Source organism: Diaphorobacter ruginosibacter (genome assembly GCF_014395975.1).
In the GTDB taxonomy this organism is placed as follows: Bacteria; Pseudomonadota; Gammaproteobacteria; order Burkholderiales; family Burkholderiaceae_C; genus Diaphorobacter_A; species Diaphorobacter_A ruginosibacter.
Genome location: NZ_CP060714.1, coordinates 170347 through 224795, shown reverse-complemented (window position 1 = coordinate 224795; position 54449 = coordinate 170347). Strand labels below are relative to the sequence as shown.

Annotated in this window: 62 protein-coding genes and 1 tRNA gene (2 of these 63 only partly in view); 18 read left to right on the top strand and 45 right to left on the bottom strand. The window is 63.3% G+C overall.

The genetic code is table 11. From position 1 onward, the window contains the following. The 3 genes from H9K76_RS01125 to H9K76_RS01115 all read right to left on the bottom strand — a co-directional run. Window positions 1-556 carry the 5' portion of a Bug family tripartite tricarboxylate transporter substrate binding protein gene (locus H9K76_RS01125; RefSeq protein WP_425489716.1) on the bottom strand. The gene continues 398 nt to the left of window position 1, outside the view, so 556 of the gene's 954 nt are visible here — the first part of the coding sequence; the start codon lies at window positions 554-556; its stop codon lies beyond the left edge, outside the window. Between the two features lie 83 nt (window positions 557-639). Further along, window positions 640-2232, bottom strand: coding sequence for a rhodanese-like domain-containing protein (locus H9K76_RS01120; protein ID WP_187597784.1), 1593 nt, complete (start codon window positions 2230-2232; stop codon window positions 640-642). Between the two features lie 97 nt (window positions 2233-2329). Beyond that, window positions 2330-2917, bottom strand: coding sequence for a cysteine dioxygenase family protein (locus H9K76_RS01115; protein ID WP_187597783.1), 588 nt, complete (start codon window positions 2915-2917; stop codon window positions 2330-2332). A 100-nt stretch (window positions 2918-3017) separates the two neighbouring features. On the opposite strand from H9K76_RS01115, the gene H9K76_RS01110 reads away from it, so the two are divergent. After that, the gene (locus tag H9K76_RS01110) at window positions 3018-3920 is read left to right on the top strand and encodes a LysR substrate-binding domain-containing protein (RefSeq protein ID WP_187597782.1); all 903 of its coding nucleotides are present in this window, start codon (window positions 3018-3020) and stop codon (window positions 3918-3920) included. Between the two features lie 57 nt (window positions 3921-3977). On the opposite strand, the gene H9K76_RS01105 is transcribed toward H9K76_RS01110, so the two are convergent. The 4 genes from H9K76_RS01105 to H9K76_RS01090 all read right to left on the bottom strand — a co-directional run bounded on the left by H9K76_RS01105 (window position 3978) and on the right by H9K76_RS01090 (window position 7714). Further along, window positions 3978-5084, bottom strand: coding sequence for a PLP-dependent cysteine synthase family protein (locus H9K76_RS01105; protein ID WP_187597781.1), 1107 nt, complete (start codon window positions 5082-5084; stop codon window positions 3978-3980). Between the two features lie 3 nt (window positions 5085-5087). Beyond that, window positions 5088-5516 (bottom strand): Rid family detoxifying hydrolase, encoded by a 429-nt coding sequence (locus H9K76_RS01100; RefSeq protein WP_187597780.1) that lies wholly within the window; start codon window positions 5514-5516, stop codon window positions 5088-5090. 120 nt (window positions 5517-5636) lie between these two features. Next, a complete protein-coding gene (locus tag H9K76_RS01095; RefSeq protein ID WP_246475235.1) occupies window positions 5637-6704 on the bottom strand; it encodes an NAD/NADP-dependent octopine/nopaline dehydrogenase family protein in 1068 nt (355 codons plus the stop codon). An 8-nt stretch (window positions 6705-6712) separates the two neighbouring features. After that, the gene (locus H9K76_RS01090; protein WP_187597778.1) at window positions 6713-7714 is read right to left on the bottom strand and encodes a Bug family tripartite tricarboxylate transporter substrate binding protein; all 1002 of its coding nucleotides are present in this window, start codon (window positions 7712-7714) and stop codon (window positions 6713-6715) included. A 224-nt stretch (window positions 7715-7938) separates the two neighbouring features. Between H9K76_RS01090 and H9K76_RS01085 the strand changes: the two genes are divergently transcribed. Beyond that, window positions 7939-8841 (top strand): LysR family transcriptional regulator, encoded by a 903-nt coding sequence (locus tag H9K76_RS01085; protein ID WP_187597777.1) that lies wholly within the window; start codon window positions 7939-7941, stop codon window positions 8839-8841. Window positions 8842-8970: 129 nt separating this feature from the next. Here the strand turns inward: H9K76_RS01085 and H9K76_RS01080 are convergent, their stop codons facing one another. From H9K76_RS01080 to H9K76_RS01070, 3 genes are read right to left on the bottom strand one after another with little or no spacing between them, the layout of a single operon-like run. Next, the gene (locus tag H9K76_RS01080; protein ID WP_187597776.1) at window positions 8971-10215 is read right to left on the bottom strand and encodes an acyl-CoA dehydrogenase family protein; all 1245 of its coding nucleotides are present in this window, start codon (window positions 10213-10215) and stop codon (window positions 8971-8973) included. Window positions 10216-10237: 22 nt separating this feature from the next. Next, complete coding sequence (locus H9K76_RS01075) at window positions 10238-11230, bottom strand: tripartite tricarboxylate transporter substrate binding protein (RefSeq protein ID WP_187597775.1); 993 nt, start codon at window positions 11228-11230, stop codon at window positions 10238-10240. Window positions 11231-11261: 31 nt separating this feature from the next. Continuing rightward, window positions 11262-12077, bottom strand: coding sequence for an IclR family transcriptional regulator (locus H9K76_RS01070; RefSeq protein WP_246475234.1), 816 nt, complete (start codon window positions 12075-12077; stop codon window positions 11262-11264). A 144-nt stretch (window positions 12078-12221) separates the two neighbouring features. Between H9K76_RS01070 and H9K76_RS01065 the strand changes: the two genes are divergently transcribed. Continuing rightward, on the top strand, window positions 12222-13433 hold the full coding sequence (locus tag H9K76_RS01065) for a CaiB/BaiF CoA transferase family protein (protein WP_187597773.1): 1212 nt from the start codon (window positions 12222-12224) through the stop codon (window positions 13431-13433). A 135-nt stretch (window positions 13434-13568) separates the two neighbouring features. On the opposite strand, the gene H9K76_RS01060 is transcribed toward H9K76_RS01065, so the two are convergent. Together H9K76_RS01060 and H9K76_RS01055 are read right to left on the bottom strand one after the other, a co-directional pair. Then, a tRNA-Arg gene (locus H9K76_RS01060) sits at window positions 13569-13644 on the bottom strand. 141 nt (window positions 13645-13785) lie between these two features. Next, window positions 13786-14433 carry a TetR family transcriptional regulator gene (locus H9K76_RS01055; protein ID WP_187597772.1) on the bottom strand — a complete coding sequence of 216 codons (648 nt, stop codon included), beginning with the start codon at window positions 14431-14433 and terminating at the stop codon, window positions 13786-13788. A 217-nt stretch (window positions 14434-14650) separates the two neighbouring features. Here H9K76_RS01055 and H9K76_RS01050 point away from each other — a divergent pair, with 217 nt between their 5' ends. From H9K76_RS01050 to H9K76_RS01035, 4 genes are all read left to right on the top strand, one after another. After that, window positions 14651-15943, top strand: a complete 1293-nt coding sequence (locus H9K76_RS01050) for an efflux RND transporter periplasmic adaptor subunit (RefSeq protein ID WP_187597771.1) — start codon at window positions 14651-14653, stop codon at window positions 15941-15943. A gap of 15 nt (window positions 15944-15958) precedes the next feature. Continuing rightward, a complete protein-coding gene (locus tag H9K76_RS01045; RefSeq protein WP_187597770.1) occupies window positions 15959-19141 on the top strand; it encodes an efflux RND transporter permease subunit in 3183 nt (1060 codons plus the stop codon). Next, window positions 19134-20576, top strand: coding sequence for an efflux transporter outer membrane subunit (locus tag H9K76_RS01040; protein WP_187597769.1), 1443 nt, complete (start codon window positions 19134-19136; stop codon window positions 20574-20576). Before H9K76_RS01045 ends, H9K76_RS01040 begins: the two co-directional genes overlap by 8 nt. A gap of 208 nt (window positions 20577-20784) precedes the next feature. Next, window positions 20785-21654, top strand: a complete 870-nt coding sequence (locus H9K76_RS01035) for a c-type cytochrome (RefSeq protein WP_187597768.1) — start codon at window positions 20785-20787, stop codon at window positions 21652-21654. Window positions 21655-21735: 81 nt separating this feature from the next. On the opposite strand, the gene H9K76_RS01030 is transcribed toward H9K76_RS01035, so the two are convergent. Genes H9K76_RS01030 through H9K76_RS01020 form a run of 3 tightly spaced genes read right to left on the bottom strand, consistent with a single transcriptional unit; the run spans window position 21736 to window position 23760 of the window. Further along, window positions 21736-22305, bottom strand: coding sequence for a DUF2946 family protein (locus H9K76_RS01030; RefSeq protein ID WP_187597767.1), 570 nt, complete (start codon window positions 22303-22305; stop codon window positions 21736-21738). Beyond that, complete coding sequence (locus tag H9K76_RS01025; RefSeq protein ID WP_187600391.1) at window positions 22306-23289, bottom strand: YheT family hydrolase; 984 nt, start codon at window positions 23287-23289, stop codon at window positions 22306-22308. An 18-nt stretch (window positions 23290-23307) separates the two neighbouring features. Next, a complete protein-coding gene (locus H9K76_RS01020) occupies window positions 23308-23760 on the bottom strand; it encodes a YybH family protein (protein WP_187597766.1) in 453 nt (150 codons plus the stop codon). Window positions 23761-23931: 171 nt separating this feature from the next. On the opposite strand from H9K76_RS01020, the gene H9K76_RS01015 reads away from it, so the two are divergent. Genes H9K76_RS01015 through H9K76_RS01005 form a run of 3 tightly spaced genes read left to right on the top strand, consistent with a single transcriptional unit; the run spans window position 23932 to window position 26131 of the window. Then, a complete protein-coding gene (locus H9K76_RS01015) occupies window positions 23932-24543 on the top strand; it encodes a LemA family protein (protein ID WP_187600390.1) in 612 nt (203 codons plus the stop codon). A 51-nt stretch (window positions 24544-24594) separates the two neighbouring features. Then, on the top strand, window positions 24595-25533 hold the full coding sequence (locus tag H9K76_RS01010) for a TPM domain-containing protein (protein WP_187597765.1): 939 nt from the start codon (window positions 24595-24597) through the stop codon (window positions 25531-25533). 40 nt (window positions 25534-25573) lie between these two features. After that, the gene (locus H9K76_RS01005) at window positions 25574-26131 is read left to right on the top strand and encodes a TPM domain-containing protein (protein ID WP_187597764.1); all 558 of its coding nucleotides are present in this window, start codon (window positions 25574-25576) and stop codon (window positions 26129-26131) included. 104 nt (window positions 26132-26235) lie between these two features. Here the strand turns inward: H9K76_RS01005 and H9K76_RS01000 are convergent, their stop codons facing one another. From H9K76_RS01000 to H9K76_RS00960, 9 genes are all read right to left on the bottom strand, one after another. Beyond that, the gene (locus H9K76_RS01000) at window positions 26236-26652 is read right to left on the bottom strand and encodes a F0F1 ATP synthase subunit epsilon (RefSeq protein WP_187597763.1); all 417 of its coding nucleotides are present in this window, start codon (window positions 26650-26652) and stop codon (window positions 26236-26238) included. 96 nt (window positions 26653-26748) lie between these two features. Continuing rightward, window positions 26749-28158, bottom strand: a complete 1410-nt coding sequence (gene atpD, locus H9K76_RS00995) for a F0F1 ATP synthase subunit beta (RefSeq protein ID WP_187597762.1) — start codon at window positions 28156-28158, stop codon at window positions 26749-26751. An 18-nt stretch (window positions 28159-28176) separates the two neighbouring features. Next, a complete protein-coding gene (gene atpG / locus H9K76_RS00990; RefSeq protein WP_187597761.1) occupies window positions 28177-29043 on the bottom strand; it encodes a F0F1 ATP synthase subunit gamma in 867 nt (288 codons plus the stop codon). A gap of 18 nt (window positions 29044-29061) precedes the next feature. Next, window positions 29062-30621 (bottom strand): F0F1 ATP synthase subunit alpha, encoded by a 1560-nt coding sequence (gene atpA, locus H9K76_RS00985; protein ID WP_187597760.1) that lies wholly within the window; start codon window positions 30619-30621, stop codon window positions 29062-29064. Window positions 30622-30662: 41 nt separating this feature from the next. Then, on the bottom strand, window positions 30663-31205 hold the full coding sequence (locus H9K76_RS00980) for a F0F1 ATP synthase subunit delta (RefSeq protein ID WP_187597759.1): 543 nt from the start codon (window positions 31203-31205) through the stop codon (window positions 30663-30665). A 10-nt stretch (window positions 31206-31215) separates the two neighbouring features. Further along, window positions 31216-31686 carry a F0F1 ATP synthase subunit B gene (locus H9K76_RS00975; protein WP_187597758.1) on the bottom strand — a complete coding sequence of 157 codons (471 nt, stop codon included), beginning with the start codon at window positions 31684-31686 and terminating at the stop codon, window positions 31216-31218. A 35-nt stretch (window positions 31687-31721) separates the two neighbouring features. After that, on the bottom strand, window positions 31722-31970 hold the full coding sequence (atpE, locus tag H9K76_RS00970; protein ID WP_011803767.1) for a F0F1 ATP synthase subunit C: 249 nt from the start codon (window positions 31968-31970) through the stop codon (window positions 31722-31724). 54 nt (window positions 31971-32024) lie between these two features. Next, a complete protein-coding gene (gene atpB / locus H9K76_RS00965) occupies window positions 32025-32888 on the bottom strand; it encodes a F0F1 ATP synthase subunit A (RefSeq protein ID WP_187597757.1) in 864 nt (287 codons plus the stop codon). A 23-nt stretch (window positions 32889-32911) separates the two neighbouring features. Next, window positions 32912-33379 carry an ATP synthase subunit I gene (locus H9K76_RS00960; RefSeq protein WP_187597756.1) on the bottom strand — a complete coding sequence of 156 codons (468 nt, stop codon included), beginning with the start codon at window positions 33377-33379 and terminating at the stop codon, window positions 32912-32914. A gap of 277 nt (window positions 33380-33656) precedes the next feature. Between H9K76_RS00960 and H9K76_RS00955 the strand changes: the two genes are divergently transcribed. The 3 genes from H9K76_RS00955 to lipA are packed head-to-tail and all read left to right on the top strand — an operon-like array spanning window position 33657 to window position 35652. Beyond that, a complete protein-coding gene (locus H9K76_RS00955; protein ID WP_187597755.1) occupies window positions 33657-33953 on the top strand; it encodes an HP0495 family protein in 297 nt (98 codons plus the stop codon). A gap of 14 nt (window positions 33954-33967) precedes the next feature. After that, complete coding sequence (gene lipB, locus H9K76_RS00950; RefSeq protein ID WP_187597754.1) at window positions 33968-34654, top strand: lipoyl(octanoyl) transferase LipB; 687 nt, start codon at window positions 33968-33970, stop codon at window positions 34652-34654. Between the two features lie 17 nt (window positions 34655-34671). After that, window positions 34672-35652, top strand: a complete 981-nt coding sequence (lipA, locus tag H9K76_RS00945) for a lipoyl synthase (protein WP_187597753.1) — start codon at window positions 34672-34674, stop codon at window positions 35650-35652. 106 nt (window positions 35653-35758) lie between these two features. On the opposite strand, the gene norR is transcribed toward lipA, so the two are convergent. Next, window positions 35759-37399, bottom strand: a complete 1641-nt coding sequence (norR, locus tag H9K76_RS00940; protein WP_223196268.1) for a nitric oxide reductase transcriptional regulator NorR — start codon at window positions 37397-37399, stop codon at window positions 35759-35761. A gap of 157 nt (window positions 37400-37556) precedes the next feature. On the opposite strand from norR, the gene hmpA reads away from it, so the two are divergent. Beyond that, entirely contained in the window at window positions 37557-38735 is a 1179-nt protein-coding gene (gene hmpA / locus H9K76_RS00935; protein ID WP_187597751.1) for an NO-inducible flavohemoprotein, read from the top strand. A 42-nt stretch (window positions 38736-38777) separates the two neighbouring features. Here hmpA and ptsP read toward each other — a convergent pair whose 3' ends face one another. The 4 genes from ptsP to H9K76_RS00915 form a co-directional block, all read right to left on the bottom strand. Then, on the bottom strand, window positions 38778-40538 hold the full coding sequence (ptsP, locus tag H9K76_RS00930) for a phosphoenolpyruvate--protein phosphotransferase (protein ID WP_187597750.1): 1761 nt from the start codon (window positions 40536-40538) through the stop codon (window positions 38778-38780). 97 nt (window positions 40539-40635) lie between these two features. Next, window positions 40636-40905, bottom strand: coding sequence for an HPr family phosphocarrier protein (locus tag H9K76_RS00925; protein ID WP_187597749.1), 270 nt, complete (start codon window positions 40903-40905; stop codon window positions 40636-40638). After that, window positions 40874-41326, bottom strand: a complete 453-nt coding sequence (locus H9K76_RS00920) for a PTS sugar transporter subunit IIA (protein ID WP_187597748.1) — start codon at window positions 41324-41326, stop codon at window positions 40874-40876. Before H9K76_RS00920 ends, H9K76_RS00925 begins: the two co-directional genes overlap by 32 nt. 135 nt (window positions 41327-41461) lie before the next feature. Beyond that, complete coding sequence (locus H9K76_RS00915) at window positions 41462-42034, bottom strand: hypothetical protein (protein ID WP_187597747.1); 573 nt, start codon at window positions 42032-42034, stop codon at window positions 41462-41464. Window positions 42035-42153: 119 nt separating this feature from the next. Between H9K76_RS00915 and H9K76_RS00910 the strand changes: the two genes are divergently transcribed. After that, window positions 42154-42657: a TlpA disulfide reductase family protein gene (locus H9K76_RS00910; RefSeq protein WP_187597746.1), complete on the top strand. Its 504-nt coding sequence runs from the start codon at window positions 42154-42156 to the stop codon at window positions 42655-42657. Window positions 42658-42771: 114 nt separating this feature from the next. On the opposite strand, the gene H9K76_RS00905 is transcribed toward H9K76_RS00910, so the two are convergent. Beyond that, window positions 42772-43233 (bottom strand): c-type cytochrome, encoded by a 462-nt coding sequence (locus tag H9K76_RS00905; RefSeq protein ID WP_187597745.1) that lies wholly within the window; start codon window positions 43231-43233, stop codon window positions 42772-42774. A 192-nt stretch (window positions 43234-43425) separates the two neighbouring features. On the opposite strand from H9K76_RS00905, the gene H9K76_RS00900 reads away from it, so the two are divergent. Both H9K76_RS00900 and H9K76_RS00895 read left to right on the top strand, forming a co-directional pair. Continuing rightward, entirely contained in the window at window positions 43426-44082 is a 657-nt protein-coding gene (locus tag H9K76_RS00900) for a cytochrome b/b6 domain-containing protein (protein WP_187597744.1), read from the top strand. A gap of 178 nt (window positions 44083-44260) precedes the next feature. After that, a complete protein-coding gene (locus H9K76_RS00895; protein WP_187600389.1) occupies window positions 44261-44704 on the top strand; it encodes a GNAT family N-acetyltransferase in 444 nt (147 codons plus the stop codon). On the opposite strand, the gene H9K76_RS00890 is transcribed toward H9K76_RS00895, so the two are convergent. Beyond that, window positions 44680-45606, bottom strand: coding sequence for a DMT family transporter (locus H9K76_RS00890; RefSeq protein WP_187597743.1), 927 nt, complete (start codon window positions 45604-45606; stop codon window positions 44680-44682). The genes H9K76_RS00895 and H9K76_RS00890 overlap by 25 nt on opposite strands. 104 nt (window positions 45607-45710) lie before the next feature. On the opposite strand from H9K76_RS00890, the gene gcvA reads away from it, so the two are divergent. Next, complete coding sequence (gene gcvA / locus H9K76_RS00885; protein ID WP_187597742.1) at window positions 45711-46607, top strand: transcriptional regulator GcvA; 897 nt, start codon at window positions 45711-45713, stop codon at window positions 46605-46607. Between the two features lie 75 nt (window positions 46608-46682). Here the strand turns inward: gcvA and H9K76_RS00880 are convergent, their stop codons facing one another. The 14 genes from H9K76_RS00880 to fusA all read right to left on the bottom strand — a co-directional run. Continuing rightward, the gene (locus H9K76_RS00880) at window positions 46683-47189 is read right to left on the bottom strand and encodes a peroxiredoxin (protein ID WP_187597741.1); all 507 of its coding nucleotides are present in this window, start codon (window positions 47187-47189) and stop codon (window positions 46683-46685) included. 168 nt (window positions 47190-47357) lie between these two features. Next, on the bottom strand, window positions 47358-47627 hold the full coding sequence (gene rpsQ, locus H9K76_RS00875) for a 30S ribosomal protein S17 (RefSeq protein ID WP_187597740.1): 270 nt from the start codon (window positions 47625-47627) through the stop codon (window positions 47358-47360). 12 nt (window positions 47628-47639) lie between these two features. Further along, window positions 47640-47837: a 50S ribosomal protein L29 gene (gene rpmC, locus H9K76_RS00870; protein ID WP_187597739.1), complete on the bottom strand. Its 198-nt coding sequence runs from the start codon at window positions 47835-47837 to the stop codon at window positions 47640-47642. A 16-nt stretch (window positions 47838-47853) separates the two neighbouring features. Continuing rightward, complete coding sequence (gene rplP / locus H9K76_RS00865; RefSeq protein ID WP_187597738.1) at window positions 47854-48270, bottom strand: 50S ribosomal protein L16; 417 nt, start codon at window positions 48268-48270, stop codon at window positions 47854-47856. A gap of 2 nt (window positions 48271-48272) precedes the next feature. Then, the gene (rpsC, locus tag H9K76_RS00860; protein ID WP_187597737.1) at window positions 48273-49157 is read right to left on the bottom strand and encodes a 30S ribosomal protein S3; all 885 of its coding nucleotides are present in this window, start codon (window positions 49155-49157) and stop codon (window positions 48273-48275) included. A 16-nt stretch (window positions 49158-49173) separates the two neighbouring features. Beyond that, entirely contained in the window at window positions 49174-49506 is a 333-nt protein-coding gene (gene rplV, locus H9K76_RS00855; protein WP_123295387.1) for a 50S ribosomal protein L22, read from the bottom strand. A gap of 9 nt (window positions 49507-49515) precedes the next feature. Continuing rightward, window positions 49516-49794 (bottom strand): 30S ribosomal protein S19, encoded by a 279-nt coding sequence (gene rpsS, locus H9K76_RS00850; protein WP_047349368.1) that lies wholly within the window; start codon window positions 49792-49794, stop codon window positions 49516-49518. Window positions 49795-49804: 10 nt separating this feature from the next. After that, entirely contained in the window at window positions 49805-50629 is an 825-nt protein-coding gene (rplB, locus tag H9K76_RS00845; RefSeq protein WP_187597736.1) for a 50S ribosomal protein L2, read from the bottom strand. Window positions 50630-50632: 3 nt separating this feature from the next. Next, window positions 50633-50968, bottom strand: a complete 336-nt coding sequence (rplW, locus tag H9K76_RS00840; RefSeq protein ID WP_187597735.1) for a 50S ribosomal protein L23 — start codon at window positions 50966-50968, stop codon at window positions 50633-50635. Beyond that, a complete protein-coding gene (gene rplD, locus H9K76_RS00835) occupies window positions 50965-51585 on the bottom strand; it encodes a 50S ribosomal protein L4 (protein WP_187597734.1) in 621 nt (206 codons plus the stop codon). The genes rplW and rplD overlap by 4 nt, the downstream gene beginning before the upstream one ends. After that, on the bottom strand, window positions 51585-52259 hold the full coding sequence (gene rplC / locus H9K76_RS00830; RefSeq protein ID WP_187597733.1) for a 50S ribosomal protein L3: 675 nt from the start codon (window positions 52257-52259) through the stop codon (window positions 51585-51587). The genes rplD and rplC overlap by 1 nt, the downstream gene beginning before the upstream one ends. Before the next feature lie 306 nt (window positions 52260-52565). After that, window positions 52566-52877 carry a 30S ribosomal protein S10 gene (gene rpsJ / locus H9K76_RS00825; protein WP_005796953.1) on the bottom strand — a complete coding sequence of 104 codons (312 nt, stop codon included), beginning with the start codon at window positions 52875-52877 and terminating at the stop codon, window positions 52566-52568. A 27-nt stretch (window positions 52878-52904) separates the two neighbouring features. Next, window positions 52905-54095, bottom strand: coding sequence for an elongation factor Tu (gene tuf / locus H9K76_RS00820; protein ID WP_187597420.1), 1191 nt, complete (start codon window positions 54093-54095; stop codon window positions 52905-52907). A gap of 177 nt (window positions 54096-54272) precedes the next feature. Next, window positions 54273-54449 carry the 3' end of an elongation factor G gene (fusA, locus tag H9K76_RS00815; RefSeq protein ID WP_187597732.1) on the bottom strand. Its footprint extends 1932 nt past the window's final position, so only the last 177 of its 2109 coding nucleotides appear in the window; its start codon lies off the right edge, out of view; it ends in the stop codon at window positions 54273-54275.

Genomic DNA, 54449 nt, shown 5'->3' with positions numbered 1-54449 from the left:
TGATGGCCGGGCCCGCGCCCTTGTAGGGCACGTGCGTCATCGGAACGCCCTTTTCCTTGGACAGCACGACGCCCACCAGATGCGACAGCGTACCGTTGCCCGGCGTGGCGAAGATGACCTTGTCGGGCGTGGCCTTCGACTGCGCGGCCAGATCGGCGAAGCTCTTGAACGGCGAAGATGCCGCCACCACGATCGCCAGGGGCGCTGCATTCACCTGCGTGATCGGGATGAAGTTCTTCAGCGGATCGAATCCCGGTGCGCTGTACAGCGTCGGGTTCACCGCCATGAGCGAGACCTGTCCGGTGAGCAGGGTATAGCCGTCGGGCTTGGCCTCGCTCACCGCCTTGGCGCCAATGTTTCCACCGGCTCCGCCGCGGTTGTCCACGATGGCCGCCTGGCCTGTCGCCTCCGGCAGCTTGGTCGTGACCCAGCGCGTCGTTGCATCGTTGCCGCCGCCTGCGGGAAACGGCGAGATGAAGCGCAGGGGTTGCGATGGAAAGCCATTCACCTTGGCGAGTGGCTCGGCCCAGGCGGCGGTCGCTACGACGGCCGCCATCAAAGTCACGCTGATCGAACGGATGGCACGCATGTTTGTCTCCTTGTATTGATATCTGAAAGCGGCGAGGCGGTAGTGGGGTATCAGCCGGGTGAAACCTCTGCCTCGCCCGTGGCGTGCGGCAGGTGGAACTCGGCGAGCTCCCGGGCATCGAGTTGCTGCACGAGCCCGGTTTCCCATGCCAGGTACTGGCGCGCGGCCTCCTTGTTGCCGTCATGGCGGTCGTGCACGAAGAACAGGTAGTCGATGCAGCTGGCATCGGGTGGAACGTGGGCGGAGCTTTCCTGCGGCTGGCCGGATGCCACCCAGGCCTCCATGCCGCCGGCCAGCAAGGCAGCGCTTGTGCCCAACTCCCTCGACGCCCATTGCGCCACGGCGGGCTCATCGGCAACCAGCACGATGGAGCGTGTCTCGCCCTGCAGGTCCTGCACCAGCCGGGGGCGGATCGACCAGATCGCACCGGGGACATGCCCAGCGCGGTACTTCATGCTCGCGCGCAGGTCGACCACGACGGCTTCGTTGCGAAGCAGGCGTTGACGGAGTTCTTCCGCTGAAATTTCCGGCAGCGAAGGCGCACGCGGTGTCTGCGCTGGCGCGAGATCCAGGCCGCTGTCCAGGCCGCCGATCAGCACGTTCGCGTCGTGCCCCATCTGGCGCAACCAGCTCGCCACCACGGCAGCGCGCACGTTGTCGCTGTCAAAGAGCACCAGCCGCGCGTTGCGCACGCCCACGTACTGGTCGGCCGCCTGCATCAGCTGGCCACCCGGGGTGAGCTGCGCGCCGGGCAGCGTGCGGGCCTTGAACTCTTCGGGTGTCCGCACATCGCACAGGAACAGGGTACGCGACGTGTCCTGCTCCCACTGCTTCACTGTCGCCGCGTCAACAAAGGGCACCTGGAAGCGCTCGGCCAGCCGGGCGGCAGAGGGCTTGAGTGCATCGCTTCCGGAGTCCGGCGCGTAGTGACGGGTCTTGCCGTGGTCGAGCGGCAGGTCGACCAGGTACCAGCCCTGCGTGCCGTTTTCGAGCGCATAGACGGGGTTGGGAATGCCCAGGTTGATCAGCGTCTGCGCGCCCAGGATCGAACGCGTGCGCCCCGCGCAGTTGATGACGATGGGCGTGCTCGCGTCAGGCACCAGGCGATCAATGCGATAGGCCAGTTCGCCATTGGGGCAGCAGATGGCGCCCGGAATGCTCATCTTGTGGAACTCGGAGATCGGGCGACCGTCCAGCACCACCAGCGGCTCGCCGGATGCCTGCTTCGCGGCCAGTTCCTTCGCGGTGATGCGCGGCGTGCCGTAGGCATGCTCCACCAGTTCGCCAAATGTCTTGGATGGCAGGTTCACGCCGGCGAACAGGACATAGCCGGCCTTGCGCCATGCCGCGGTCCCGCCTTCGAGCACGTACACATCGGTATAGCCCAGCGCCTCGAGCGCCGCCGCTGCGCGTTGTGCCACGCCCGCGGTTCCGTCGTCGCCGCCGTCGTAGACCACCACGCGCACCTGCTTGCGCGGCACGAGGCGAAGCACATCCACTTCAAGGCGGCTGAAGGGAAGCGGCGTGGCGTAGAAAAGATGCGATTCGCCGTACTGGCCGTGCTCGCGCACGTCAAAGACGGCGATCTCCCGGCCGTCGTGCAGCCAGTTCTTCAGCGTGGATGGGGAAATGGATTCAGTCATTGCACTGCGTTCGAAAATTTCGGACAAGGCTCCGCCCGCGCGCCCTTGGGGGCGCACTGCTCGAAGCCGGCGTTTCAGGATGGAATCAGCGGGTGGATCAGCGTCGGGTCTGCACTCCGATGCCCATGGTCTGGCAGGTGCCCGCCTGCAGGTCGTAGCTGGTGCGCGACGTCAGCGTCTCCAGGGCACGGCCATACATGTGCAGGTGGCGGATCACCTGCTCTCCCCGGATCTCCACCGAGTGGATGTCGTCGGGCATGAGCGCGATGCCATGGCCCGGCTCAACCACGACCAGATCCACCTCCTTGAGCGTGCCCTTGCCGGGAACGGAACCGTCGTCGGTGCGCTCATAGACGCGGTTGTGCTCGGTGCCTTCCACGGCAGCGATGCAGGCCCAGGTGGTGTGGTTGTGCGGAACGATCTTCTTGCCGGGACGCATGACGTTCAGGTACAGCGCATAGCTCTGGTCCGGGTCCTCGGCGATCAGGTAGCGCGCCTGGTGCTCGCCCTCCTCCGGCGCGGGAAAGTCGGCCTGTGTCCAGAACTCGCGCCTCGCCGCCAGGCCCACGAGCTCGTTCAGCACCTGGTCCAGATGAGGGCGTGTCAACGCGTCGCCCACGGCAGCCTTCATGTTGTCGATCGCTGTGGTGACTGCGGCTGTGCGTTGGGGGGCATTCGTATTCAAAGCGGGCTCCAGGAAATTGTTCAATGCCCTTGAATTTATCAACGCATTTTGGACAGAACAATCCTAGCAATTGATACGAATACTTTAGTAATATTTATATATGGAAAAAACGCTTGAGCTCGAACTGCTGCGCACGTTGGTCACCATTGCCAACCAGCAGAGCTTTGCCGCGACGGCCGTGCACCTGGGCAAGACGCAGTCCGCCATCACGCAGCAGATGCAGCGGCTGGAGGAAAAGATCGGCCATCCGCTCTTCGAGAAACAGGGACGGCAGAAACAGCTGACCGATCATGGGCAGCGGCTGCTGGTCTATGCGCGGCACATGCTGGCGATCCACGACGAGGCTCTGCTGAGCCTGCAGAACCGCCAGATCCAGGGCCTGGTGCGCATCGGTGCGCCGCACGATGTCTCGGACACCATGCTGCCGCTGGTCCTGCAGGAAATCGCACAGAACTTTCCCAGCATGCAGATGGACGTGCACGTGGGGCGCAGCCCGTTTCTCATGGAATCGCTCAAGCAGGGCGAGCTCGACCTGGTGATATCCAACCGCGAAGATCCCTCGCTGGAAGGCTTCGTCCTGCGCTCAAGCCCCACCGTGTGGCTGTGCGGTGCGAACTATGTGCACGATCCCTCCAAGCCGATCCCGCTGGTGCTGGCCGACGGCCCCAGCATCTTCCGCAGGCTGGCCTGCGAGTCCCTGGACGCGATGAACATCGCCTGGACACCACGCCATACCTGCACCAGCCTCGTCGGCATCCTCGCGGCGCTGCGCGCGGGACTCGGCGTCACCTCGCGGGGCGTGGAGCAGCTCGACCCCGGCCTGCGCGTGCTGGGCAAGGGGGACGGGATGCCCGCCCTGCCCGACCTGATCTACCACCTGTATATCCGCAGCCATGTGATCAACCCGGTGACGCGGCAGGTGTTCGAGAACCTCAAATCAAGGATTCTCTTCGCGGGCAGCCTGCGCGAGCGCGCAGTCCACTTCGACGCGGCATCGTCGTAGCACCGGAGCCGCATCAGAAGATGCCAGGCGCGCGCCAGGAGGGCTCGTGTCATTCGCTCACGCTTCAGCGGTGCATGGCGTCGGCTCGATCTGCATTTCCCAGCGGCCTGTTTCACAGAGCTTCTGAATCCGCTGTGTGTGCGGCTCCAGGTCGAGCCCCTGCGATGCCACCCAGGCATCGTCGTAGTAGGTGTCGAGGTACCGGTCGCCACCATCGCATGCCAGGAACACGATGGAGCCCGCCTCCCCTGCCTTTTCCATCTCGCAGGCCAGGCGCAGCGCGCCGTAGAAGTCCGTTCCGGTAGAGCCGCCATAGCGCTTCCCGGTAAGCCGTGCCAGGTAGCGCATCGCAGCGTAGGAGTCGACGGTGCGCACGCGAAGCATGCGGTCAATGACGCCCGGGATGAACGATGGCTCCACCCGGGGCCGGCCGATGCCTTCGACGCCTGAAGACTCCGCATTCGACAGCGTGGCGTCGCCGCTGCGGTGGTAGTCCAGGAACACCGAGTTCTCGGGATCCACGACACACAATTGGGTCGCATGGCCGTGGTAGCGAATGTACCGGCCGATCGTCGCCGAGGTGCCGCCGGTGCCCGCGCCCGTGACGATCCACCGGGGAACCGGATGCAGCTCGTCCTCCAGCTGGCTGAAGATCGATTCGGCAATGTTGTTGTTGCCGCGCCAGTCCGTCGCGCGTTCCGCGTAGGTGAACTGGTCCATGTAGTGGCCCCCGGTCTGGCGCGCAAGCCGGGTCGCCTCGTCATACACCTGGTCGCCGCGATCCACGAAATGGCACTGGCCACCGTAGAACCTGATCAGGTCGACCTTGGCCGGAGAGGTCGAGCGCGGCATGACGGCGATGAACGGCAGGCCGAGCATTCGCGCAAAGTAGGCCTCCGACACGGCGGTGCTGCCGGAGGACGCCTCGATGACCGTGGTTCCTTCGCGGACCCAGCCATTGCACAGCGCATACAGGAACAGGGACCGCGCCAGACGGTGCTTCAGGCTGCCGGTGGGGTGCGTGGATTCGTCCTTGATGTACATCGACACGCATCGGAACCCGGCCAGCTCCAGCGGAATGATGTGCGTATCGGCGGAGCGGCAGAAATCGCGAGAAATGCGTTGAACGGCCGCAGCGGTCCAGGCGTTGGAATGATGGTGCATCGCTTACCCCCTGTTCGCCGGCAGGGCCACGACCGCCTCGATCTCGATCTGCGCCGATCTGGGCAGCGCGGAGACCTCCACCGTGGCGCGTGCCGGATAAGGCGTGGACAGCATCGACGCCATGACCTCGTTGACCTGCGCGAAGCCTTGGAGATCCGTCATATAGATCGTGAGCTTGACGACATCGCCCAGCGTACAGCCGGCACTTTGGGCAATCGCCTCCACGTTGCGAAGTGATGCACGGGCCTGCTCGCCGATGCCTTCCGGCATGTCCACACCGTTGGCGGACAGGGGAAGCTGGCCGGAGACATACAGCAGTCCTGCAGCAGCAATGGCCTGCGAGTAGGGTCCGATGGCCGAGGGGGCGTCGTTCGTCGCAAAGGCCTCGCGCGCTCGGTCTCGCGCTGCGAATGGTGGGTTCTCTGGGTTCATTGTCTTGCGCACCATGAGGATGGTTGGGAGGTCGCACCCCGAAACCGGTGTGCGAAGGTGTGGCATGCATGGCCCCTCAAGCCCGAAGCGTTGCCTTCGAGCGTCAGGGACAGGGCGGGTTCAGCGGCTGGCGTTGACACGCGCAAGCAGGCCGCTGACGGACTCGGCGGGGAGCCGAAGCGCGAAGATCAGGTCGTTGGCGGCCGTAAAGTCTTCACCGACGATGAGTCCGGCCATGGTCGCCGTCGCCTCGGTGGCGGGGGCCGGTATCTGCGCGACATGGCTCAATGCCAGCGTGAACACCAGTCCGTAGGGCATGTCCTCCGAAAGGAACCGTGTCTGCGTATCCGTGGGGCCCGGCGGACCGCCCCGCTTGCGGTGCAGCTCCGATGCGATGTCCGAGAGCTGCTCGGACTCGGTATTGAACGACTGGGCAAAGTGCCGCTCGATGGTGCGCACCTGCAGTCCAAACGCGTTGGCCACGGCTCTGCGCTCGACGTCGAGCTGCTTGATCACGGCTGCCACGCGCGGGGTCATGAAGTGGTACTGGGGCCAGTTCTCGCCACGTTCGATCCGTGTCCAGTTGAACAGCGCCAGGGGACCGTGGGCCACCGGATTTATGTTGGTCAACGCGGTCGCCAGGGCGTTTTCATCGACAGTGAAGCCGTCGCCGAACAGCGATTCGCAGGCCGCCAGCGCAGCGGCCTGGCCGGAGCGCGGCAGGCAGGAGACGCCCAGCGACGTGCGCCGCGTCATGATCTTCACGGCAGCGCCATCGTGCCGGCGTGCCGTGAGCACGGTGGTGCCAAAGCTTGCCACGGAGATCGGAATACCGCGCTCCAGCGCCGCCTCGTAGAGGTAAAGGGCCGACAGCGAGCTCATCGAGCTGACGATGACCAGCTGCCCTGGCTGGAGGTGCGGAATCAGCGCATCCATCACGCTCCTGTGCCAATTCACCGGTACGGCGATGAGCAGCACATCGGCTCCATGGGCCAGCTCCCCTGCGGTATCGGCAACGCCGACACGCACGCTGGCATCGAGCACACCGCTGGCAGCCAGGGGCTTCGAGCGCAGCGCGTCCGCACCGCCTCCGCGAGGCGACCACAGGGACACGGCGTGGCCGCGATGCGCCATCCATGCGGCACTGGCAAGTGCGATGCCACCGGTTCCAACAATTCCTACGTTCATACGCTGCATCACTCGCTCTTGATGTTGCCGTGCTTGACCACGCCGGCCCAGCGCTGCGAATCCTCCGCAATCAGCTGGCCGAATCCCTGGCTGCCGGAGCAGTTCACATCCGCCCCCGCATCCTGCAGGCGCTTCCTGGTCTCGGGGAGCTGGCAGACCTTCAGGGTCTCCTCCGCGAGGCGCGCGACCACCGCCTTGGGCGTCTTGGCCGAGACCATGACACCGACCCAGACCGGAATGGCCAGGCCGGAAAGGCCCGTGGCCTGCTCCACGGTGGGCGTGCCCGGCAGGTTGTGCAGCGGCTCCTTGGTAAACGTTCCGAGGACCCTGGCCTTGCCGCTGAGCACCATGGGCTCGATCGAAGCGGCACTGGTCACGATGGCATCCACGTTGCCGCTGATGAGGTCGATGACGGCAGGAGCCGCCCCGCGATAGGGCACATGCGTCAGCTTCACACCGGCCCCCTGTGCCAGCAGCTCCCCGGTGAGATGGGATACAGTGCCCGTCCCCGTCGATGCATAGGCGAGCTTGCCTGGCTCGGCCTTGGCGGTCTTGAGCAGTTCGGCCAGCGAGCGGAGGCTGCTTTGCGCGCGCACGGCGATAACCATCGGCGTGTCGGCCACCATGGCCACCGGGACCAGGTCTTGTTGCGCCAGATACGGCAGCTTCGGCATGAGATGCGGCGCAATGGAAATGGCACCGCCCGTGGCCAGAAGCAGGGTGGAACCGTCGGCGGGCGCCTTGACCACCGCGTCTGCCGCAATCACGCCGCCGGCGCCACTCTTGTTCTCGACGATCATGGGGGTCGAGAGCCGTGTTGCGAGCTGCGAGGCCAGATAGCGCCCGATGATGTCTTGCGACCCGCCCGGCGCGAACGGCACCAGCAGGCGGATCGGCTTGGACGGCTCCTGCGCGACTGCCGGGTGCAGGGGCACGAGGGCTTGGGCCACCAGAGCCATGGCTGCGCCATATCGCGCAGCGCGGCCATGCAAAACAGAAAAGCGTTTCATTGAAAACCTCACCAGTTGTCTGTGCGGCAATTATTCAAAGGCAGCGCTTTGGAATGAAGCCCTGAAAATGGATGACAGATATCCATTGCCGGGGGGTCTGGGCTGCCTCCGCCGACGGCATGAGCAGCTAAGATCGCCCCACGGTTCCTCTCACGCGCGGAGAACCCGCGCAGAGAAAACTGCCAGCGACTGCTGCCGGATGCTGACCTTGCCTCATTCGCCGTATGAACACTCGAATCCTGCAAACCTTTCTCCTGGTCGCCGAATCCGGCGGCTTGACCAGCGCCGCCAGCATCCTGGGAATCCCCCAGTCCCAGGTCAGCCGGCACATCAAGGAGCTGGAGGAGATCTGCGGAACGCCCTTGCTGTACCGCCATGGCCGGGGTGTCAGCCTGACGCTGGCGGGAGAGCGGCTGCAGGGCACCCTGCGCCCCGCGCTGAGCCAGCTCGAGGAAGCGCTGGGCACCGCGGGTGACCAGGACCGTGAGCCTTCCGGACCCGTGGACATCGCGCTGTCGCCCTCTTTCATGCATGCGGTCGGATTGAGGCTTCTCGATGCCGTCCAGCAGGAGTACCCCAACGTCCAGGTGCGGCTGATCAGCGGCAATTCACGCTACGTGTATGAATGGGTGCTGCATGCACAGGTGGACATCGGGGTGCTGAGTGACATCGGCATGTCGTCGCAACTGCTGCTCGACGAACTGGGCTCCGCCAGGGTGGTGCTCGCGGCGCATCCTGATTTTCCGCTGTCGATGGGGCCGGACTCCCTGCCGATCCTGACGGGCGTACCCCTGCGCCTTCCCAGCCCCGGACAAGGGTTGCGCCGACAGATCGACATCTGGGCCGCCAGGCAGCAACTGTCGCTCACCGCCGCCTACGAAATTGACGATATTGGAATCACCAAGGAAATCATCGCCACGCGGCGCGCCGCGGCGATTGTGTCCAGGCTGTCCATTTACCGCGAGTTGGCAACGGGCACCATGGTGGAACATCTGCTGGGCAATGATTTCCGCGTCCGCTCCGTCATGGCGACCGCGCGCAATCGCCCTGTCACGCCCGCCATGAAAGTGGTGATCAAGGCACTGAAGCGCGTCTCTGCATCGCTGTTCGAGGAGATTGCCGATTGAGCCTTGCCTGTGCGTTTGGTTGAGCGCTTTCCTTGAGCGTTTTGCGATGTCGGGCGGGCAGGCAAAGGCTCCGTCCGACAGGCACCCGGCAGATGCCGTGCTTCGTGCCGTGTACCCGCCGCTCCGGTACTAGTAGGCGACCAGGGAGCCTTCGCGCAAGGTCGGGTTGCGCTGTGCGCGGGTGCTGCGGCGAATCACGTCTCTGCCGATGACCGTCTTGTGGACCTCGCTGGAGCCTTCTCCAATCTGGTTGAGCTTGGCGTCCCTGAAGAACCGCTCCAGCGGAAAGTCCTTCATGTAGCCCCGGCCTCCAGTGAGCTGCAGGGCATCGGTCACGACTTTCATGCAGAGGTCGGTCGCTTGCTGCTTGGCCATGGAGGCATAGACGGCCACATCGGTGTCGCCCCTATCGTACTTCTGGGCCGTCACGGACAACAATGCCCGCGCGGCCTCCACCTGCGAAAACATGTCGGAGAGCATCCACTGTGCTCCCTGGTGCTCGCCCAACGCCTTGCCAAACAGCGTGCGGTCGTTCATGTATGCCGCGGCGATCTCAATGGCACCGATGGAGCGGCCCAACGCCATCGCGGCATGCCCAATACGAGCACGCAACAGTGCATCCTGCGCCAGTTCAAAACCATCCCCCACCTTGCCCAGCAGATTCCCGGCCGGCACACGGACATTCTCGAATCGGAGAGAAGAAATGGGCACCCCGTACCACCCCAGTTTCTCGACCTCCGGGCTGATATCAAATCCTGCGGCGCCTCGGGGCACCAGCACTGCGACAAAGCGCGAGGCGTCCGCCTCCAGTCGCCCGACGACCATGAACCAGTCCGCTGTCGTTCCCCGGGTGATGAACTTCTTGCTACCGTTGACGACGAATTCGCCGCCTTCCTGCCGAATGCTGGTTTTCAGTCCCCGTACATCCGATCCAGCTTCCGGTTCGGTTAATGCAAACGCAGCCTGGAGCTTCCCTGAACGAAGGCCCGGCAGTAGTTGCTCCTTCATTTGAGGAGTTGCCCCGGCGACGATGGCCCTGCACGACAGGTCGGCCCCCGTAATGAGCGAGGCGGACGCACTGCAGACCCGTCCAAGCTCTTCAATGATGCGAATGCGCAGCACCTGTCTGGCATCCGTTCCACCGTACTCATTTGGAAAGGCGGTGGCAATCACGCCCTCCTTGGCGAGCAGATGAAAGTTGTCCCATGCAAACTCATCCTTCTCCGCCACCTTGTGGGCATTGGGACCAATGCGGCTTTCAACCAGGTCGCGCACCTTGTGCAGCATGTCCAGTTCCGGTTGATTCAGGTCGTGCAGAAAGTGTTCGCCAAAGAGTCGGCTCGCAGTGCCTGTGCCTGTGCCTGTCTTGTTCATGTCGTGCCCCTTTCCAATACGGTTAGCTGTTGGCCTGTATGCCCGCGCGTTTGATGACCTCTGTCCAGGTGGACACCTCCTGCTTGAGAAACTCGTCGAAAGCCGCTCCTGATTGCGGTGCGCCTTCCAAAGCCAGGTCCTTGAACCTGGCCTGGATTTCCGGCTGCCTGATGGCAGCGGCGACATCCGTGGACAGCTTGCTGATGATTTGCGGAGGTACCTTGGCCGGGGCAAGCAATGCGATCCATGTGCCCACCTGGAAACCGGGAAGTCCGGCCGCCTCGGCCACGGTCGGTACGTCAGGCAGGGCCGCGGAACGGTGGTGGGTCGTTACGGCCAACGCCCTGAGCTTTCCGGTCCTGATGTGCGGCAGCGCCAGAGAGGTGGACATGGGCATCATGTCGACTCGGCCCGAGAGCAAGTCGGTCATGGCTTCGGGCTGCCCCTTGTAGGGCACATGCGTGAGCTGGATGCGCGCCATCTGGTTCAACAGCTCACCGGTCAGATGCGACGACGTGCCGAGCCCCGAGCTGGCATACGTGAGGCCGCTGTCCTTTTTCTGCGCGAGCCGGACAAGCTCCTGCATGCTTTGGGCCTTGACGCCGGGGTGCACCACGATCACGTTGGGAATGGCTCCAAACCCGGCGATCCCCTTGAAATCTTTCACGGGGTCCCATGCCAGGCTCTTTTGAAAGAGCGGCATCACCGCATGGGAGGGCGACACCATCAAGAGCGTATAGCCGTCTGCGGGTGACTTGGCCACCAGGTCCGTGCCGATGGAGCCGCCTGCGCCCGTACGGTTCTCCACCACGACGGGTTGGCCGTATTGCCGCCCCATCCTTTCCCCGACCACTCGGGCTATGGAATCCACCACACCGCCGGCCGGGTACGGCACGATGATTCGAACCGCCTTGGACGGATAGGAGCCTTGCGCCAGCGCCTGCAGGGGCCTGAGTGCACCGCCTGTCATGAGCGCCGCGGTCATGTTCACTACCGACCTTCTCGTCTTGTCCATGTCTTGTCTCCTTTGTATGGCCTGAATGGCACTAACCCGAACGCAATCCGTGTGAGGCTTCAATCTCATGGGCGCTTTGCTTGAGCAGCGGAAGAACCTCGTCGACGAGCTTCTGCCTCGCGTTCTTGTGCGCATACAACGTGCCATTCATCGAAAGAGCTGGCTCGCCAGGAGCGCCCCTGAGTGGCACTGCTATCGCATACAGCTCGCGGTCCCATGCACCGGAGGAAAGGCAGTAGCCTTGCTCCGCAAACAGCCTGCCATCCGCCTCCAGGCCTTGGCGATGCAGTGCAAACAGCTCCTTGTCCTGCACCTTCAGGTAGTTCAGCAGTGCTTGCTTCTGGGGGCGGGGCAGACCGTGGATGAGTACATGGCCCATGGAGCTGACCAGCAGCGGATAGGTCGATCCGATATCGGGCAGGTATTCGTTGCGCCCATCGGCGCGCACCGAATCCACGTAGACGATGTCGGTGCGGTCGCGTACCCCCAGGTTGACCGTACAGCCGGTCTGTCTCGCTATGTTGACCATGAGGGGCTTGGCCAGCTGACGCGTCTTCATGCTGGCAAGCAGTGGATGCCCCAATGCCAGCACGCCCGAGGCCAGCCGGTATTTCTGCGAATCGGCATCCTTGGACATGTAGCCCAGCAGTCCCAATGTGTAGGTCAGGCGTGAAACGGTCGGCTTGGGCAGGCCTGTGCGGTCTGCAATCTCACGGTTGCTCAGCACTGGGTTGGCAGCAGTGAATGCCCGCAATACTTCCAACCCACGCGCCAGCGTCATGGCGAACTGGCGGTCCGAAGCCAGGTCGTGGGGGCTGATGAGCCCTGGAAGGGTGATGGAAGACACGGTGCGTTGCTTTGCTGAATCTGCGGGCATGGTTGCTCACCTCATGGGTACCGTCAATTAAGTGTTTCGCATATCGAAACAGGCATTCTTCCAGATGCGGATGCTCCGGATACTGGCAGCTTCATTCAAATTCCGGGACCTCCAATGACTGCTGAAATGAAATCGAAGGGAGCCTTGCATGGCGTGCGCATCCTGGACATGGCCACCGTGCTTGCAGCACCAGTGGGGGCAACCCTTTGTGCCGACCACGGGGCCGAGGTCATCAAACTGGAGTTGCCGGATGGAAGCGATGCACTGCGCGGACTTCAGCCCGTCAAGAACGGGAACCCGCTATGGTGGAAAGTGGCCAATCGAGGCAAGAAAGGCATCACCCTGGATGTCCGGAAGCCGCTGGGACGCGAGCTCTTCCTGGAGCTGATTCCCCACTTTGACGTGCTGATCGAGAACTTCCGGACCGGAACGCTGGATCGATGGGGGCTCGACATGGAAACGCTGCACGCCCGCAATCCACGCTTGATCGTGGTTCGCCTGACAGGCTTCGGGCAGACAGGCCCGTACGCCCAGCGCCCCGGATATGCCCGGATCTTCGAGGCCATGAGTGGCTTCACGAATTTGACCGGTGAAAAGGGCGGCACGCCGTTGCACAGCAACTATCCCATCGGCGACTATGTGGCAGGCCTGTTCTGCGCCTTCTCGGTGGCCATGGAAATAGCCCGTTTGCGCGGTGACCCATCCATGACCGGCACGGAGGTCGACCTGTCGGCCACGGAAGCATTGTTCCGGCTGCTCGACCCCCTCGCCGTCGAGTATGAGCAGATGAACTATGTGCGCGGGCCAGAGGGCAACTGTGCCAGCTACACCGCGCCGTCCAACATGTATCGTACCCGTGATGGCGGAAGCCTCTCCCTCGTTGCATCCTCGAACCCGATCTTTGCACGCCTGTGCCAGGCCATCGGCCAGCCGCTCCTGGCGCAGGACCCGCGGTTCAGTACCAATCCGGCACGGGTCGAGCATCTCGGCACACTGGACCAGATCATCTCCAAGTGGTTCAGCGAACACGGCACCGAAGAAGTCGTGCAGGCATTGGAGGCCGCCCAGATTCCATTCAGCAAGACCAACTCCATCGAGGACATCTTGCAGGACCCCCATTTCAAGGCACGGGGCGCGGTGATGCGTCTGCCTGACCCGGACTACGGCTCCATCCCCAGTCCATGCATTGTCCCCCGGGTCGTTGGACAAGTGCTGGATGCACCCGCCACCGGGCCTGCCACAGGACAGCACAACCAGGATGTCTACTCCCGGTTGGGAGTATCGGCCGAGCGGCTGGCTCAGCTGCAGGCTCTTGGCGTTGTGTAGAAGAGGGAGAAGGCCGCGCCGCAGGTAAACGGCGATTGCCAGGGGCGGGCGCGTGCAACGCGCAATGAAGTAAACATGAGAAAAAATTCAGCAAATAATCAACCAGCCCCGATGTGCTTGATTTGCTGATTCATATGGCGCGGCTGGCGGGGATCGAACCCACGACCCTTGGCTTCGGAGGCCAATACTCTATCCACTGAGCTACAGCCGCGTGCTGTGAAAGCGATGATGACGCGGTCAGGGGCAGGATCCTGGCTTCACTGCCTCGCAGAAGCGAGCTGCGAGAGCGGGAAGAAGATCAGGCCCGGTTTGACCGGATCGCCGATTATGGCACGGTTGGGGGTTGCCAGGATCAGCAGGCCCCGTCAGGATCGAGGGGTGATAGATGGCGCTGGAAGCCCAAGCCTGATAAATAGGCATCCACTGACATACAAGCGGTATGTGTCAAAGGGAAACTCCCCTCATTCAGCACCCATCCATGTATGAGACCGACGAACAGTGAGTGCAGGCCCTGGGCCGCCATGTCCGCCGACATGGGCATGTTCACCTGCAGCTCCTGTGCCGCTGCGGCGAGGTCGTGCGCGAATTTGGCGCGGCTGATCTGTGCGGCCTCGATGTGGCGCTCGCGCACGGCAGCGAGTTCGCCCACGTATTCCATCTTGAACATGGCGGTGTCGAAGATCTTGCGGCGACGCTCGTCCAGGCTCACGCTCTCGAACACGTTGTGGATCGAGCGGCGGATACGCTCGAGCGGCGGCAGATCGCCGAACATGTCGTCGCAGATCTCGTCGAAGGGCATGCACACGCGCGCCAGCATGCTGCTGAAGACGTCCACCTTGTCCTTGAAGTGCCAGTACACGGCCCCACGCGTGGCACCGGCACGCTGCGCCACGTCTCCCAGCGAGGTGCGGGATACGCCTTTTTCGAAGAACACCTCTTCTGCCGCATCCAGCAATTTGGTGCGTGTCTCATCTGCTTCTGCTTTGGTTCGCCTTGCCATGTGTCAAGCCTCCTGTCAGCCAGAGGCGGGCTATCGTGTTGATGTGTGAAGGTAAAGTTTTTCGAAGCGCTAATTATACATTTATGCATGTATGTATAATCGCGCATCAATTTCGTGGGATATGGGCGCATTGCGCTCTTTTTCCAGGCGCCGCACGACATACGAGCGCAAGAACTGATCGATATCCTTACTAAAAATGTCTACCGGAAGGACTTTCATGCATCCCGTGTATGAAGCAAACCAGGCGGCCTCGGGCCACCCATCCCTCTTTTTCCGCCGCTCCAAATCGACGGCACTCGTCGTGGCACTGGTCGCGACGCTCGGCCTGTCCGCCTGTGGCGACAAGAAGGGCGATCAGCAGCATGCCGCCCAAGGCCAGCAGAAGCCGCCGGAAGTCGGCGTCGTGACGGTGGCACAGCAGAACGTGCCAATCGTCTCCGACCTGCCCGGCCGGCTGGAAGCCTCCCGCGTGGCGCAGGTGCGTGCGCGTGCAGCGGGCATCGTGCAGAAGCGCCTCTTCAAGGAAGGCTCGGACGTGAAGGCCGGCCAGGTGCTGTTCCAGATCGACAACACGCCCTACAAGGCCAACCTGCAGAGCGCCCAGGCCACGCTGGCCCAGGCCGAGGCCAACCTGGCGCAGGCCGCCTCCACCGTGCGCCGCTACAAGCCGCTGGTGGAAGCCAACGCGATCAGCAAGCAGGAATATGACGTGGCCGTGGCCAACGAGAAGGCAGCCCAGGCGCAGGTCGCCGCAGGCAAGGCTGCCGTGACCAACGCGAACGTGAGCCTGGGCTACGCCACCGTGACCGCGCCGATCTCCGGGCGCATCGGCCGTGCCCTGGTGACCGAGGGCGCACTGGTGGGCCAGGGCGACGCCACGCAGCTCGCGGTGATCCAGCAGATCAACCCGATGTACGTGAACATCACGCAGTCCTCCGCCGACATCCTGCGCATGCGCGAGGCGTTGGCCAACGGCAAGCTGTCCTCCGACGGCAAGTCGGGCGCGCGCGTCTCCGTGTTCACCGACGACGGCCGCAAGCTGACGTCGGACGGCCGCCTGCTGTTCACCGACCTGACCGTGGACGAGACCACCGGGCAGGTGCAGGTGCGCGCCGAAATCCCCAATGCCGACGGAATGATGCTGCCGGGCATGTACGTGCGCGTGCACCTCGAGCAGGCTCAGGTCGACAACGCGATCGTGATCCCCCAGCAGTCGGTGACCCGCAACGAGAAGGGCAACTTCGTGATGGTGGTGGCCGAGGATGGCTCCGTCAGCCCGCGCCCGGTGCAGATCAGCCAGTCGCAGGGTACGGACTGGATCGTCACCTCGGGCCTGAAGCCCGGCGAGAAGGTGATGGTCGACGGACTGGTGAAGGTGGGCATGGGCGCCAAGAAGGTGACGCCGGTGCCATGGACCGGGTCGTCACAGCCACAACAGCCCGCCAGCGCAGCCTCGGCACCCGCTTCCGCCGCGTCGGAGCCTGCTGCAGCCGCCTCTGCCGGCAAGTAATCGGAACGACCTCACATGTCGAAGTTCTTTATCCACAGACCCATCTTTGCATGGGTGATCGCCATTTTCGTGGTGCTGTTCGGTATTGTGTCGATCACACAACTGCCGGTGGCACAGTTTCCGTCCGTGGCACCGCCGACCATCACGGTGACGGCGACCTATCCGGGCGCGACCTCGGAGACCATGACCGATTCGGTCCTGCAGCTGATCGAGCGTGAAATGAACGGCGCGGAAGGCCTGATGTACATGGAGACCAAGGCGCCCGCGGGCGGCCAGGGGACCCTGACCATCACGTTCCAGCCGGGCACCAACCCCGAGCTCGCGCAGGTGGACGTCCAGAACCGTCTCGCACGCGCCCAGCCGCGCCTGCCCTCCGTGGTGCAGGCGCTCGGTGTGCGCGTCGACAAGGCGATGAGCAACTTCCTGATGATCCTGGCGTTCCAGTCCGCGGACGGCACCACATCGGGTGAGGAGGTCGCCGACTACGTCAATCGCAACGTGCTGCCTGAAATCCAGCGTCTCGACGGCGTCGGCAAGGCCCAGCTGTTCGCCTCCGGCCGCGCAATGCGCATCTGGGTCGATCCCGCGAAGCTGCAGGGCTACGGCCTGTCGATTGCCTCGGTGAATGCAGCGATCGCCGCACAGAACCAGCAGATCTCCGGCGGTGCGCTGGGCGATACGCCCTCCATTCCCGGCACGACCATGAGCGCCACCATCGTGGTGCCAGGCCAGCTCTCGACCCCCGAGGAGTTCGGCAATGTGGTGCTGCGCTCCAACGCCAACGGCTCCACCGTGCGCATCAAGGATGTGGCCCGCGTCGAATTGGGCGTGGAAAGCTACGCAACCACCTCGCGCCTGGACGGCAAGCCCGCGGTTGCACTGGCCGTGCAGCTCACGTCCACCGCCAACGCCATGGCCACCGCCAAGCTGGTGAACAACAAGATGGCCGAGCTCGAACCGTTCCTGCCCGCAGGCGTGAAGTGGTCGGCTCCCTATGACACATCGAAGTTCGTGAAGATCTCGATCGAGAAGGTGGTTCACACGCTGCTCGAGGCCATCGTGCTGGTGTTCATCGTGATGCTGATCTTCCTGCAGAACATCCGCTACACGCTGATTCCTACCATCGTGGTGCCGATCGCGCTGCTGGGCACGTTCGCGGTGATGCTGGCCATCGGCCTGACCATCAACATTCTGGCGATGTTCGCGATGGTGCTGGTGATCGGTATCGTGGTGGACGATGCCATCGTGGTCGTGGAAAACGTCGAACGGATCATGTCCGAGGAAGGCATTCCGCCCAAGGAGGCGACGATCAAGGCCATGGGCCAGATCCAGGGTGCCGTGGTCGGTATCACCGTGATCCTGGTGACCGTGTTCGTTCCGCTGGCCCTGTTCAGCGGCGCCACCGGCAACATCTACCGCCAGTTCTCGCTGGTGATGGCGATCTCGATCTTCTTCTCGGGCTTCTTCGCACTGACGCTCACACCCGCGCTCTGCGCGACGATGCTCAAGCCGATTGCCAAGGGCCACGCACACGACAAGAAAACCGGCCTGCTGGGCCCGTTCTACAACTGGTTCAACCGCAACTTCGAGACCGGCGCCAAGCACTATCAACGTGCGGTGACCGGCGTGGTCAAGCGCTCGTTCCAGTCGCTGATCGTGTTTGCCCTCGTGGTCGCGGGCGTGGTGTTCCTGTTCACGCGCATGCCGACATCCTTCCTGCCCGTGGAAGACCAGGGCTACGTGATCTCGCTGATCCAATTGCCGCCGGGTGCCTCACAGGAGCGCACGGGCAAGACAGCGGGCGAGCTGGAAAACTTCGTGCTCAAGCAACCCGAGACCGATCACATCGTGAGCATTCTGGGTTTCAGCTTCACCGGCCAGGGCCAGAACGTGGGTCTCGCATTCACCATCCTCAAAGACTGGTCCGAACGCACCGGCCCGGGGCAGGATGCGAACTCGTTCGCGGGTAAGGCCATGGGCGCGATGATGGCGATCCGCGATGGCTTCATCTACACCCTGGTGCCGCCATCGATTCCGGAACTGGGCAACAGCGACGGTTTCACGTTCCGCCTGCAGGACCGTGGCAACAAGGGCCACGCCGCACTGATTGCAGCCCGCAACGAACTGATCGCCAAGGCCAACCAGAGCCCCATCCTCGCCGGCGTGCGCTTCGACGGTGTGGACGATGCTCCCCAGTGGCAGGTCAACATCAACCGCGACGCGGTGGCCGCCCAGCGCGTGAGCATGGGCGACCTGGCCTCGACGCTGGCGACAGCGCTCGGTTCGTCGAACTCGACCGACTTCCCGAACAAGGGATACATGCAGCGTGTAACCATCCAGGCCGATGCCGGCCGACGCATGCAGCCGGAGGACGTGATGCGCCTGACCGTGCCCAATGCCGAAGGCAAGCTGGTCGAGCTCTCCACCATGGTCACGGCCAAGTGGATCACGGGTCCGATGCAGGTGACGCGCTACAACGGCTACCCGGCCATGAGCATCACCGGCAACGCCAAGCCGCCCTACACCAGCGGCCAGGCGATGACCGAGATGCAGAAGCTCGCCGCCGATCTGCCCGAAGGCTTCGGTTTCGAGTGGACCGGCCAGTCGCTGGACGAAAAGAAGGCAGGCTCCTCGGCCATGTACCTCTACGCGTTCTCGATCCTCGCCGTGTTCCTGTGCCTTGCAGCCCTGTATGAGAGCTGGTCGATCCCGCTGTCGGTGATGCTGGTGGTGCCGCTGGGCGTGCTCGGCGCGCTGCTGGGCATGCTGCTGCGCGGAATGCCCAACGACATCTACTTCCAGGTGGCGCTGATCACCGTGATCGGCCTGTCGGCGAAGAACGCGATTCTGATCGTGGAGTTCGCGAAGGATCTGCATGCGCAGGGCATGAGCGCCTATGACGCGGCGCTCGAAGCCGCCCATCTGCGTTTCCGCCCGATCCTGATGACCTCGCTCGCCTTCATCCTGGGTGTCGTGCCGCTGTACATCGCATCGGGCGCCAGCGCCGCCAGCCAGCAGGCCATCGGCACCGGCGTGTTCTGGGGAATGATCATCGGCACTCCGCTCGCCGTGTTCCTCGTGCCGGTGTTCTTCGTCGTGATCTTCAGGCTCTTTGGCAAGAAGGAAAAGCAGGATATGGCTCCCCCGGGCACGGGCCACGCGCAGATCGCGCCGCAGGGAGGCACTCACCATGAATAACTACAGACTTGTTCCCACCCTGCTGGTTGCCGCGCTGATGGCAACGGGCTGCTCGTTCATTCCGGCGCTGGACAAGCCAGTGATGCCGGTGTCCGAGCAGTACCCGATCGCCACGGCGCAGACCAGTACGCCGGCCGCTGACCTGCCCTGGCAGAACTTCTACACGGACGAGCGCCTGCAGAAGATCATCGGCTTGGCGCTCGAGAACAACCGCGACCTGCGGGTTGCGGTGCTCAACATCGAGCAGGCGCGTGCGCAGTACGACATCCAGGGCTCCAAGCTGTTCCCCGAGGTGGGCGTGAGCGCATCCGCCACGCGCGCGCCGAGCCAGTTGACAGGGCAGTACGCCAACAACTACACAGTCGGCCTGGGCCTTGCGAGCTGGGAGATCGACTTCTGGGGCCGCATCCGCAGCCTCAAGGAGCAGGCGCTCGCGCAATACCTGGCAACCGAGGAAGGCCGCAAGGCCGCGCAGATCAGCCTGATCGCCGCCGTGGCCAGCAGCTGGATCGGCCTGCAGGCCGACGAGGAACTGCTGGAGATCTCGCGCCGGACGCTGCAGACGCGCGAGGAGTCCATCAAGCTGGCCCGCATGCGTTTCGACGCGGGCGCCGCCTCCGAACTGGACTTCCGCCAGGCACAGTCGCTGACCGAGACCGCACGCGCCACGCTCGCGCAGCAGACACGCCAGCGCGACCTGGACATCAACGCGCTGAACCTGCTGGTCGGCTCGCAGGTGCCCCAGGACATGCTGGTAAGCCTCAAGGGCCGCAAGCTCGCCGACCTGCCCGCGCTGGCCGACGTGCCCGCCGGCCTGCCCTCCGATCTGCTGCTGCGCCGTCCGGACATCCGCCAGGCCGAGCAGCAGATGGTGGCGGCCAACGCCAGTATCGGTGCGGCACGCGCACTGTTCTTTCCGAACATCACGCTGACCGCATCGGCCGGCTTTGCCAACCGCGAGGTTTCGGACCTGTTCCAGTCGGGTTCCAAGTACTTCAGCATCGGTCCTTCTCTGTACCTGCCGATCTTCACGGCCGGCCGCAACCAGGCCAACCTGGAAGTGGCCGAGGTGTCCAAGAAGATGGCCGCGGCACAGTACGAGAAGTCGATCCAGACCGCGTTCCGCGAAGTCTCCGACTCGCTGGTCAGCCGCCGCTCGCTCGCCGACCAGCTGCAGGCCCAGCAGGCACAGGTCGAGGCCGTGAGTGCGCAGTTCAAGCTCTCCGACCTGCGCTATCGCAATGGCGTGGCCAGCTACCTGGATCTGCTGGATGCGCAGCGCACGCTGTTCACTGCCGAGCAGGCCGTGGTGCAGGTGCGCCTCGCCCAGCTGCAGAACCAGGTCAACCTGTACAAGGTGCTGGGCGGCGGCTGGAGCCCCGAGGACGACCGGACCGCGTCGGCAGCGCCGGACCAGGCCAAGGCAGAGCAGTAAACAGCGCTGTTCATCCTGACGCTCACGCGTATCCCAAGGGCACTTCGGTGCCCTTTTTTCTTGTGCATTTGTGTTGGTAAATTGACTCAACGCAAGCCAATTCCGCGCCAGCCGTCAACCCGGATCAATGCGCGGTGGCCTTTGAAATGACGCTCTATATAATCATTGGATAACTTTTCGCCTGATAAACACAGAGACTGAGGACCCCATGAGCGACACCCACGAAGAAGCGCACACCGGCCCGATCAAGACCCCGAAGCAATTGCTGGTGACTGTCATTGCGGCATTTGTGATCCCCGTGTTCATCATCATCGGCCTCGTCTACTTCGTCACCTCCAAGGACAAGCCTGCGCCAGGCTCGGGCAATCCCGAGAAGGCACTGGCCGAGCGCATCCAGAAGGTCGGCAGCGTGGAGATCCGTGATGCCAACCGTCCGCTGCGCGGCGGCGAGGAAGTCTTCAAGGTGCAGTGCGCCGCATGCCATGCAACCGGTGCCGCCGGAGCACCCAAGTTCGAGGATGCCGCTGCCTGGGCGCCCCGTCTCAAGCTGGGCCTGGACGCCCTGGTGCACTCCGCGCTGGCCGGCAAGGGCGCCATGGCGCCCCAGGGTGGCGGCGACTTCAACGATATCGAAATCGCCCGAGGCGTGGTCTACATGGCCAATGCAGCAGGCGCCAAGTTCCCCATGCCCGACAAGCCTGCAGAAGGTGCCGGCGCTGCTGCCTCCGCGGCCGCATCCGCAGCTGCGGCCCCCGCAGTGGCTGCAGCTCCCGCGCCTGCGGCCGCCCCTGCTCCGGAACCGGCCCCTGCAGCTCCGGCTCCGGCCCCTGCCGCCAATGCCGACGCCGGCAAGGCCCTCTACGACAAGACCTGCTTCGTCTGCCACGCAGCTGGCGTGGCCGGTGCACCGAAGTTTGGCGACAAGGCGGCCTGGGCCCCTTACGTCGCCACCGGCCTGGACACCATGGTCAAGACCGCCATCACCGGCAAGGGTGCCATGCCTCCCAAGGGCGGTGCGACCGCGTCCGACGAAGAGATCCGTGCCGCCGTGCAGTACATGGTCGATCACTCCAAGTAAGCCGGAGGCCCGGGAATCGGGGTTTCACTTCCAATTGAAGAAACCGCCTCTCGGGGCGGTTTTTTGTTGCCTGGGTCTTTTTTAGGGCGGAGGCCGGGACTGCTCCGCGCGATTCACCGCGCTGCGGTGAAAGCCATACTGCCGCGGAATGTCCGCACGCGCCATCTCCGAGGGCTCACCGATGATGCCGGCCTCGATCGCCGCTGCCGCATCCACCATGTCCTGCGTGTGCACGACGCCCATGCCGGCGGGCAGTTGCAGGTACAGGCTGCCCTCCTCGTCGAGCACCACGGCGCGCAGCGCGGCCGGCTTCTGCGGCAGGCCGGTATGGGTGTGGATGTGCAGCGTGCGGCTCTCGTGCTCGAAGCGCAGGCGCCAGATCCACGGCGTGTTCTCCAGCTCCACGAACACGCGCTGCGGGCCATTCTGGAAGAACCAGTAGCCGTCGTCATCCTCGAGGTAGTTGCGGCCGATGAACTCCAGCAGCTTCTCGTGCTCGATGCGATGCCCGCGGGACTCGGGGAATCCGCCCAGCGCCTGCACCTGGGCATCGCGCAGATACCAGTTGCCGCGCGCATCCAGGCCCAGCCAACCGCTGCATGCCGGCACGTTGGGCCACTTCGCCATGGCCTGTTTGACGATTTCATCCATTCAGCGATTGTCCTCCAGCCAGTCGGCCACGATATCGGGCAACCGGCGTACATGTCCGGGAAATCCACCCTGCGCGAAACCGACGTGTCCGCCCTGCTCCGGCTGCCACAGTGTCACGTGGGCACTCACCTCCGCTGGAAGCGGCAGGCTCTCGGCAGGAATGAACGGATCATTGCGTGCATTGATCACCAGCGCCGGCACGCGCACCTCCCCCAGCACGGGTTTGGCCGAGGCACGCCGCCAATAGTCGTCCGCATCGCGAAAACCGTGCAGCGGGGCCGTGAACACGTCGTCGAAGGTGTGAAGATCACGCGCCGCCACAAGCCGCTCGCGGTCGAACAGCCCGGGAAACTGCGCAAGTTTCGCCAGTCCCTTGGGAATCATGCTGCGCAGGAACATGCGCGCATAGACCTGCCTGTTGAAACCGCGGTCGATGGCCCTGCCGCCCGCCGCAAGATCAAGGGGTGCGCAGATCGTGGCCAGCGCCTTCACGCGCCGCGCGGCATGGCCCCCCATCACGCCAGCCCAACGGGCCAGCGCGTTGCCGCCGAGCGAAACACCGACGGCATACAGCGGCGCGCCCATGGCGCCGGGATGCTCCGCAAAGCGCGCCAGCAGCCAGTCGATCTCCTCGAAGTCGCCCGAATGGTAGGCACGCGGCGCGCGATTGATCTCACCGCTGCAGCCCCGGAAATGCGGCACGGCAAACCGCCATCCACGTTCCGCGGCAACCTCGGCCATGGCCTGCGCGTAATGGCTGGCCGAGGAACCTTCCAGGCCATGGAAGAGCACCAGCAGCGGCGCGTGGGGAACCGGTGGCGTTGCGGCCTGCAGGAAATCGACGTCGATGAAGTCACCATCCGGCGTGGCCCACCGTTCGCGCAGGAAAGCCGGCCTGGCCGCAAGCGTGCTGCGCGCGAGCAATGCGGACCAGATGGTCTGCAGATTGCCGCCGGGAAGCCAGCGCGGAGCGCTGTACTGCAGGCTCACTCGCAAGGTCCGTCAATGCAGCACATGCGCCGACACGGGCTGCGCACTGGCGTCGCCCAGCTTGCCGGCGCTGGCGTGGTGCGCCACGATGCGCCAGCCCTGCGGCGTCTTCTGGTAGACGTTGGTGGCAAAGACCAGCGCCTCGTGCGGCCCGTCCGGCAGTTGCACCTGCACATGCTCGATGACGTTGTGCACGGCGCTCGTGAGCGCCTGGATGCGCACGACCTCCGCTGCACGCACGTTGAGTCCGCCGCGCTCCAGCATCACGGTGAAAACTTCGCGGATGGCGGCCACGCCGACCACACGCGCGCTGCTTCCCGGGTGGAGGCAGAACACGTCGTCGTCATCTGCCCAGCAGGCCATGAGGCGATCCACATCGGCGTTCTGCAGGGCCTCGTAGAAAGCAGCCTCCACCTCGTCGGGGCTGCCGGCCAGAAGTGCTGCGCGCGTCGATGATCGTTTCATGATGTCCCAATCGGCAAGGTTAAATACTGTGATCGTGCCCGATGCGAGGCCTGTGCGCCTACAACCCAGGCTCCATAATTTATGCAAAATGCGTGTCACGCCTCTCGCAGGCCATGCGCTGGTCGCGGCCGCGAGACACATTTCCTGTTTTTACCCCATACGCCCATGACCATCAAACGCCTCCTTGGATTCATCGCGACAGTGGCGACAGCTCTTGCCCTGACCGGTTGCGGCTACAACCAGTTCCAGCAGCTGGACGAGGAAACCAAATCCGCCTGGAGCGAGGTGCTCAACCAGTACCAGCGCCGTGCGGACCTGGTGCCCAACATCGTGGCGTCGGTGAAGGGCGAAGCCAACTTCGAGCAGGAGACACTCACAAAGGTGATCGAGGCGCGCTCGAAGGCCACGTCGATCCAGGCCACGCCCGATCTCGTGAACAATCCCGAGGCATTCAACAAGTTCCAGCAGGCCCAGGGCGAGCTCTCCAGCGCGCTGTCGCGCCTGATGGTGGTCTCCGAGCGCTACCCCGAACTGAAGGCCAACCAGGCCTTCCGCGACCTGCGTGTGACGCTCGAAGGCACCGAAAACCGCATCACCGTGGCCCGCAACCGCTACATCCAGACCGTGCAGCAGTACAACGTGCTCGCGCGCAGCTTCCCCAGCAACCTGACGGCGATGGTCATGGGCTACAAGCCCAAGGCCAATTTCACCGTGCAGAACGAGGCCGAGATCAGCAAGCCACCGGTGGTGGATTTCTCGGCCCCGGCGGCAAGCAAGCCCTGACCGTTGTTGCGCCCTGCTCGGAACATCTCGCGGCAGCCCGCTCCGACCCCGATGCCTCTCCTGCGCACCCTGCGTGCTTTTCTGGCCCTCCTGGTACTGAGCCTGGGCATGGGCGGTGCCTGGGCGCAGCAGTTGCTGCCGATACCCGCGCTCACAGCACATGTGATCGACCAGACAGGCACGCTGGATGCCGCCACCCGGCAGTCCCTCGAGGCGCAGCTGGATGCCATCGAGGTGAAGAATGGCTCGCAGGTCGTGATCCTGATGGTGCCCACCACGGCACCCGAGGACATCGCCTCCTATGCGAACCGCGTCGGCAACACCTGGAAGATCGGCCGCAAGAGCGTCGGTGACGGGCTGATCATTCTTGTCGCCAAGGATGACCGGCGCATGCGCATCGAGGTGGCCAAGACCCTCGAAGGCGCGGTACCCGATCTGGCGGCCGCGCGCATCATCGATGGCGTGATGGCGCCCCGCTTCCGCCAGAACGACTACGCGGGCGGACTGAAAGCGGCGGTGGACCAGGTGGCGGCACGCATCGCCGGCGAGGCACTGCCCCTGCCCGAAGCGCCCCAGACGCAGAATCGCCAGGCCGGTGATGCCAACAGCAACAGCGGCTTCAATTGGGAGGACATGGCGATCTTCCTGTTCGTCGCCGTAATGGTTGCCGGCCCCATCGTTCGCGGCATCTTCGGACGGCCGCTGGGCGGGCTGGTGATGGGCGGGGGTACCGGCTTCCTGGCCTTTGCCGTCACTGCCAGCATGGGCCTGGCTGCCGGTGCGGGCATGCTCGCCCTGCTCTATACGTGGCTCTTCAGCGGCCGTGGGGGCCCCATTTCCCGAGGTGGCGGAGGTTTCCCCGGCGGCTTCGGCGGCGGGGGCGGCGGCTTCGGTGGAGGTGGTGGCTTCGGCGGCGGCGGAGGTGGCGGCGGGTTCAGCTCCGGCGGTGGCGGCGACTTTGGCGGCGGCGGCGCATCGGGCGACTGGTAAAGCAAGACCACACACAGGGCAACCAACCACTTTGCAGCGCATGACCCATCCCACACCGCACTCCCAGGACCGCTCAGGTTTCTTCGCCCGCATCGCGCGGCTGGTGCGGCATCGCTGGGCGGAAGGCGAGCTGCGCCGCGCACTCCCCAGCGAGGTGCTGCAGCGCCTCACGCAGCGCGTGGCAGCGAGCGAGGCCCGCCATACAGGGCAGATCAGCATCTGCGTCGAAGGCGGACTGCCGCTGTCCTATATCTGGCGTGGCGCCAGCGCCCGCGAGCGCGCCATCATGCAGTTCGGCAAGCTGCGCGTATGGGATACCGAGCACAACAATGGCGTGCTGATCTACCTGCTCTCCGCGGAGCACGCCATCGAGATCATCGCCGACCGCGGCATCGCACGGTCGGTGGAGCCCGCCGTCTGGCAGCAGGTGATCGCGCGCATGCGCGAGGAATTCCGGGCAGGCCGATACGAGGACGGCCTCACCGAAGCCCTCTCCCAGGTGAGCGCGGCACTGGTGGCCCAGTACCCGGCATCGGATGCACCTGGCCGACGCCACCCCAATGAACTGCCCAATGCACCCGTGGTGCTGGGAGACTAGCCAGAGAGCCTGACTCCCTCTTCTACAGGGCTTCTTTGGACAGAACATAAAAAAACCGCCTGGAACTCAGGCGGTTTTTTTGAGCATCGCCCCGAGGCGAGCAATCAACGCTTCTGGCGGAACTTGCGCAGTGCGGCGATCTGGGCTGCCATGACGGCCAGCTCGGACTGTGCACGGGCCAGGTCGACTTCGCTCTTGGCGTTCTTCAGCGCTTCCTCGGCGGCTGCGCGGGCTTCCTGTGCCTTCTGGTCGTCCAGATCCTTGCCGCGGATGGCGGTGTCGGACAGAACGGTCACGCGGTCAGGTTGCACTTCCAGAATGCCGCCGGCCACGAAGACGAATTCTTCGTCGCCGTTCGGCAGTTCGATGCGCACGGAACCGGGCTTGATGCGGGTGATCAGCGGGGTGTGCTTGGGCAGAATACCCAGCTCGCCAGCTTCACCGGGCAGCGCAACGAAGCGCGCCTCGCCGGAGAAGACGGACTCCTCGGCGCTCACCACATCGACGTGGATGGTGTTCATGTTGGGCTCCTGGAAAAGGGTGTGAAGGAATGACGGCTGATGCGGCTGGCTGGCAAGACTCCGCTGTGGCAACGGAGCCGGCCAGCCAAAGCGCTATCAGGCGGCCATCTTCTTGGCCTTTTCGAAGGCTTCGTCGATCGTGCCGACCATGTAGAACGCTTGCTCGGGCAGGTGGTCCGCTTCGCCGGCAACAATCATCTTGAAGCCGCGGATGGTTTCCGCCAGAGGCACGTACTTGCCGGGAGCGCCCGTGAACACTTCGGCCACGTGGAACGGCTGCGACAGGAAACGCTGGATCTTACGAGCGCGGGCCACGATGAGCTTGTCTTCGGGGGCCAGTTCGTCCATACCCAGAATCGCGATGATGTCGCGCAGTTCCTTGTAGCGCTGCAGCGTGCCCTGCACCTGACGTGCCACGTTGTAGTGCTCTTCACCCACGACTTGCGGGTCCAGCTGGCGGCTGGTCGAATCGAGCGGATCCACAGCGGGGTAGATACCGAGCGAAGCGATGTCACGCGACAGCACGACGGTAGAGTCCAAGTGAGCGAAGGTCGTTGCGGGCGACGGATCGGTCAAGTCGTCGGCAGGCACGTAAACGGCCTGGATCGAGGTGATCGAGCCCACCTTGGTCGAGGTGATACGCTCTTGCAGACGGCCCATTTCCTCGGCCAGCGTAGGCTGGTAGCCCACGGCGGAAGGCATACGGCCCAGCAGAGCGGACACTTCGGTACCGGCCAGCGTGTAGCGGTAGATGTTGTCCACGAAGAACAGAACGTCCTTGCCTTCGTCACGGAACGATTCGGCGATCGTCAGGCCGGTCAGGGCCACGCGCAGACGGTTTCCTGGCGGCTCGTTCATCTGGCCGTAGACCATGGCCACCTTCGACTCGCCCAGGTTCGCCTGGTTCACGACGCCGGCGTCCGACATTTCGTGATAGAAGTCGTTACCTTCACGGGTACGCTCGCCCACACCAGCAAACACCGACAGACCACCGTGGCCCTTGGCGATGTTGTTGATGAGTTCCATCATGTTCACGGTCTTGCCCACGCCGGCGCCACCGAACAGACCCACCTTGCCGCCCTTGGCGAACGGAGAGATCAGGTCGATCACCTTGATGCCGGTTTCGAGCAGTTCCTGCGATGGCGACAGTTCGTCGTATGCAGGAGCAGCGCGGTGGATCGAGGCGGTGAGGCTCTGGTCGACAGGACCACGTTCGTCGATGGGGTTGCCCAGCACGTCCATGATGCGGCCCAGAGTCCCCTTGCCCACGGGCACGGTGATCGGGTTGCCGGTGTTGGTCACCATCAGGCCGCGCTTGAGGCCGTCGGAAGAACCCAGAGCGATGGTACGCACCACGCCGTCGCCCAGCAGCTGCTGGACTTCGAGAGTCAGCGCAGAGCCTTCGAGCTTCAGGGCGTCATACACCTTGGGCATTTGGTCGCGTGGGAACTCAACGTCCACCACGGCGCCAATACATTGAACAATCTTGCCTTGTACTTGAGCCATTTGATTCGCTCCAGAAATTTAAACTGCCGCGGCACCCGCGACGATCTCCGAAAGTTCTTTCGTGATCGCGGCTTGGCGCGTCTTGTTGTAGACCAGCTTCAGTTCGCTGATGACGTTGCCTGCGTTGTCGGTGGCAGCCTTCATGGCCACCATGCGGGCAGACTGCTCCGACGCCATGTTCTCGGCAACCGCCTGGTACACCAGGGATTCCACATAGCGCACGAGCAGCTCGTCGATCACGGTCTGAGCATCGGGCTCATAGATATAGTCCCAGCCATGCTCGGACTTCTCGGCCTGCATCTTCTCGGAGGACAGGGGCAGAAGCTGCTCCACCACCGATTCCTGCTTCATGGTGTTGATGAACCTGGTGTACGAGAGGTACACAGCGTTGATCTTGCCTTCGGCATATGCGTCCAGCAGCACCTTGACGGGGCCGATGAGCTTTTCCAGATGCGGCGTGTCACCGAGGCCCGTCGCATGCGAGACCACCTTGGCGCCGACGCGGTTCAGGAAGCCCAGGCCCTTGTTGCCGATAGCCACGGCCTGCACGGACACACCAGCACCCTGCAGATCGCGCAGCTTGTTGGTGACGGCGCGAAGCACGTTGGTGTTCATGCCGCCGCACAGTCCCTTGTCAGTCGTCACCACAATGACGCCGGCCACCTTGGAATCGTTCGTCTTCATGAAAGGATGAACGTATTCCGGGTTGGCCTGGCCCAGGTGCGCAGCGATGTTGCGCACCTTTTCACTGTACGGACGAGCAGCGCGCATGCGGTCCTGAGCCTTGCGCATCTTGGCCGCGGCCACCATTTCCATGGCCTTTGTGATCTTCTTGGTGTTTTCCACCGATTTGATCTTGCCGCGTATTTCCTTACCTGCTGCCATGATGGTTCCTCGTCCGGATTAAACGAACGACTTCTTGAACGCAGCGATGGCTTGGGAGAGCTCGGCTTCGTCCTTGCCTTCCTTGTCGAAGGCACGGTTCTTGTCCAGGCGCTCCACCAGCGCAGCGTGGCTGGTCTTGAGGAACTGGTGCAGGCCGTGTTCGAAAGGCAGAACCTTCTTCACATCGATGTCGTCCAGGAAGCCCTTGTTGGCCGCGAACAGCGAGGCTGCCATCATGCTGATGGACAGGGGGCTGTACTGAGGCTGCTTGAGCAGCTCCGTCACGCGGGCACCACGATCGAGCTGCTTGCGGGTCGCTTCGTCCAGATCGGAGGCGAACTGTGCAAACGCAGCGAGTTCACGGTACTGCGCCAGGTCGGTACGGATACCGCCGGACAGGCCCTTGATCAGCTTGGTCTGAGCAGCACCACCCACGCGCGACACCGAGATACCGGCGTTGATGGCGGGACGGATACCGGCGTTGAACAGGCTGGTTTCCAGGAAGATCTGACCGTCGGTGATCGAGATCACGTTGGTCGGAACGAATGCGGACACGTCGCCGGCCTGGGTTTCGATGATCGGCAGAGCCGTCAGCGAACCTGTCTTGCCCTTGACTTCACCCTTGGTGAAGGCTTCCACGTAGTCGGCGTTCACGCGGGCTGCGCGCTCGAGCAGACGGCTGTGGAGATAGAACACGTCGCCAGGGAACGCTTCGCGTCCTGGAGGACGGCGCAGCAGCAGCGACACTTGACGGTATGCAACGGCCTGCTTGGACAGGTCGTCATACACGATCAGCGCGTCTTCGCCGCGGTCGCGGAAGTATTCGCCCATCGTGCAGCCGGAGTAGGCCGACACGTACTGCATGGCAGCGGATTCGGAAGCGGTGGCAGCCACGACGATGGTGTATTCCATCGCGCCGGCCTGCTCGAGAGCACGCACCACGTTCTTGACCGAGGAAGCCTTCTGGCCGATGGCGACGTACACGCAGACAACGCCCTGGCCCTTCTGGTTGATGATGGCGTCGATCGCCACGGCGGTCTTGCCGGTCTGGCGGTCGCCGATGATCAGTTCGCGCTGGCCACGGCCGATTGGCACCATGGCGTCAATGGCCTTGGTACCGGTCTGCAGAGGCTGGTCCACGGATTGACGAGCGATAACGCCCGGCGCAACCTTTTCGATCACGTCGGTCATCTTGGCATTGATCGGGCCCTTGCCGTCGATCGGCTGACCCAGGGCGTTCACCACGCGGCCGATGAGTTCGGGGCCCACGGGCACTTCCAGAATACGGCCCGTGCACTTGACGGTGTCGCCTTCGGAGATGTGCTCGTACTCGCCCAGAATCACGGCGCCGACGGAGTCGCGCTCGAGGTTCAGCGCCAGGCCATACGATGGCTGGCCGTCGGAGCCTGCTGGGAATTCCAGCATTTCGCCCTGCATCACGTCGGACAGGCCATGCACGCGCACGATACCGTCAGTCACGGAAACGACCGTGCCCTGGTTACGGATATCAGCACCAGCAGCCAGCCCTTCGATGCGGCTCTTGATCAGTTCTGAAATTTCAGCGGGATTGAGTTGCATGACTCTTTCCTTCAATTTGGGTTAGCCGGGTCCTCGCCGCATCACGCAGTGAGGGCTGCTTTCATTTGTTCCAGTCGTGCCTTGACGGAGGTATCGAGCACCTCGTCGCCGACAACGACACGCACGCCACCGATCAGCGACTCGTCCACCTTCGTGGAGAGCTCCAGCTTGCGGCCAAAGCGCTTTTCGAGCGTCGCACGGAGATCGGCAAGCGCGGCTGCATCGAGCGGGAAGGCCGAATAGACCGTGGCGTCCGCAGAACCCTTGCTGGCATTGACCAGCGAGCGGAACTGGGCGGCGATCTCCGGCAGCACGTCCACGCGACCGTTGTCGATCACGGTCTTGAGGAAATTCGTGGCCATGGCCGGCAGCTGCGTGCGGATGACGGAAGTGAACAAACCGAGCAGTTGCTCGGGAGTCACCTTCGGGTTGTCGGCCAGCGAGCGGACTTGGGGGTCGGCGGCAACCGCCGCCAACTCGTCCGTCCAGGAAGCCGTGGCGGCCAGATCAACGCCTGCAACATCCTTGCAGGCCTTGAACAGCGCCTCAGCGTAAGGGCGGGCAATGGTGGCGAGTTCAGCCATGGTTGCTCCCTTACAGCTCGGTCTTCAGACGGTTCAACAGGTCCGCGTGGACTCCAGCATTGACTTCCTTGCGGAGAATCTGCTCAGCCCCCTTGACGGCCAGCGCCGCCACCTGCTCACGCAGTGCCTCGCGGGCTTGAATCGACTGTTGTTGGGCTTCGGCCTGGGCTGCAGCGACAATCTTGTTGCCTTCTTCTGTAGCGCGTGCTTTCGCCTCTTCAATGATGGCCTGCGCGCGGCGCTCGGCATCGGCCAGGCGCGTGGCAGTTTCGTTGCTGGCGGCTGCCAATTCCTGCTTCACGCGCTGGTCTGCAGCGGCGAGTTCGGTCTTGGCACGGTCAGCAGCAGCGAGACCATCAGCGATTTTCTGGGCTCGCTCATCCAGTGCCTTCGCGATCGGGGGCCACACGAACTTCATCGTGAACAGCGCCAGGATCAGGAAAACAATGGCCTGAACGAACAGGGTCGCATTGATACTCACGGCAACACCTTTCTATCTAGGGCGTTGATCGGAGCTTAGGCCAGAACGAAGGGGTTGGCGAAAGCGAACAGCAGGGCGATAGCAACACCGATCAGGAACGCAGCGTCGATCAGACCGGCCAAGATGAACATCTTGGTTTGCAGTTCGTTGATCAGTTCAGGCTGGCGTGCCGACGATTCCAGGAACTTGCCACCCATCAGTGCAATACCGATCGAAGCGCCGATAGCGCCGAGACCCACGATCAGACCACAAGCCAGAGCGACGAGACCGAGAATGTTTTCCATGATGACTCCTAGGGGGAAAGAAAGAAAAGTTAAGAAAGAAAGGAAAGGAAAGGATCAGTGAGCTTCATGAGCCTGGCCGAGGTAAATCAGCGTCAGCATCATGAAAATGAAGGCCTGCAGGGTGATGATCAGAATGTGGAAGATCGCCCAGATAGAGCCTGCAATGATGTGCCCCACGGGGAGCAACACACCAGAGAGCGACATAGCGGCTGCGCCACCCATCAGGGCAATCAGCATGAACACCAACTCACCAGCGTACATGTTGCCGAACAGTCGCATGCCATGCGACACGGTCTTGGCAACGTATTCAATGATCTGCATGAGCAGATTGACCACGCCGAGGATCACGGCGAAGACAGGATTCTTGCTGGTGCCGAACGGAGCAGTCACCAGTTCGTGCGCCCAGCCGCCCATGCCCTTGATCTTGATGCTGTAGATGAAGCACAGGATCAGCACGGCCGAGGACAGGCCCAGCGTGGTGGAGAGGTCGGCCGTCGGCACGACGCGCAGGTAGGCGTGGTGATCGCCGGTGGCTCCTTGCCACAGCACAGGCAGCAGGTCGACCGGCAGCAGGTCCATCGCGTTCATCAGGAAGATCCAGACGAACACGGTGAGCGCCAGAGGAGCAATGAACTTGCGCGACTGTGCGTTGTGGATGTTGGCCTTGGCCTGGTTGTCGACCATCTCGACCATCATTTCCACTGCGGCCTGGAAGCGACCGGGCACGCCCGACGTCGCCTTGCGGGCTGCAAGCCAGAAGAGGAACAAAAACACGACACCCAGAATCACACTGACTGCAACGGAATCCAGATTCACCACCGAGAAGTCGATGATGGACTTCTGCTTGATGTTTTGGAGATGCTGCAAGTGGTGAACGATGTATTCACTTGCTGTTGGTGCATTTGCGTCTGCGGCCATCGGACAACTCTTCTCTCAATTAATCAATCAGTTCGTGTACGGGGGCGCAACAACAATGCGACCCAGTACGCCTTCATAGTGACAACCATGCCTGCCAGCAAAGCCAGCCAGCTCACTTCCGGCACGATCCGGGGTGCAGCCGCCAGCATGGCCACCGTCAACAAAATCTTGACCAGTTCCCAACCGAAGAGACCGACCATGGCGCCGCCCACGGAACCCCGTCCGCGCGCCACACCTCTGGCAAAGACCAGGGAGGGGATCACCACGGACAACGCTCCGTATGCCACCGAATACGCGACCTGCGCCTTCGAGGACACCAGCCATGCCACCAGCACGGCAACCAAACCCACCAGCACCTGAGCCACGACGATCCTCCAGATGGAGAACGTCCCGTGCCTCTTGCGCCACTCCAGCGCTTCTTGCGCGGTCAGGGGCTTGAAATCGGAATCTTCAACCTCAGTTTCAGTCTCGGGCGTCATGTTTTTCTTCATATGGCGACGTCCCTGTAACAGACCAAAACTTTACAAAGCTCTTGATTATAAATAGAAACCCGGACGGGTCGATAGGGTCCGCCTTGTTTCTTACATTCTCGGGAGGCTGCCGCATGCACTGTCGCCGCGAACCAACGACCGGTCTCACCAGTCAACACGGTGCTTGCCAAACCGCCGCAATCCTGTCTTTACAGGGCGCCCGGCGTGGCACTTGTGATTCTGCACAGAGCCCTTACATGATGGTGACACTCCATTCAACAGCAGCGAGTACACCACCATGACCACAGAGACCACCACGCAAACCCCTGATCCACGCAAGGAATCCCTGATCGAATACCCGTCGAAGTTCCCCATCAAGGTCATGGGCGACGACGTGGAGGGCTTCGTGCATGCGGTCACCCAGGTGGCGGAGCGCTTCGATCCCACGTTCGATGCAGCCACGATCGAATTGCGCAAGAGCTCGGGCGGCAAGTACCTTGGCGTGACGATCACCGTGCTGGCCACCAGCCGCGAGCAGCTGGACGACCTCTACCGCGCGCTCACATCCCACCCCATGGTCAAGGTCGTGCTGTAAGGCCTGGCGTGACCATGCAGGTTCGCCAACTCGGGCGGGTCGACTACGTCGACACCGCCCTTTCCATGCAGCGCTTCACTGAGGCACGCACTCCCGAAACCGCCGATGAGCTCTGGCTGTGCGAGCACGATGCCGTGTTCACACAGGGCATCGCGGGCGATGCCGAGCACCTGCTTGCACCGGGACCGATCCCCATCGTGCAGACCAACCGCGGCGGGCAGGTGACCTACCACGGACCAGGCCAGGTGGTGGCCTATCCGCTCATCGACCTGCGCCGCGCGGGCTACTTCGTGAAGGAGTATGTCTACCGCCTCGAGGAGGCCGCCATCCGCACGCTGGCGCATTTCGGCGTGGTCGGCCATCGCGTCGCCCATGCGCCCGGCGTGTACGTGCGCCTCGATGATCCGCACAGCCATGCCCTGCTCGCCCAACGCCCGCAAAAGGGTCTTGCCAAGGACGATGCGCAGGACTTCACGGGACTTGGGAAAATCGCCGCCCTGGGCATCAAGGTCTCGCGGCACTGCACCTACCATGGCGTGGCGCTCAATGTGAACATGGATCTGGAGCCCTATTCCCGAATCAACCCGTGCGGCTATGCCGGGCTGAGAACGGTCGATCTTTCTACAATGGGCGTCAACATCACCAGTGACGAGGCGGCGGAAGTTCTTGCCGGGCAACTGCAACGCCGCCTTGCACCCTGACACAAAGTCGAGCAGATATGAGCACTCCTGAAGTCGTGCGCGAAGCGCAATCGGCAGAAGCCTACAACCCGCTGGCCAAGCAGAAGGCCGCGGCCAAGCTCTCGCGCATCCCCATCAAGGTCGAGCAGGGCGAAGTCCTGAAGAAGCCCGAGTGGATCCGCGTGAAGGCAGGCAGCCCCACCACGCGCTTCTACGAAATCAAGGACATCCTGCGCGAGAACAAGCTGCACACGGTGTGCGAGGAAGCCTCCTGCCCCAACATCGGCGAATGCTTCGGCAAGGGCACGGCCACGTTCATGATCATGGGCGACAAGTGCACGCGCCGCTGCCCATTCTGCGACGTGGGCCACGGCCGCCCCGACCCGCTCGACGTCAACGAGCCGCTGAACCTGGCCAAGACCATCGCGCAGCTGCGCCTGAAGTACGTGGTGATCACCAGCGTGGACCGCGACGACCTGCGCGACGGCGGCTCGGGCCACTTCGTGGAGTGCATCCGGAACATCCGCGAGCTCTCGCCGCAGACGCAGATCGAGATCCTCGTCCCGGATTTCCGTGGCCGCGACGACCGCGCCCTCGAAATCCTCAAGGCCGCGCCACCCGACGTGATGAACCACAACCTCGAAACCGCACCGCGCCTGTACAAGGAAGCGCGCCCCGGTTCGGACTACCAGTTCTCGCTGAACCTGCTCAAGAAGTTCAAGGCACTGCACCCCAGCGTGCCAACCAAGAGCGGCATCATGGTGGGCCTGGGCGAGACGGACGAGGAGATCCTGCAGGTGATGCGCGACATGCGCGAGCACAACATCGACATGCTCACCATCGGCCAGTACCTCGCCCCGTCCAACAGCCATCTGCCCGTGCGTCGCTACGTGCACCCCGACACCTTCAAGATGTTCGAGGAAGAGGCCTACAAGATGGGCTTCACCCACGCCGCGGTGGGCGCGATGGTGCGTTCGAGCTACCACGCCGACCAGCAGGCGCACGCTGCGGGCGTCTGACCCGTCTCCAGCCTGCCCTTCACAGAAACCGCGCCCGATCGGCGCGGTTTTTTATGGGCAGACGACTGACACACGATGAAGAACGCCCCCTGCATAGGGCGTCATTTCATGGCTTCCGTGGGGCCTGGACCCCCAGGCGACGCGCGAGTCGCTGCAGGTTCGCGCGATCAAGTTGCAGCTCGCGCGCGGATGCCGCCCAGCTCGCGCCGTTGCGTGCAAGGCTTTGTTCGATCAGTTGGCGCTCGTACTGCTCCACGGCTGCGCGCAGGCCGAGCGCTGGCACATCGACCGCCATCGGCGATGCAGGCACGCGCCCCGGAACGTCGCTTTGGATTGCGGCTTGCGCGCCCGAAATGGCCGCAGCACCCGGCTGTTCGTCATCCCACAAGTCCTGAACGCGCAGCGTCAGCATGCGCGGGCGATGAGGGGACACACCGCTTCGCGCTGCACCGGCCGGCGCACGGCTCAATGCCTTGAGCACCGCGCGGCTGATCCGGTGCTCCAGCTCGCGTACGTTGCCCGGCCAGGCATGCTGCAGCAGCGCGGCCTGCGCATCCGCATCCAGCCGCAGGCCGCCCAGAGCAAGCCTCGAACGGTTCTCCTCCAGGAAGAAGCCCGCGATCTGCAGCACATCGCTGTCACGCTCGCGAAGCGCCGGCACATGCAGCGGATAGACGCTCAGGCGGTGGTAGAAATCGGCGCGCATGCGTCCGGCCTCGACCTCCGCCACGAGATCGCGATTCGTCGCAGCGATCACCCGCACGTCGACGTGGTGCCCACGGTCCGAGCCCAGACGCTGCAGTTCGCCGCTTTGCAGCACCCGCAGCAGCTTGGCCTGTACGGCCAGCGACAGCTCGCCGACTTCATCGAGGAACAGCGTCCCCAGATGCGCCTGCTCGAACTTGCCGCGCCGCTCGGAGAGCGCTCCGGTGAACGCGCCGCGCACGTGGCCGAAGAGCTCGCTCTCAACCAGGTTGTCCGGCAGTGCGGCGCAATTGAGGCTCACGAGCGGCCTGCCCGCACGCGCCGAGCGCGCATGCACGGCCTGCGCCACCAGCTCCTTGCCCACACCGGTGTCCCCCGTGATCAGCACGGTGAGGTCGCTTTGCGCCACCAGCGCGATGTCGGCCTTGAGTTTCTGCATGACCGGGCTTTGCCCCACCATGCTGCGCGGCGCCGACTCGGCCTCGCGGGCCGCGCTCCCGCCTCCATCCGCACGGGCCGCGGAGCGCGCCAGCCCGCTCACGCGCTCCGCGGTGGTCACGGTGGCCGCGGCGAGATTGCTGAAGGCCTGGAGCACGGCGAGCGCATGCGGACCGGACAGACGCCCCTGCGTCAGCGAATCGAGCGTGAGCAGCCCCCAGGTGGCCCCTCCCACCTGCAGCACGCAGCCCATGCAGTCGTGCACGTGCAGCGCTCCTTGAGGCGCCTGCACGAGACCATCGTAGGGATCGGGCAGCGTGCTGTCGGGGGCAAAACGCATGGCCTGGCCCGCCGCCATCAACTGCGCGAGCCGTGGATGCTCCGCAATGCGAAAACGCCGGCCAAGCGCATCGGGGACCAGTCCGTCGATCGCCAGCGGTCGCAGCCATTCCCCGTCCTCCAGCCGGAGCAGCGCGGCCGCATCGGCCGGGAGCACGGTCCGTAGCGCCGCGAGCAGTCGGCGCAGGCGCTCTCGCTCGGGAAGCTCCTCTGCCAGATCGGCGACCAGGGGAATCAGTGCATGGAGGGTGGCGGAAATTGTCAATTTGACTCCATAAGCAGTCATAAAGACGCTAATTGATCGATGTCATATTGACCCACATTCTTGCAAACCCTTGTCGCTCAATGGCATTGGCAATGGCACAGGGCTTGCGTTGAGGGGGGCAGCCACTTTTCATGCGTACCCAAGGAGTCCATTTCAGATGTTGACCGAATCCCAGAAAGCCATCGTCCGTTCCACCGTCCCGCTGCTCGAAACCGGAGGCGAGGCCCTGACCACCCACTTCTACCGGATCATGCTGAGCGAGCACCCCGAAGTGCGGCCGCTGTTCAACTCGGCCCACCAGCAGACCGGTGCCCAGCCCCGGGCGCTCGCGCACAGCGTGCTCATGTACGCCAAGCACATCGACCGCCTCGAGGCACTGGGCGACCTCCCTGCACAGATCATCAACAAGCACGTGGCTCTGCAGGTGCAGCCCGGGCACTATCCCATCGTCGGGGCCTGCCTGCTGCGCGCGATCCGCGAGGTGCTGGGGGCGGAGATCGCCACCGATGAAGTGATTGCCGCCTGGGGCGCCGCCTACCAGCAGCTGGCCGACATCCTGATCGGTGCCGAAGCCCAGGCCTACGACCGCAACGCCGGCGTTCCCGGCGGCTGGCGCGGCGAACGCGCATTCATCGTGCAGATGAAGGTCGAGGAAAGCAGCGAGATCACCTCGTTCCACCTCGTGCCCGCGGACGGCGGCGCGGTGATGGCGCATGAGCCGGGCCAGTACCTGGGCCTGCGCCTCATCATCGACGGCGAGGAGCAACGCCGCAACTACTCGATCTCCGCACCAAGCAACGGCCGGAGCCTGCGCATCAGCGTCAAGCGCGAGCCCGGGGGCAAGGCCTCCAACCATCTGCACGATGCGGTGCACGAAGGCGACACGCTGCAGGTGTTCCCGCCCGCCGGCAACTTCACGCTCCGGCAGGGCGACAGGCCACTGGTGCTGATCAGCGGCGGCGTGGGCATCACCCCCACGCTGCCGATGCTGCAGGCGGCACTGCAGGGCGAGCGCGAGGTCACGTTCATCCATTGCGCCCGCGAACGCGGCGTGCATGCGTTCCGCGAGCAGATCGACACGCTGGCCCGGCAACATCCGCAGCTCACGCGCCGCTATTGCTATGACCGCGCCACGCCGGCCGACGCCGTGGATGCCGAGGGCCTGCTGACCGCCGAGCAGCTCGGCGAATGGCTGCCCGCATCACGCGACGCCGACGTGTACTTCCTCGGCCCGCGCGGTTTCATGCGCTCGGTGAAGCAATCGCTCGCGCAGCTGGGCGTGCCGCAGGAGCAGGTGCACTACGAATTCTTCGGACCTGCCGAAGCACTCGCCTGAGAGCGTGTTGGCGACCCGGGCGCGAAGGGGTGCCCGTGGCCCTCAGGCCGGGGCCACGGGTGCCAGCGGTTCGTCCGATGCGAGAATCGACTGCGACCACTCGCACAGCTTGCGGGTGTCCGAGCGCAGGATCTCCTGCTTGACCGCGAGAATCTGCGCGGGGTGCATCGAGAAGGAGCGCAGGCCGAAGCCCAGCAGCAGGCGCGTCATCGTGACATCGCCACCCATCTCGCCGCACACGCAGACCTCCTTGCCGGCCTCGTTGGCCGCGCGGATCACGTCGGCCACCAGGCGCAGCACAGCCGGGTGCATCGGATCGAAGAGGTGGGCCACCGCCTCGTCCGCACGGTCGATCGCCAGCGTGTATTGCACCAGGTCATTGGTGCCGATCGAGACGAAATCGAAGTGCTTCAGGAAGCTGCGGATCATCAGCGCCGCGGCCGGCACCTCGATCATCGCGCCCAGCCGCAGATCGCCATATGCCTCGCCACGCGCATCGAGCTCCGCACGCGCGAGGTCGAGCTGCGCCAGGGTCTGGCGGATCTCGCCGATGCTCGAGAGCATCGGAAAAAGCAGGTTCACCTTGCCATGCAGCGCTGCACGCAGCACCGCGCGCAGCTGCGTGCGGAACATGGACGTGTCGGCCAGGCTCCAGCGGATCGCGCGCAGGCCGAGCGCCGGATTCAGCGAGCCGCCATCCCGATGCCCCTTGTCGAGCGGCTTGTCGTTGCCAATGTCGATGGTGCGCAGCGTGACCGGCAGGCCGCTCATGCGCTCCAGCGCCTCGCGGTAGACGGCATACTGCTCGTCCTCGTCGGGCAGCTTCGCGCCGCGCCCCATGAACAGGAATTCGGTGCGGAACAGGCCTACGCCCACGGCGCCGGCATGCACCGCGCCATCGCAATCGTCGGGGCGCTCGATGTTGGCCATGAGCTCGATCGACTGGCCGTCGAGCGTCACTGCGGGCGTGTGGCGCAGGCGCGAGAGCCTCTCACGCTCCAGCGACACCTGGCGGCGGCGGAAGCTGTACTCCTCCAGCACGATCGAGGACGGGTTGACGATGACGATGCCCGCATCGCCATCGATCACCACCCAGTCGTCCTGCCGCACCAGCAGACTGGAGCTGCGTGCGCCGACGACAGCAGGAATGTCCATGCTGCGCGCAACGATGGCGGTGTGCGATGTCTTGCCGCCGACGTCGGTCACGAAGCCTGCGAACAGGCTGGTCTTGAACTGCAGCATGTCGGCGGGGGAGAGATCGTTGGCGATCAGCACCAGAGGGTCCTCGGTGAGCTCCTCGCCCAGGCCGGGCAGCATGCCCTGCGCACGCTTGGGGCTCGCCGGCGGTGCGACGGGGCTGGCGACACCACGCATGTATCGCAGCACGCGCTCGACCACCTGCTCGAGGTCGGCCTTGCGCTCGCGCAGGTACTCGTCCTCCATCTCGTCGAATTGCCGCGAGACAAGTTCAAGCTGGGTGGTGAGGGCCCATTCCGCGTTGTACAGGCGCTCGGAAATCCAGCGCTTGACGCCGTTCTCCAGCAACTCGTCCTGCAGCAGCATCAGGTGCACGTCCAGCAACGCGGCCAGCTCGTGCGGCACATCGGCAGGCAGCTCTTCCTGCATGCGCCGCAGTTCCTCGACCACGGCGTCGCGCCCTGCCCGCAGGCGCTTGATCTCTGGAACGACCTGCTCCGGCTCGATGAAATAGTGCACCACCTCCATGCGACTGGAGGCAGCGATCACCGCGCGGCCAATGGCAATTCCTGGAGCCACAGCCAATCCATGTATCGCGAATGTCATGGTCGTCGAGTCTCCGTTCTCTGCATCGCCGCACCTGCGCGGCCCTCTGCAGCATCATTTCTTCAATCGAATGGCGCGTCCGCGTGCGTGCAGACCGTCACTCTCCCTCGCCAAACTTGCCGTCGATCAGGGCGACCAGCGCCTCCATCGACTGCTCTTCCTGCTCGCCATCGGTCTCCAGCTCGATCTCGGTGCCGATGCCTGCCGCGAGCATCATGACGCCCATGATGCTCTTGGCGTTCACCCGGCGTTCGCCACGCGTGATCCACACATCGCAAGGGCAGCTGCCGGCCAGCTTGGTCAACTTCGCGGATGCGCGTGCATGCAGTCCCAGCTTATTGCTGATGATGATTTTTTTCTTGATCATGAGATGAACAGGTCATTCGAATCTGATTTTGAGGTGCCGTCGGTGCCACCTGCATCACGCCCTGCGTTCCTCCGACCAGGGCGCGCGACATCAACGACTCCAGTTCCTCCCGCCGATAGCACACCGCCCGCAGCAACATGGGCAGGTTCGCGCCGCACAGCAGCCGCGAGCGTGTTCCGTCCGCGATGCGCTGCGCCACATTGCAGGGGGTCGCGCCGAACACGTCGGTGATCAGCAGCACCTGTCCGGGCTGCTGGTCGAGCAGAGCCTGCGCGGCGGCCTGGGTGGCCTCGGGCGGCTCGTCGGCCGGAACATCGAGTGCCAGCACCTCATCCCGGCATTCGGGGAACACGTGCAGTGCGCATTCGCGCAGCGCGCCGGCCAGGGGTGCATGGGCAATGATGAGGATGTGCGTGTTCATGGCGGAAGGGAATATGGATCACATTATGGCGTCAGGCCAGTCAGCCGATGGTGCGCGCGGGAAAATGGCCGGCGCCGCGCCATGCCCCTTCCCTGGAAGCCTGGGGTTTTCATGGAGCTTGCAAGAGGCCCCGCGCTACTGCAGCGTGATGGACTCCAGGAAGCTGTCGGCCAGGGCATCATTGCGCTTGTCTGCATGCACCACCGCATGCACGAGCTGGATCACCGGCCCGTTGATGCGGGCAAACCAGACGGCATCGACCTGCAGCTTGCGGCCATCGGGCGCCCTGCCCTCCTCCTTCATGCGCACCGATTGCGGCAGATTGAGCGCGCCCTTGCGCACGAAGGGCTGCTCCGAGGGCGCCGTCCCGGGCACCACGGGAGGCAACTGCAGCTGGGAGCGTACCGCGTCATGCCAGAGGGCCAGGGTGGGCGCAATCTTCGCGGGGTCCTTGATCTCCATGTAGGACAGCGCAAACAGCCTGCCATGGGCCTCGCATCCGATCATGCCGATATCGACCTTGCCGGGCCCCATGTCCACGCTGCGCTCGCCCTGGTCGGGCTTGCAGGGCAGGGACACGGTCAGGTGCGCCTTCTCCACCGGCACGTTGCGCCAGTTGTAGGCCGGGCTGCAGGCGGACAGCAGCAGGACGGCCGTCATCGCCGCCGCCAGGGAAGAAAGCCTCTCGAACACCGTGTTTTTCTGCATTGCGCCATTATCGGGGAGCGGCCTTGAAGCCTCCCGGCGTGAACTTTTGCCGCATGGGCGGCTCCAACGCAGGCCAGAGCCCGCTTGCGGCACAATGGCGGCTCAGCAGGAAGCATGAAATGAATCTGAAGAAGTGGCTCGCCACCGCCGTTGTCGTGGCATTCGCGGGTGTGGGTGCGTGGGTGTTCCTCGGCACCGGCACATCGCCTGCACCCCAGTCGACCTTCGTGCTGCTCGACGGCACCACCAAGACCACCGAGCAGATGAAGGGCAAGGTCACCCTGGTCAACTTCTGGGCCACCAGCTGCACCACCTGCGTGGCAGAAATGCCTGAAATCATCGCCACGCACGAGAAGTTCAAGGACAAGGGCTTCGACACCCTCGCCATCGCCATGAGCTACGACCCGCCAGCCTATGTCGTGAATTTCGCCGAGTCGCGCAAGCTGCCCTTCAAGGTGGCCATCGACAACACCGGCGCCAATGCCAAGGCCTGGGGCGACGTGCAGCTCACGCCGTCGACCTTCATCGTGAACAAGCAGGGGCAGATCGTGAAGACCTATGTCGGCGCCCCCGATTTCGCCGAATTGCACAAGCTGATCGAGAAGCTGCTGGCGCAGGCCTGATGGCTCCCGCCTCATTGTGAGGCTCCGAATTGAAGAAGGGCCGGCTTCCTCCAGGAAGCCGGCCCTTTTGCCATTCCTGCGCCGTCGGAGCGTGCTCACGCTCCCGGGCAGGAGTTACTTGTTGCGGTAGGCGTCGTGGCAGGACTTGCAGCTGTTGGCCGTCGCGCCAAAGGCAGCCTTCATGCCTTCGAGCGTACCGGTCTTGGTGGCTGCTGCCAGCTTGGCCGACTCGGCCACCAGCTTGTCGGCATGCTCCTTGAACTTCTCGGGCTCCAGCCAGATCTCCTCCTTCGCCTTGGTCGGTGCGCCCTTTTCGGAGCCCGGGCCGAAACCAGCCCATGGCAGCTTGGCCATGTGGGCCACGATATCGGCGTTTTCCTGGGCCGCCTTGGCGTCGAACGGAATCTTGCCCTGTGCCATGGCGCCCAGGCGCGAGAAATGCTGCCCCATCACGAAGAGCGCACCCTGGCGGTACTTGATGGCGTCCTCGGGCTTGGCGAACTGTGCCGACGCGGGCAGGGACAGCAGCGCGCCGGCGGAGAGTGCGACGGCCGTGGCGAGAGCTTTGATTTGCATGGGGCGACCTTTCTTTTCTGAATTGGAATGGAATGCGAAAGCAATAGCGGGCACACCGACCAGATCAAGCCGCGGGCGCGATGCAGGCTCCCACACCGGCCCTGTTGCCCCCTATCATTGATCATTGTGTACGCTTGCAGCCTGAAACGCACGCTGGTTGTGCCTAATTTCCAACCCTGACCTCCTCACGCCATGCAAAACACATCCGTCCGCATCTGGGATCTACCCACGAGACTGTTTCACTGGGTTCTGGCGATCTGCGTCGTCGCGCTGGTGGTGAGCGCCAAGATGAATGCCATGGACTGGCATTTCCGACTGGGCTACGCCACGCTGGCGCTGCTGCTCTTCCGGCTGGTCTGGGGCCTCATGGGCGGCTACTGGTCGCGGTTTGCCCGCCTGTTCTACACACCGTCGCAGATCGCCGACCATGTCAGCGGGCGGAAGGACCACTCCACGGGCCATTCGCCGCTCGGCGCCCTGTCGGTGATCGCGCTGCTGGCCGTGCTGTGCCTGCAGGTGGCCAGCGGGCTGGCGAGCGACGACGAGATCTCCGTATCGGGGCCGCTCACACGTTTCGTCTCGGGCGAGTGGGTCAGCACGGCCACCTGGTGGCATGCCAGCATCGGCCAGTACCTGATCTACGCGCTGGTGGCCCTGCACGTGTTCGCCATCATCGTCTATGCATTGCGCGGCAAGAAGCTGGTGGGCCCGATGATCACGGGAGACAAGCTGCTGCCCCCCGAAACCCGCTCCTCGCGCGACAGCGTCGCAACGCGCCTCTATGCGCTGGTGCTGCTGGCCTGCGCGCTGGGCGTGGCCTGGTGGGTCTCCACCTTAGGGTCATTCTGAAATCGCATCGGGCGTCCATGCGACTACACTGGGTCATCGCCGTTTTGTGCACCGGGCGTGGTGCGCCGGATGTGGCATCGCATGCAACGTCCGGCCGCTGGCCGCTCCCTGCCCTTGATTGCCCGTGGACGACCAATCGCATTCCATCTCTCTGACCACTCCCACGCAGCCCCACGAAATGGAGCAGGTGCGTGAAATCTTCCGCGAGTACGCGGCCACGCTCGACGTGGATCTGTCGTTCCAGGACTTCGACGAGGAACTGGCCACGCTGCCGGGCGAGTATGCCGCCCCGCGCGGCCAGATCCTGCTGGCCCATGTGGACGGCAATCTGGCGGGCTGCTGCGCGCTCAGGCCGCAGGATTCGGTCGACTACACCAATGCGGCCGAAATGAAGCGCCTGTATGTGCGCAAGGCCTTCCGCGGCTTCGGGCTCGGGCGCCTGCTGGCGGAGGGCACGCTCGATGCGGCGCGCCTTTGCGGCTACGCGTGCGTGCTGCTGGACACGCTCGACGGCATGGAATCGGCGCGCGCCCTGTACGCGGATCTCGGTTTCGAGGAAATCCCCCCGTACTATCACAATCCGGTCGCGGGCTCGCACTACCTCAAGGTCGATATCGATTGATCCCCGGCCTTGCGCGTCGGCGCTGACGGGCTCATCACCAGCCTCAGTGCGAGTGCGATCAAGCCACCGCCGAGCACATGCGCCAGGCCCACGGGTTCGCCGAGCACCAGCCACCCCCAGAACACGCCGAACAGCGGGATCAGGAAGGTCACGGTCAATGCCTTGAGGGGCCCCAGGTCCGCAATCAGCCGGAAGTACAGCACATAGGCCCATGAAGTGCACAGCAGCCCGAGCATCAGCCATGCCAACCACACCGGCGCATCGATGGTTCGCAGATCGATGGGATGCCGTATGGCCTCGATCAGGATGAAAGGCAGCAGCACCAGCACCGCGCCCACCTGGCTGCCAAAGGCCACCAGCCGGCTATCGAGGCCGCCGCGCCGGGCGATCCAGCGCTGGGTGAGAAACCCGGCCAGGCCATAGCAACCGGTGGCCACCAGGCAGAATCCCACGCCGAGCGCCGTTGCAGCATTCATCCCGAGCGGCCCGCCGCCCATGAGCACACCCACTCCCACGAGTCCCGCCAGCACGCCGGCCAGCTTTCTCAGCGTGGCCTGTTCGCCAAAGGCCAGCGCACCGATCAGCACGCCCATGAGAGGCGTCGTGGCGTTCAGGATCGCGCTGTAACCGGCCGGGAGAACGCGCGCCGCAAGCGCGTACATCAGGAAAGGTATGCCGGAGTTGATCACTCCCAGCATCATCGTCGCGGGCAGCTTCCCCTGGAACGCGATCCGCATGCGCATGACCAGCACGAGGGCCAGCAGGCCCGCAGCACCGAGCAGCACGCGGCCGAACGCCGTCGGCAGCGCTCCCAGCACCGGTGCGGTGATGCGCAGCAAAAGAAAGCTGCCGCCCCAGAGTGCGGCGAGCACGAGCAATCGGACGAGGCTGGCGATCGGCATGATGAAGGTTTAGCATGGTTGAATCGATGGCGGATTCTTGCGCTCCATCGCCCGCCATTCAAACGATTTGTTTTGAACTCTCGTTTAGCAACGCTCAATCCAGAATGCAGCTTCCACCGCTTGGATCCATCCGCTTCTTCGAAGCCACGGCACGCCTGCTCAGCGTCAAGCTCGCAGCAGAGGAACTGCATGTGACGCCCGGCGCGGTCACCCAGCAGGTTCACAAGCTCGAGGAGTTTCTCGGTTGTGCCCTGTTCGAGCGACGGTCGCGTGCGCTGTCGCTCACCGAGGCCGGGCGCACCTACTTCGCAGCCTGCCAGGAATCGCTGGGCGTGCTGGATCGAGCCACGTCGAAGATCACCGCCTCGCGCCAGGTCATTCTCGTGAGCTGCACGCCGACTTTCGCCGCACAGTGGCTGGTGCCGAGACTTCAGCAGTTCCTCGGCACCGCCCCCGAAGTGGACGTGCATGTGAGCACCACCCACCGCAAGGTCGATCTTGCGCGGGAGGGCGTGCACTTCGCCGTGCGCCATGGACTGGGCAGCTATCCGGGCCTTGTCTCCCGGCTCCTGCTCGACGACGACTTGATCCCGGTGTGCGGCCCTCGCCTGATCGCGCCAAGGCGCTCGGCCGCGCAGGCCGATATCACCAGCGAGCGGCTGCTGCATGACAGCCGCCGCGACGACTGGCAACTCTGGGCACAGGCAGCCGGCATGCATGAACTCGACGCGAATCAGGGCGTGGTGTTTGTCGACTCCAACGCCACCATCGAAGCCGCCGTCGCCGGACACGGCGTGGCGCTGGTGCGGCGCTCGCTGGTGGAGGCGGAGCTGGCCTCGCGCCGTCTCATCGCGATCAAGGCGCCGCCGCTGCGGGCCACACTGGCCTACTACCTCGTCTACCGGGAACAGACACTGGAGCAGCCGGCCATGCAGAAATTCTTCGACTGGATCACATGGCTTGCGTCAACGCACCGACCACGCGCGGACACGGCCCCATGATGGGCCCGGACACTCCGGAAACGAAAACGGCCACGAAAACTCGTGGCCGTCGCGCTCAGAAAGCAGCTATCGGTATCAAGCGGCAGCCTGTTGCAGCATCGTGCCGGCGTCGCTCACTTCGAACTTGCCAGGGCCTTCCACGTTCAGCGTGACCACCTTGCCGTCCTTGACCAGCATGGAGTAGCGGTTGCTGCGCAGGCCCAGGCCCTTGCCGTTGAGGTCCAGCGTCAGGCCCGTGGCCTTGGCGAATGCGGCATCTCCGTCAGCCAGCATGCGCACCTTGCCGTCGGTCTTCTGGTCACGTGCCCAGGCACCCATCACGAACGCGTCGTTCACGGACAGGCACCAGATTTCGTCCACGCCGGCGGCCTTCAGTTCGGCGGCCTTTTCCACGTAACCGGGCACGTGCTTGGCGGAGCAGGTCGGCGTGAACGCGCCCGGCACCGCGAACACGGCAATGGTCTTGCCGGCGCTGGCCTTCTGCACGTCCACGGCGTTCGGGCCGAGGCTGCAGCCATTGCCTTCAACTTCGGAATACTCCATCAGCGTTGCTGCGGGAAGGGTGTCGCCTACTTTGATCATGACTGGTTGCTCCTGTTGAAATCAATAAACCAGCGGCTTTCGGCATTCGTGCCTCTTCCCCTGCAGGGACGAGGAGAAAAAATCGCCAAGGAACGCCGCCCAAAAAGAAAAACGACCCACATTGTGGGTCGTTTCTCGTGGCCTTGCAGCCGGAGCAGCCTTTAAGGCTTACACCAGGGCAGCCTTTTGCACCAGGCGCGTAGCAACCCAGTTCTTGGTCTTGGAGAGCGGACGGCTTTCCTCGATCTCGATGGTGTCACCCATCTTGTACTCACCCTTTTCGTCGTGCGCGTGGTACTTGCTCGACTTGATCACGATCTTGTCGTAGATCGGGTGCTTCACGCGGCGCTCAACGAGCACCGTCACGGTCTTCTCACGCTTGTCGCTCACCACCTTGCCAATCAAGGTGCGCTTGAGGGATTTTTTAGCTTCCGTCATGTCGGCTCCTGATTACTTGGCGGCTTGCTTTTCAGCAAGAATGGTCTTCGCACGGGCGATGTCACGGCGTGTGGAACGCAGCGTGGAGGTATTGCCCAGTTGTTGCGTAGCCTTTTGCATGCGCAGACCGAAATGAGCCTTTTGCAGGGCCTTCACTTCAGCTTGCAGGCCGGCCACATCTTTTTGGCGGAGTTCAGCAGATTTAGTCATTTCTCATATCTCCTGATCAAGCGCCAATTTGACGAGCAACGAACGTGGTGCGCAGCGGCAGCTTGGCAGCAGCCAGGCGGAACGCTTCGCGAGCCAGCTCTTCAGGCACGCCCACGATTTCGTAGAGCACCTTGCCGGGCTGGATTTCAGCCACGTAGTACTCCGGATTACCCTTACCGTTACCCATACGGACTTCGGCAGGCTTCGTGGAGATTGGCTTGTCGGGGAACACACGGATCCAGATACGGCCACCGCGCTTGACGTGACGAGAGATCGCACGACGAGCGGCTTCGATCTGGCGGGCCGTCAGACGGCCACGGTCCGTGGACTTCAGACCGAAATCGCCGAAGGCAACAGTGTTGCCGCGTGTGGCGATACCGGTGTTGCGGCCTTTGTGTTCCTTGCGGAACTTACGGCGTGCAGGTTGCAGCATCTTTATTCTCCTTTGCCGTCCGCTGCTGTAGCGGGCGCGTCAGTCTTGCGAACGCGCTTAACGGCGGTTGCGTCGGTGCCACCGGCACCAGCGGGCTTGTCGCTACCATCGGCAGGAGCTGTGTTGGTACCGCCAGTACGGCGGCCACCACGGCCTGCGCGGTCGCCATCACGGCGGCCATCACGGCCATCGCGACGCGGGCCACGTGGGCGGCGCTCTTCGTCAGGACGGGGAGTCTCGACGGCCGGCAGGTCGTTACGACCCAGCGTGTCACCCTTGTAGACCCACACCTTCACGCCGATCACACCGTAGGTGGTCTTGGCTTCGGAGGTGCCGTAGTCGATGTCGGCGCGCAGGGTGTGCAGTGGCACACGGCCTTCGCGGTACCACTCGGTACGTGCGATTTCGATACCGTTCAGACGGCCCGACGACATGATCTTGATGCCCTGGGCACCCAGACGCATGGCGTTCTGCATGGCGCGCTTCATGGCACGACGGAACATGATGCGCTTTTCGAGCTGCTGGGTGATCGAGTCGGCGATCAGCTTGGCATCGATTTCAGGCTTGCGCACTTCTTCGATGTTCACTGCAACCGGCACGCCCAGACGAGCAGCGAGTTCCTTCTTCAGGTTCTCGATGTCTTCGCCCTTCTTGCCGATCACGACGCCCGGACGAGCCGAGTAGATCGTGATGCGGGCGTTCTTGGCGGGGCGCTCGATCAGAACGCGCGACACGGCGGCGTTCTTCAGCTTGGCCTTCAGGTACTCACGCACCTTGATGTCTTCGGCCAGCATGCCCGCGAAATCGCGGTTGCTAGCGTACCAACGGCTTGCCCAGTTGCGGCTAACTGCAAGGCGGAAGCCGGTAGGGTTGATTTTCTGTCCCATTTTCTTCCCTTGAGGCTTAGTTACCCACAGTCACGTACACATGGCACGTGGGCTTGCTGATGCGGTTACCGCGGCCCTTGGCGCGAGCGGTGAAGCGCTTGAGTGTTGTGCCTTGCTCAACGTAGATGGTCTTGACGCGGAGTTCGTCAATATCAGCACCGTCGTTGTGTTCGGCGTTGGCGATTGCCGACTCGAGCACCTTCTTGATGATCACAGCAGCTTTTTTCTGTGTGAACTGCAGGGTGTTCAGAGCCTGATCAACCTTCTTGCCACGGATGAGATCCGCTACCAGGCGACCCTTGTCGACCGACAGACGGACGCCCCGAAGGACTGCACGTGTTTCAGACATGGTCGTTCCTTATTTCTTCTGGACTTTCTTGTCCGCAGGGTGACCCTTGAAGGTGCGCGTCAGGGCGAATTCGCCCAGCTTGTGGCCCACCATCTGGTCGGTGACGTAGACCGGCACGTGTTGCTTGCCGTTGTGCACGGCAATGGTCAGACCGATGAAATCGGGCAGAACCATGGAACGACGCGACCAGGTCTTGACTGGCTTCTTGTCCTTGGTGGCGATGGCCTTCTCGACCTTTGCCAGCAAGTGATGGTCAACAAACGGACCCTTTTTGAGAGAACGAGTCATTTGCTACCCCTTACTTCTTACGACGCGACACGATCATCGTCTGTGTGCGCTTGTTGTTACGGGTACGGTAGCCCTTCGTCAGGTTACCCCATGGGTCAACTGCGTGACGGCCTTCGCCGGTACGACCTTCACCACCACCGTGCGGGTGGTCGATCGGGTTCATGGCAGTACCGCGGACGGTCGGACGGATACCCATCCAGCGCTTCACGCCGGCCTTGCCCAGCTGACGCAGGCTGTGTTCTTCGTTGGCGACTTCACCGATCGTGGCGCGGCACTCGATATGGATCTTGCGCACTTCGCCAGAACGCATACGCACCTGGGCGTATGTGCCTTCACGGGCCAGCAGAGTTGCCGAAGCACCTGCGGAACGTGCGATCTGGGCACCGGCACCGGGCTTGAGCTCGATGCAGTGGATGGTCGAACCCACCGGGATGTTGCGGATAGGCAGGGTGTTGCCGACGCGGATCGGGGCTTCCGAACCGGAGATCAGCGTAGCACCGACTTCCACGTTGCGAGGAGCGATGATGTAGCGACGCTCGCCGTCTGCGTAGCACAGCAGAGCGATGTGCGCAGTACGGTTCGGATCGTATTCAACGCGCTCGACCTTGGCGGGGATACCGTCCTTGGTGCGCTTGAAGTCCACCACACGGTAGTGGTGCTTGTGGCCACCGCCCTTGTGACGGGTGGTGATGTGACCGTTGTTGTTACGGCCAGCCTTCTGGTGTTGCGGCTCGAGCAGAGCTGCGAACGGAGCACCCTTGTGCAGGTGATCACGTGTGACCTTGACCGTGCCACGTTGGCCCGGAGTAGTCGGTTTCAGCTTGATAACGGCCATGGTTTACGCAGCCTCCCCGGACAGGTTCAGCTCTTGACCTTCCTTCAGCAGCACGTATGCCTTGCGAACGTTGTCGCGGCGGCCCACGGTCTTGCCAAAGCGCTTGGTCTTGCCCTTCGTGTTCACCACAGAAACGCCCTTGACCTCAACCTTGAACATCAGTTCAACGGCAGCCTTGATTTCAGGCTTGGTCGCGTTCTGCAGCACCTTGAATGTCACAGCGTTGGACTTTTCAGCAACCATGGTGGCCTTTTCGGACACGATGGGAGCGACCAACACTTGCATCAGACGACCTTCGTCGAATGTGCGTTGTGCGGGAGTCGGATTAGTGCGGCTCATGCGAACATCTCCTTGAGCTTGTCGAGGGCACCCTTGGTGACCAGCACCTTCTTGTAGTGCACCAGCGACACGGGATCTGCATAACGCGGCTCGACGACGAACACGTTCTTGAGGTTGCGGGAAGCCAGGTACAGGTTCTCGTCAACTTCATCAGCGATCACCATCACCGATTCCAGGTTCATGGCCTTGAACTTGTCGGCCAGCACCTTGGTCTTGGGAGTGTCGAGCTTGAGGGATTCCACCACTGCCAGGCGGCCATCGCGGGCCAGCTGGGACAGAATGGAAGCCATACCAGCGCGGTACATCTTCTTGTTGATCTTCTGCGTGAAGTTTTCTTCAGGCAGATTCGGGAAAATGCGACCGCCTCCGCGCCACAGTGGCGAGGAAGTCATACCGGCACGTGCGTTACCAGTACCCTTTTGCTTGAAAGGCTTCTTGGTCGAGTGCTTGACCTGCTCGCGGTCCTTCTGGGCGCGAGTGCCTTGACGGCCGTTGGCGCGGAAGGCGACGACGATCTGATGGATCAGGTCTTCGTTGTACTGACGGTCAAACACGGTTTCCGGCACATCGATCTTCGATGCGGCCTGGCCTTGTTCATTCAGGAGTTCGAGCTGCATTAGTTCGCTCCTTTGGAAGCGGCTGCCTTGACGGCGGGACGCACTGTAACGAAGCCACCCTTGGAGCCCGGAACAGCACCCTTGATCAGGAGCAGTTGGCGTGCTTCGTCGATACGAATCACGTCGAGGTTTTGAGTGGTGACGGTTTCGTCGCCCATGTGGCCAGTCATCTTCTTGCCTGGGAACACGCGGCCCGGATCCTGTGCCATCGAGATGGAACCAGGAACGTTGTGCGAACGGCTGTTACCGTGCGATGCGCGTTGCGAGGAGAAGTTGTGACGCTTGATCGTGCCGGCGTAGCCCTTACCGATCGAGGTGCCTTGCACGTCGACCTTCTGGCCCACTGCGAACAGTTCTGCGACGGGCAGAACGGCACCTGCGGCGTACTTGCCTGCAGTTTCAGCGGTCACGCGGAATTCACGGGTCACTTCACCGGCTTCCACACCCGCCTTGGCGAGGTGACCGGCTTGAGGCTTGGTCACACGCGAAGCTTTGCGCGAACCGAATGTCACTTGCAGCGACACATAGCCATCGTTCTCTTGGGTTTTGACCTGGGTCACGCGGTTGTTGGACACATCCACCACCGTGACAGGAATTGCATCCCCGTCATCAGTGAACAGACGCATCATGCCCACCTTGCGGCCCAGCAACCCGAGGGAGTTGCTCAGACTCATTGGTTTTCTCCAGTACTTCCGCCGTTCCGACTTCAATTGGCCAGAACGTTTGCACTCAAGTGCCAAGCACAATGTGCACGAAAGAAGGTTAATAAAACTCCGCCACGGCCTGATGCCACACATCCGGCGTCATGCCAAATGACACACCGGGCCATACTCTCATACTCTACTCCCCGGCAAAAATCTGCCAAGGCGCAAAAAGGCGAAGTCCAAAAGTATAACGCGGACTGCTTTTTCAAGCAAGTCCGCGTTCATTTGGTACGACGCTCTACCTTCGTCGTACCGTTTGCGCAACAACCTGGACGCTTATTGCAGCTTGATTTCCACGTCGACGCCGGCTGGCAGGTCGAGCTTCATCAGAGCGTCAACCGTCTTGTCGGTCGGGTCGACGATGTCCATCAGACGCTGGTGCGTACGGATTTCCAGCTGGTCGCGGCTCGTCTTGTTGACGTGGGGCGAACGCAGGATGTCGAAACGCTTCATGCGGGTCGGCAGGGGCACGGGGCCCTTGACGATCGCGCCGGTGCGCTTGGCGGTGTCAACGATCTCGGCTGCAGACTGGTCGATCAGCTTGTAGTCGAATGCCTTCAGGCGGATACGGATCTTTTGCTTGGACATTTTGTAATTCCTAGTGAGTTCTAAGAATTACGCAATGATCTTGGCAACCACGCCAGCGCCGACGGTACGGCCGCCTTCGCGGATGGCGAAACGCAGACCTTCTTCCATGGCGATCGGGGCGATCAGCTTCACGGTGATGGACACGTTGTCACCAGGCATCACCATTTCCTTGTCTGCGGGCAGCTCGATGGAGCCGGTCACGTCAGTCGTACGGAAATAGAACTGTGGGCGGTAGTTGTTGAAGAAAGGAGTGTGGCGGCCACCTTCGTCCTTCGACAGAACATACACCTCAGCGGTGAAATGCGTGTGCGGCTTGATCGAGCCGGGCTTGCACAGCACCTGGCCGCGCTCGACGTCTTCGCGCTTCGTGCCGCGCAGCAGCAGACCCACGTTGTCGCCAGCTTGACCTTGGTCCAGCAGCTTGCGGAACATTTCCACGCCAGTGACCGTGGTCTTCTGGGTGTCACGGATACCGACGATTTCGATTTCTTCGCCGACCTTGATGATGCCGCGCTCGACACGGCCCGTCACCACGGTACCACGACCGGAGATCGAGAACACGTCTTCCACGGGCATCAGGAAGGCACCGTCCACAGCGCGCTCAGGCGTGGGGATGTAGGTGTCCAGGGCTTCAGCCAGACGCATGATGGCGGGCTCACCCTTGTCGGATTGGTCGCCTTCCAGGGCCAGCTTGGCGGAACCACGGATGATCGGGGTGTCGTCGCCAGGGAAATCGTACTTGTCGAGGAGTTCGCGAACTTCCATCTCGACCAGCTCGAGCAGTTCTTCGTCGTCCACCATGTCGCACTTGTTCAGGAACACGATGATGTAGGGCACGCCCACCTGACGAGCCAGCAGGATGTGCTCGCGGGTCTGGGGCATCGGGCCGTCAGCAGCGGAGCACACCAGGATGGCGCCGTCCATCTGTGCAGCGCCGGTGATCATGTTCTTCACATAGTCGGCGTGACCAGGGCAGTCCACGTGAGCGTAGTGGCGGTTAGCCGTTTCGTACTCGACGTGAGCGGTGTTGATAGTAATGCCGCGGGCCTTTTCTTCCGGAGCCGCGTCGATCTGGTCGTAAGCCTTGGCTTCGCCGCCAAACTTCTTCGACAGAACGGTAGCGATAGCAGCCGTCAGCGTGGTCTTACCGTGGTCAACGTGACCGATGGTACCGACGTTCACGTGCGGCTTGGTCCGTTCGAATTTTTCCTTTGCCATTTCTTTCTCCAAAAAGAGCAATGCGCGTGTTCAGGTTTAACGTCTGCACCCGATTGCTTGATCGCCCCGCACGCAGCAACAGGACGGCACCGGATCGCAGATTGCAAAAATCTTTGCGATGGTTGGAAATGAATGCCGGGACACCCCGGACATTCATTCGTGTGCGCTCAGGCCAGATTACTTGGCGCGAGCAGCAACGATGGCTTCAGCCACGTTCTTCGGAGCTTCAGCGTACTGCTTGAACTCCATCGTGTACGTAGCGCGGCCTTGCGTTTGCGAACGCAGCGACGTTGCGTAGCCGAACATTTCCGACAGCGGCACTTCTGCCTTGATGGCCTTGCCGCCACCGACCAT

Excerpts from the sequence above, each read along its gene's own strand:
- H9K76_RS01055 (WP_187597772.1), bottom strand. The coding sequence starts at position 14,433 with ATGGCAAGGCGAACCAAAGCAGAAGCAGATGAGACACGCACCAAATTG.
- H9K76_RS01045 (WP_187597770.1), top strand. The coding sequence starts at position 15,959 with ATGTCGAAGTTCTTTATCCACAGACCCATCTTTGCATGGGTGATCGCC.
- H9K76_RS00920 (WP_187597748.1), bottom strand. The coding sequence starts at position 41,326 with ATGAACACGCACATCCTCATCATTGCCCATGCACCCCTGGCCGGCGCG.
- tuf (WP_187597420.1), bottom strand. The coding sequence starts at position 54,095 with ATGGCAAAGGAAAAATTCGAACGGACCAAGCCGCACGTGAACGTCGGT.
- rpmC (WP_187597739.1), bottom strand. The coding sequence starts at position 47,837 with ATGACTAAATCTGCTGAACTCCGCCAAAAAGATGTGGCCGGCCTGCAA.
- hmpA (WP_187597751.1), top strand. The coding sequence starts at position 37,557 with ATGTTGACCGAATCCCAGAAAGCCATCGTCCGTTCCACCGTCCCGCTG.
- H9K76_RS00910 (WP_187597746.1), top strand. The coding sequence starts at position 42,154 with ATGAATCTGAAGAAGTGGCTCGCCACCGCCGTTGTCGTGGCATTCGCG.
- atpB (WP_187597757.1), bottom strand. The coding sequence starts at position 32,888 with ATGGCCGCAGACGCAAATGCACCAACAGCAAGTGAATACATCGTTCAC.
- H9K76_RS00955 (WP_187597755.1), top strand. The coding sequence starts at position 33,657 with ATGACCACAGAGACCACCACGCAAACCCCTGATCCACGCAAGGAATCC.
- ptsP (WP_187597750.1), bottom strand. The coding sequence starts at position 40,538 with ATGACATTCGCGATACATGGATTGGCTGTGGCTCCAGGAATTGCCATT.
- H9K76_RS01100 (WP_187597780.1), bottom strand. The coding sequence starts at position 5,516 with ATGAACCCAGAGAACCCACCATTCGCAGCGCGAGACCGAGCGCGCGAG.
- H9K76_RS01020 (WP_187597766.1), bottom strand. The coding sequence starts at position 23,760 with ATGAAACGATCATCGACGCGCGCAGCACTTCTGGCCGGCAGCCCCGAC.
- H9K76_RS00960 (WP_187597756.1), bottom strand. The coding sequence starts at position 33,379 with ATGAAGAAAAACATGACGCCCGAGACTGAAACTGAGGTTGAAGATTCC.
- atpA (WP_187597760.1), bottom strand. The coding sequence starts at position 30,621 with ATGCAACTCAATCCCGCTGAAATTTCAGAACTGATCAAGAGCCGCATC.
- H9K76_RS01005 (WP_187597764.1), top strand. The coding sequence starts at position 25,574 with ATGACCCATCCCACACCGCACTCCCAGGACCGCTCAGGTTTCTTCGCC.
- H9K76_RS01000 (WP_187597763.1), bottom strand. The coding sequence starts at position 26,652 with ATGAACACCATCCACGTCGATGTGGTGAGCGCCGAGGAGTCCGTCTTC.
- atpE (WP_011803767.1), bottom strand. The coding sequence starts at position 31,970 with ATGGAAAACATTCTCGGTCTCGTCGCTCTGGCTTGTGGTCTGATCGTG.
- rpsQ (WP_187597740.1), bottom strand. The coding sequence starts at position 47,627 with ATGACGGAAGCTAAAAAATCCCTCAAGCGCACCTTGATTGGCAAGGTG.
- H9K76_RS00895 (WP_187600389.1), top strand. The coding sequence starts at position 44,261 with ATGGAGCAGGTGCGTGAAATCTTCCGCGAGTACGCGGCCACGCTCGAC.
- H9K76_RS01035 (WP_187597768.1), top strand. The coding sequence starts at position 20,785 with ATGAGCGACACCCACGAAGAAGCGCACACCGGCCCGATCAAGACCCCG.
- H9K76_RS01080 (WP_187597776.1), bottom strand. The coding sequence starts at position 10,215 with ATGAACAAGACAGGCACAGGCACAGGCACTGCGAGCCGACTCTTTGGC.
- H9K76_RS01010 (WP_187597765.1), top strand. The coding sequence starts at position 24,595 with ATGCCTCTCCTGCGCACCCTGCGTGCTTTTCTGGCCCTCCTGGTACTG.
- atpG (WP_187597761.1), bottom strand. The coding sequence starts at position 29,043 with ATGGCAGCAGGTAAGGAAATACGCGGCAAGATCAAATCGGTGGAAAAC.
- H9K76_RS01110 (WP_187597782.1), top strand. The coding sequence starts at position 3,018 with ATGGAAAAAACGCTTGAGCTCGAACTGCTGCGCACGTTGGTCACCATT.
- H9K76_RS00980 (WP_187597759.1), bottom strand. The coding sequence starts at position 31,205 with ATGGCTGAACTCGCCACCATTGCCCGCCCTTACGCTGAGGCGCTGTTC.
- H9K76_RS00905 (WP_187597745.1), bottom strand. The coding sequence starts at position 43,233 with ATGCAAATCAAAGCTCTCGCCACGGCCGTCGCACTCTCCGCCGGCGCG.
- rplV (WP_123295387.1), bottom strand. The coding sequence starts at position 49,506 with ATGTCTGAAACACGTGCAGTCCTTCGGGGCGTCCGTCTGTCGGTCGAC.
- lipB (WP_187597754.1), top strand. The coding sequence starts at position 33,968 with ATGCAGGTTCGCCAACTCGGGCGGGTCGACTACGTCGACACCGCCCTT.
- rplB (WP_187597736.1), bottom strand. The coding sequence starts at position 50,629 with ATGGCCGTTATCAAGCTGAAACCGACTACTCCGGGCCAACGTGGCACG.
- rpsJ (WP_005796953.1), bottom strand. The coding sequence starts at position 52,877 with ATGTCCAAGCAAAAGATCCGTATCCGCCTGAAGGCATTCGACTACAAG.
- H9K76_RS00915 (WP_187597747.1), bottom strand. The coding sequence starts at position 42,034 with ATGCAGAAAAACACGGTGTTCGAGAGGCTTTCTTCCCTGGCGGCGGCG.
- H9K76_RS00880 (WP_187597741.1), bottom strand. The coding sequence starts at position 47,189 with ATGATCAAAGTAGGCGACACCCTTCCCGCAGCAACGCTGATGGAGTAT.
- H9K76_RS00925 (WP_187597749.1), bottom strand. The coding sequence starts at position 40,905 with ATGATCAAGAAAAAAATCATCATCAGCAATAAGCTGGGACTGCATGCA.
- H9K76_RS01095 (WP_246475235.1), bottom strand. The coding sequence starts at position 6,704 with ATGAACGTAGGAATTGTTGGAACCGGTGGCATCGCACTTGCCAGTGCC.
- rpsC (WP_187597737.1), bottom strand. The coding sequence starts at position 49,157 with ATGGGACAGAAAATCAACCCTACCGGCTTCCGCCTTGCAGTTAGCCGC.
- rplW (WP_187597735.1), bottom strand. The coding sequence starts at position 50,968 with ATGAGCCGCACTAATCCGACTCCCGCACAACGCACATTCGACGAAGGT.
- H9K76_RS00890 (WP_187597743.1), bottom strand. The coding sequence starts at position 45,606 with ATGCCGATCGCCAGCCTCGTCCGATTGCTCGTGCTCGCCGCACTCTGG.
- lipA (WP_187597753.1), top strand. The coding sequence starts at position 34,672 with ATGAGCACTCCTGAAGTCGTGCGCGAAGCGCAATCGGCAGAAGCCTAC.
- H9K76_RS01085 (WP_187597777.1), top strand. The coding sequence starts at position 7,939 with ATGAACACTCGAATCCTGCAAACCTTTCTCCTGGTCGCCGAATCCGGC.
- H9K76_RS01090 (WP_187597778.1), bottom strand. The coding sequence starts at position 7,714 with ATGAAACGCTTTTCTGTTTTGCATGGCCGCGCTGCGCGATATGGCGCA.
- H9K76_RS01065 (WP_187597773.1), top strand. The coding sequence starts at position 12,222 with ATGACTGCTGAAATGAAATCGAAGGGAGCCTTGCATGGCGTGCGCATC.
- H9K76_RS01030 (WP_187597767.1), bottom strand. The coding sequence starts at position 22,305 with ATGGATGAAATCGTCAAACAGGCCATGGCGAAGTGGCCCAACGTGCCG.
- atpD (WP_187597762.1), bottom strand. The coding sequence starts at position 28,158 with ATGGCTCAAGTACAAGGCAAGATTGTTCAATGTATTGGCGCCGTGGTG.
- rplC (WP_187597733.1), bottom strand. The coding sequence starts at position 52,259 with ATGAGTCTGAGCAACTCCCTCGGGTTGCTGGGCCGCAAGGTGGGCATG.
- rpsS (WP_047349368.1), bottom strand. The coding sequence starts at position 49,794 with ATGACTCGTTCTCTCAAAAAGGGTCCGTTTGTTGACCATCACTTGCTG.
- H9K76_RS01040 (WP_187597769.1), top strand. The coding sequence starts at position 19,134 with ATGAATAACTACAGACTTGTTCCCACCCTGCTGGTTGCCGCGCTGATG.
- H9K76_RS01050 (WP_187597771.1), top strand. The coding sequence starts at position 14,651 with ATGCATCCCGTGTATGAAGCAAACCAGGCGGCCTCGGGCCACCCATCC.
- H9K76_RS00900 (WP_187597744.1), top strand. The coding sequence starts at position 43,426 with ATGCAAAACACATCCGTCCGCATCTGGGATCTACCCACGAGACTGTTT.
- rplP (WP_187597738.1), bottom strand. The coding sequence starts at position 48,270 with ATGCTGCAACCTGCACGCCGTAAGTTCCGCAAGGAACACAAAGGCCGC.
- H9K76_RS01075 (WP_187597775.1), bottom strand. The coding sequence starts at position 11,230 with ATGGACAAGACGAGAAGGTCGGTAGTGAACATGACCGCGGCGCTCATG.
- rplD (WP_187597734.1), bottom strand. The coding sequence starts at position 51,585 with ATGCAGCTCGAACTCCTGAATGAACAAGGCCAGGCCGCATCGAAGATC.
- gcvA (WP_187597742.1), top strand. The coding sequence starts at position 45,711 with ATGCAGCTTCCACCGCTTGGATCCATCCGCTTCTTCGAAGCCACGGCA.
- H9K76_RS01120 (WP_187597784.1), bottom strand. The coding sequence starts at position 2,232 with ATGACTGAATCCATTTCCCCATCCACGCTGAAGAACTGGCTGCACGAC.
- H9K76_RS01105 (WP_187597781.1), bottom strand. The coding sequence starts at position 5,084 with ATGCACCATCATTCCAACGCCTGGACCGCTGCGGCCGTTCAACGCATT.